General features: G+C 59.0%; 49 protein-coding genes and 8 pseudogenes (2 of these 57 running past the window's edge). 20 read left to right on the top strand and 37 right to left on the bottom strand.

Annotated elements, in window-relative coordinates; genetic code table 11:
- Together AB4N76_RS22510 and AB4N76_RS22505 are read right to left on the bottom strand one after the other, a co-directional pair.
- Positions 1-455, bottom strand: partial view of a trans-sulfuration enzyme family protein gene (locus tag AB4N76_RS22510; protein WP_460163539.1) — the 5' end (the start) only. It extends 724 nt beyond the left edge of the window; only the first 455 of its 1,179 coding nucleotides appear in the window; its start codon is at positions 453-455; the stop codon falls past the left edge of the window.
- Complete coding sequence (locus AB4N76_RS22505; RefSeq protein ID WP_046032901.1) at positions 452-1,828, bottom strand: pyridoxal-phosphate dependent enzyme; 1,377 nt, start codon at positions 1,826-1,828, stop codon at positions 452-454. The genes AB4N76_RS22510 and AB4N76_RS22505 overlap by 4 nt, the downstream gene beginning before the upstream one ends.
- 247 nt (positions 1,829-2,075) lie before the next feature.
- Between AB4N76_RS22505 and AB4N76_RS22500 the strand changes: the two are divergent.
- Both AB4N76_RS22500 and AB4N76_RS22495 read left to right on the top strand, forming a co-directional pair.
- Positions 2,076-2,493, top strand: a pseudogene (locus AB4N76_RS22500) (OsmC family protein).
- A gap of 61 nt (positions 2,494-2,554) precedes the next feature.
- Positions 2,555-3,414: pseudogene (locus tag AB4N76_RS22495) on the top strand (pirin family protein).
- A 137-nt stretch (positions 3,415-3,551) separates the two neighbouring features.
- On the opposite strand, the gene AB4N76_RS22490 reads toward AB4N76_RS22495, so the two are convergent.
- The 4 genes from AB4N76_RS22490 to AB4N76_RS22475 form a co-directional block, all read right to left on the bottom strand.
- The gene (locus AB4N76_RS22490) at positions 3,552-4,280 is read right to left on the bottom strand and encodes a dienelactone hydrolase family protein (RefSeq protein ID WP_460163538.1); all 729 of its coding nucleotides are present in this window, start codon (positions 4,278-4,280) and stop codon (positions 3,552-3,554) included.
- Positions 4,281-4,348: 68 nt separating this feature from the next.
- Positions 4,349-6,253 (bottom strand): molecular chaperone HtpG, encoded by a 1,905-nt coding sequence (gene htpG, locus AB4N76_RS22485; protein WP_460163537.1) that lies wholly within the window; start codon positions 6,251-6,253, stop codon positions 4,349-4,351.
- Positions 6,254-6,333: 80 nt separating this feature from the next.
- Positions 6,334-6,786 (bottom strand): PaaI family thioesterase, encoded by a 453-nt coding sequence (locus AB4N76_RS22480; RefSeq protein ID WP_460163536.1) that lies wholly within the window; start codon positions 6,784-6,786, stop codon positions 6,334-6,336.
- A complete protein-coding gene (locus tag AB4N76_RS22475) occupies positions 6,783-7,259 on the bottom strand; it encodes a PaaI family thioesterase (RefSeq protein ID WP_046032896.1) in 477 nt (158 codons plus the stop codon). The genes AB4N76_RS22480 and AB4N76_RS22475 overlap by 4 nt, the downstream gene beginning before the upstream one ends.
- A gap of 157 nt (positions 7,260-7,416) precedes the next feature.
- Here AB4N76_RS22475 and AB4N76_RS22470 point away from each other — a divergent pair, with 157 nt between their 5' ends.
- Complete coding sequence (locus AB4N76_RS22470; protein WP_046032895.1) at positions 7,417-7,650, top strand: hypothetical protein; 234 nt, start codon at positions 7,417-7,419, stop codon at positions 7,648-7,650.
- 68 nt (positions 7,651-7,718) lie between these two features.
- On the opposite strand, the gene AB4N76_RS22465 is transcribed toward AB4N76_RS22470, so the two are convergent.
- The 12 genes and pseudogenes from AB4N76_RS22465 to sdhC form a co-directional block, all read right to left on the bottom strand.
- On the bottom strand, positions 7,719-8,120 hold the full coding sequence (locus AB4N76_RS22465; protein WP_046032894.1) for an MAPEG family protein: 402 nt from the start codon (positions 8,118-8,120) through the stop codon (positions 7,719-7,721).
- Positions 8,120-8,857, bottom strand: a complete 738-nt coding sequence (locus AB4N76_RS22460) for a DUF599 domain-containing protein (protein WP_046032893.1) — start codon at positions 8,855-8,857, stop codon at positions 8,120-8,122. The genes AB4N76_RS22465 and AB4N76_RS22460 overlap by 1 nt, the downstream gene beginning before the upstream one ends.
- A 232-nt stretch (positions 8,858-9,089) precedes the next feature.
- A complete protein-coding gene (gene brnQ, locus AB4N76_RS22455; protein ID WP_046032892.1) occupies positions 9,090-10,403 on the bottom strand; it encodes a branched-chain amino acid transport system II carrier protein in 1,314 nt (437 codons plus the stop codon).
- A 477-nt stretch (positions 10,404-10,880) separates the two neighbouring features.
- Entirely contained in the window at positions 10,881-11,762 is an 882-nt protein-coding gene (sucD, locus tag AB4N76_RS22450; RefSeq protein ID WP_046032891.1) for a succinate--CoA ligase subunit alpha, read from the bottom strand.
- A complete protein-coding gene (gene sucC, locus AB4N76_RS22445; RefSeq protein ID WP_007898980.1) occupies positions 11,762-12,928 on the bottom strand; it encodes an ADP-forming succinate--CoA ligase subunit beta in 1,167 nt (388 codons plus the stop codon). Before sucC ends, sucD begins: the two co-directional genes overlap by 1 nt.
- Positions 12,929-13,124: 196 nt before the next feature.
- Positions 13,125-14,560, bottom strand: a pseudogene (gene lpdA / locus AB4N76_RS22440) (dihydrolipoyl dehydrogenase).
- A gap of 98 nt (positions 14,561-14,658) precedes the next feature.
- A pseudogene (gene odhB / locus AB4N76_RS22435) lies at positions 14,659-15,877 on the bottom strand (2-oxoglutarate dehydrogenase complex dihydrolipoyllysine-residue succinyltransferase).
- 42 nt (positions 15,878-15,919) lie between these two features.
- Entirely contained in the window at positions 15,920-18,751 is a 2,832-nt protein-coding gene (locus AB4N76_RS22430) for a 2-oxoglutarate dehydrogenase E1 component (RefSeq protein WP_046032888.1), read from the bottom strand.
- 262 nt (positions 18,752-19,013) lie between these two features.
- A complete protein-coding gene (locus AB4N76_RS22425; protein WP_046032887.1) occupies positions 19,014-19,718 on the bottom strand; it encodes a succinate dehydrogenase iron-sulfur subunit in 705 nt (234 codons plus the stop codon).
- Between the two features lie 11 nt (positions 19,719-19,729).
- Entirely contained in the window at positions 19,730-21,502 is a 1,773-nt protein-coding gene (gene sdhA / locus AB4N76_RS22420) for a succinate dehydrogenase flavoprotein subunit (RefSeq protein WP_046032886.1), read from the bottom strand.
- A 3-nt stretch (positions 21,503-21,505) separates the two neighbouring features.
- Positions 21,506-21,874, bottom strand: coding sequence for a succinate dehydrogenase, hydrophobic membrane anchor protein (gene sdhD / locus AB4N76_RS22415; protein ID WP_007977503.1), 369 nt, complete (start codon positions 21,872-21,874; stop codon positions 21,506-21,508).
- Positions 21,868-22,254, bottom strand: a complete 387-nt coding sequence (sdhC, locus tag AB4N76_RS22410; RefSeq protein ID WP_254284491.1) for a succinate dehydrogenase, cytochrome b556 subunit — start codon at positions 22,252-22,254, stop codon at positions 21,868-21,870. Before sdhC ends, sdhD begins: the two co-directional genes overlap by 7 nt.
- 348 nt (positions 22,255-22,602) lie before the next feature.
- Here sdhC and gltA point away from each other — a divergent pair, with 348 nt between their 5' ends.
- Positions 22,603-23,892: a citrate synthase gene (gltA, locus tag AB4N76_RS22405; protein ID WP_007945132.1), complete on the top strand. Its 1,290-nt coding sequence runs from the start codon at positions 22,603-22,605 to the stop codon at positions 23,890-23,892.
- Between the two features lie 815 nt (positions 23,893-24,707).
- Here the strand turns inward: gltA and AB4N76_RS22400 are convergent.
- The 4 genes from AB4N76_RS22400 to AB4N76_RS22385 form a co-directional block, all read right to left on the bottom strand.
- Positions 24,708-26,366, bottom strand: coding sequence for a cation acetate symporter (locus AB4N76_RS22400; protein WP_460163535.1), 1,659 nt, complete (start codon positions 26,364-26,366; stop codon positions 24,708-24,710).
- Positions 26,363-26,674 (bottom strand): DUF485 domain-containing protein, encoded by a 312-nt coding sequence (locus AB4N76_RS22395; protein WP_046032884.1) that lies wholly within the window; start codon positions 26,672-26,674, stop codon positions 26,363-26,365. Before AB4N76_RS22395 ends, AB4N76_RS22400 begins: the two co-directional genes overlap by 4 nt.
- 293 nt (positions 26,675-26,967) lie before the next feature.
- On the bottom strand, positions 26,968-27,819 hold the full coding sequence (locus tag AB4N76_RS22390) for a glycine betaine ABC transporter substrate-binding protein (RefSeq protein WP_046032883.1): 852 nt from the start codon (positions 27,817-27,819) through the stop codon (positions 26,968-26,970).
- A gap of 119 nt (positions 27,820-27,938) precedes the next feature.
- Positions 27,939-28,085, bottom strand: coding sequence for a hypothetical protein (locus AB4N76_RS22385; RefSeq protein ID WP_256577147.1), 147 nt, complete (start codon positions 28,083-28,085; stop codon positions 27,939-27,941).
- A gap of 34 nt (positions 28,086-28,119) precedes the next feature.
- Here AB4N76_RS22385 and AB4N76_RS22380 point away from each other — a divergent pair.
- Positions 28,120-29,714: pseudogene (locus AB4N76_RS22380) on the top strand (glycoside hydrolase family 17 protein).
- 123 nt (positions 29,715-29,837) lie between these two features.
- Here AB4N76_RS22380 and AB4N76_RS22375 read toward each other — a convergent pair.
- Positions 29,838-30,206, bottom strand: coding sequence for a hypothetical protein (locus AB4N76_RS22375; protein ID WP_460163534.1), 369 nt, complete (start codon positions 30,204-30,206; stop codon positions 29,838-29,840).
- Between the two features lie 223 nt (positions 30,207-30,429).
- Between AB4N76_RS22375 and AB4N76_RS22370 the strand changes: the two are divergent.
- Together AB4N76_RS22370 and AB4N76_RS22365 are read left to right on the top strand one after the other, a co-directional pair.
- Positions 30,430-31,729: pseudogene (locus AB4N76_RS22370) on the top strand (serine/threonine protein kinase).
- A pseudogene (locus tag AB4N76_RS22365) lies at positions 31,722-32,509 on the top strand (MlaA family lipoprotein). Before AB4N76_RS22370 ends, AB4N76_RS22365 begins: the two co-directional pseudogenes overlap by 8 nt.
- A 194-nt stretch (positions 32,510-32,703) precedes the next feature.
- Here the strand turns inward: AB4N76_RS22365 and AB4N76_RS22360 are convergent.
- On the bottom strand, positions 32,704-33,618 hold the full coding sequence (locus AB4N76_RS22360; RefSeq protein ID WP_460163533.1) for a DUF808 domain-containing protein: 915 nt from the start codon (positions 33,616-33,618) through the stop codon (positions 32,704-32,706).
- A 134-nt stretch (positions 33,619-33,752) separates the two neighbouring features.
- Here AB4N76_RS22360 and AB4N76_RS22355 point away from each other — a divergent pair, with 134 nt between their 5' ends.
- Complete coding sequence (locus tag AB4N76_RS22355; RefSeq protein ID WP_046032877.1) at positions 33,753-34,361, top strand: TetR/AcrR family transcriptional regulator; 609 nt, start codon at positions 33,753-33,755, stop codon at positions 34,359-34,361.
- A 125-nt stretch (positions 34,362-34,486) separates the two neighbouring features.
- Here AB4N76_RS22355 and AB4N76_RS22350 read toward each other — a convergent pair whose 3' ends face one another.
- Positions 34,487-34,945 (bottom strand): REP-associated tyrosine transposase, encoded by a 459-nt coding sequence (locus AB4N76_RS22350; protein WP_077430647.1) that lies wholly within the window; start codon positions 34,943-34,945, stop codon positions 34,487-34,489.
- Positions 34,946-35,154: 209 nt separating this feature from the next.
- Positions 35,155-35,595 carry a GlcG/HbpS family heme-binding protein gene (locus tag AB4N76_RS22345; RefSeq protein WP_046032875.1) on the bottom strand — a complete coding sequence of 147 codons (441 nt, stop codon included), beginning with the start codon at positions 35,593-35,595 and terminating at the stop codon, positions 35,155-35,157.
- Positions 35,596-35,861: 266 nt separating this feature from the next.
- Here AB4N76_RS22345 and gcl point away from each other — a divergent pair, with 266 nt between their 5' ends.
- The 8 genes and pseudogenes from gcl to AB4N76_RS22305 all read left to right on the top strand — a co-directional run bounded on the left by gcl (position 35,862) and on the right by AB4N76_RS22305 (position 45,463).
- Positions 35,862-37,637: a glyoxylate carboligase gene (gene gcl, locus AB4N76_RS22340; protein WP_460163532.1), complete on the top strand. Its 1,776-nt coding sequence runs from the start codon at positions 35,862-35,864 to the stop codon at positions 37,635-37,637.
- 143 nt (positions 37,638-37,780) lie between these two features.
- Positions 37,781-38,563, top strand: a complete 783-nt coding sequence (hyi, locus tag AB4N76_RS22335) for a hydroxypyruvate isomerase (protein WP_046032873.1) — start codon at positions 37,781-37,783, stop codon at positions 38,561-38,563.
- Positions 38,564-38,713: 150 nt separating this feature from the next.
- Entirely contained in the window at positions 38,714-39,604 is an 891-nt protein-coding gene (locus AB4N76_RS22330) for a 2-hydroxy-3-oxopropionate reductase (RefSeq protein WP_046032872.1), read from the top strand.
- A 172-nt stretch (positions 39,605-39,776) separates the two neighbouring features.
- Positions 39,777-41,057 (top strand): glycerate kinase type-2 family protein, encoded by a 1,281-nt coding sequence (locus AB4N76_RS22325; RefSeq protein WP_460163531.1) that lies wholly within the window; start codon positions 39,777-39,779, stop codon positions 41,055-41,057.
- Positions 41,047-42,463, top strand: a pseudogene (gene pyk, locus AB4N76_RS22320) (pyruvate kinase). The gene AB4N76_RS22325 and the pseudogene pyk overlap by 11 nt, the downstream one beginning before the upstream one ends.
- A 149-nt stretch (positions 42,464-42,612) precedes the next feature.
- Positions 42,613-43,527, top strand: coding sequence for an urea transporter (locus AB4N76_RS22315; protein ID WP_460163530.1), 915 nt, complete (start codon positions 42,613-42,615; stop codon positions 43,525-43,527).
- Between the two features lie 21 nt (positions 43,528-43,548).
- Complete coding sequence (locus AB4N76_RS22310; protein ID WP_460163529.1) at positions 43,549-44,373, top strand: ion transporter; 825 nt, start codon at positions 43,549-43,551, stop codon at positions 44,371-44,373.
- Positions 44,374-44,464: 91 nt separating this feature from the next.
- The gene (locus AB4N76_RS22305; protein ID WP_109786426.1) at positions 44,465-45,463 is read left to right on the top strand and encodes a sulfate ABC transporter substrate-binding protein; all 999 of its coding nucleotides are present in this window, start codon (positions 44,465-44,467) and stop codon (positions 45,461-45,463) included.
- Positions 45,464-45,658: 195 nt separating this feature from the next.
- Here the strand turns inward: AB4N76_RS22305 and AB4N76_RS22300 are convergent, their stop codons facing one another.
- The gene (locus AB4N76_RS22300) at positions 45,659-46,288 is read right to left on the bottom strand and encodes a hypothetical protein (RefSeq protein WP_460163528.1); all 630 of its coding nucleotides are present in this window, start codon (positions 46,286-46,288) and stop codon (positions 45,659-45,661) included.
- A gap of 234 nt (positions 46,289-46,522) precedes the next feature.
- On the opposite strand from AB4N76_RS22300, the gene AB4N76_RS22295 reads away from it, so the two are divergent.
- The 4 genes from AB4N76_RS22295 to AB4N76_RS22280 all read left to right on the top strand — a co-directional run bounded on the left by AB4N76_RS22295 (position 46,523) and on the right by AB4N76_RS22280 (position 50,271).
- Complete coding sequence (locus AB4N76_RS22295) at positions 46,523-47,728, top strand: MFS transporter (protein WP_046032865.1); 1,206 nt, start codon at positions 46,523-46,525, stop codon at positions 47,726-47,728.
- Positions 47,729-47,915: 187 nt separating this feature from the next.
- On the top strand, positions 47,916-48,572 hold the full coding sequence (locus AB4N76_RS22290) for a peroxiredoxin-like family protein (RefSeq protein WP_460163527.1): 657 nt from the start codon (positions 47,916-47,918) through the stop codon (positions 48,570-48,572).
- Between the two features lie 48 nt (positions 48,573-48,620).
- On the top strand, positions 48,621-49,340 hold the full coding sequence (locus tag AB4N76_RS22285) for an SDR family oxidoreductase (RefSeq protein ID WP_046032863.1): 720 nt from the start codon (positions 48,621-48,623) through the stop codon (positions 49,338-49,340).
- Positions 49,341-49,383: 43 nt separating this feature from the next.
- Entirely contained in the window at positions 49,384-50,271 is an 888-nt protein-coding gene (locus tag AB4N76_RS22280) for a LysR family transcriptional regulator (protein ID WP_460163526.1), read from the top strand.
- Positions 50,272-50,433: 162 nt separating this feature from the next.
- Here AB4N76_RS22280 and AB4N76_RS22275 read toward each other — a convergent pair whose 3' ends face one another.
- The 10 genes from AB4N76_RS22275 to ccmA all read right to left on the bottom strand — a co-directional run.
- Positions 50,434-50,838 (bottom strand): hypothetical protein, encoded by a 405-nt coding sequence (locus tag AB4N76_RS22275; protein ID WP_046032861.1) that lies wholly within the window; start codon positions 50,836-50,838, stop codon positions 50,434-50,436.
- Between the two features lie 14 nt (positions 50,839-50,852).
- Positions 50,853-52,055 carry a c-type cytochrome biogenesis protein CcmI gene (gene ccmI, locus AB4N76_RS22270; RefSeq protein ID WP_460163525.1) on the bottom strand — a complete coding sequence of 401 codons (1,203 nt, stop codon included), beginning with the start codon at positions 52,053-52,055 and terminating at the stop codon, positions 50,853-50,855.
- Positions 52,052-52,522 (bottom strand): cytochrome c-type biogenesis protein, encoded by a 471-nt coding sequence (locus AB4N76_RS22265; protein WP_046032859.1) that lies wholly within the window; start codon positions 52,520-52,522, stop codon positions 52,052-52,054. The genes ccmI and AB4N76_RS22265 overlap by 4 nt, the downstream gene beginning before the upstream one ends.
- Positions 52,519-53,055 (bottom strand): DsbE family thiol:disulfide interchange protein, encoded by a 537-nt coding sequence (locus AB4N76_RS22260; protein ID WP_046032858.1) that lies wholly within the window; start codon positions 53,053-53,055, stop codon positions 52,519-52,521. Before AB4N76_RS22260 ends, AB4N76_RS22265 begins: the two co-directional genes overlap by 4 nt.
- Positions 53,052-55,055, bottom strand: coding sequence for a heme lyase CcmF/NrfE family subunit (locus AB4N76_RS22255; RefSeq protein WP_046032857.1), 2,004 nt, complete (start codon positions 55,053-55,055; stop codon positions 53,052-53,054). Before AB4N76_RS22255 ends, AB4N76_RS22260 begins: the two co-directional genes overlap by 4 nt.
- A 3-nt stretch (positions 55,056-55,058) precedes the next feature.
- Positions 55,059-55,514: a cytochrome c maturation protein CcmE gene (gene ccmE, locus AB4N76_RS22250; RefSeq protein ID WP_027922384.1), complete on the bottom strand. Its 456-nt coding sequence runs from the start codon at positions 55,512-55,514 to the stop codon at positions 55,059-55,061.
- Complete coding sequence (ccmD, locus tag AB4N76_RS22245) at positions 55,511-55,687, bottom strand: heme exporter protein CcmD (protein WP_008145547.1); 177 nt, start codon at positions 55,685-55,687, stop codon at positions 55,511-55,513. The genes ccmE and ccmD overlap by 4 nt, the downstream gene beginning before the upstream one ends.
- Positions 55,684-56,439 (bottom strand): heme ABC transporter permease, encoded by a 756-nt coding sequence (locus AB4N76_RS22240; RefSeq protein WP_046032856.1) that lies wholly within the window; start codon positions 56,437-56,439, stop codon positions 55,684-55,686. Before AB4N76_RS22240 ends, ccmD begins: the two co-directional genes overlap by 4 nt.
- Positions 56,440-56,511: 72 nt before the next feature.
- On the bottom strand, positions 56,512-57,180 hold the full coding sequence (ccmB, locus tag AB4N76_RS22235; RefSeq protein ID WP_046032855.1) for a heme exporter protein CcmB: 669 nt from the start codon (positions 57,178-57,180) through the stop codon (positions 56,512-56,514).
- Positions 57,177-57,671, bottom strand: partial view of a cytochrome c biogenesis heme-transporting ATPase CcmA gene (ccmA, locus tag AB4N76_RS22230; protein ID WP_046032854.1) — the 3' portion only. It continues 141 nt past the right edge of the window; only the last 495 of its 636 coding nucleotides appear in the window; the start codon falls outside the window, past its right edge; it ends in the stop codon at positions 57,177-57,179. Before ccmA ends, ccmB begins: the two co-directional genes overlap by 4 nt.

The following is a 57,671-nucleotide window of genomic DNA, read 5'->3' as shown; positions in this document are numbered from 1 at the left end:
TCGACGCAGACCATCCGCGTGTCCTCCTGCAGCGCCGCTTCAAAGGCCGCCAGATCCGTCAGGTCGACGAAACTGAAGCGATGCCCGGCGCTGCGCCGGCGTACTTTGTCGAACAGGCGAAACGTCCCGCCATACAAATCATTGCCCGAGACGATATGCGAGTCGGCATCGAGCAATTCGAGCACGGTGGAGATCGCCGCCAGCCCGGACGCGAACGCGAACGCCTGGGTGCCGCCTTCGAGGTCCGCCACGCAGCGCTCCAGCGCCCAACGTGTCGGGTTGTGCGAGCGCCCGTAGTCGAGGCCTTTGTGTACGCCGGGGCTTTGCTGCAAATAGGTGGAATTGGCGTAAATCGGCGGCATCAGCGCCCCGGTGGAAGGGTCCGGCGTCTGCCCGGCATGAATCACCCGAGTAGCGAACCCACGTGGCGCAGCGTTTTCATCGTGTTGACTCATGCAAGAGATCTCCGTAAATGATTGAGTAGGTCAACGCGGGTAATCAGGCCATGGAAGCCTGAGGCATCGGCAATGATCGCCACCAACCCACGGTCGAGTTCGGCTTGCAGCTCAGCCAGGCTGGCAGCGGCCGGCAAGGTTTGCAGTTTGCCCGTCATGGCGCTGGCGACGGTCAAGCGGAAGTGCGATGGGTCTTGGTGCACCCCCAGCAAAATGTCGGATTCGTCGATGACGCCGACCAAACGCTGCCCCTCTACCAGCACGGGCAGTTGCGACACATCGGCCAGGCGCATGCGCTGAAAAGCGGTGAGCAACGTGTCGTCCGGGCCGACGCTGATCACCCGCCCGTCCTCGAAGCGCCGCGAGATCAAATCGCGAAGATCACCGTAGCGCTTGTATTGCAGCAGGCCCTGATCGTTCATCCATTGATCGTTGTAAACCTTCGACAGGTAGCGGGTGCCGGTGTCACAGACAAAACTCACGACCCGTTTCGGCTCGGTTTGCTCACGGCAATAACGCAACGCCGCCGCCAGCAACGTGCCGGTCGATGATCCGCCGAGAATACCTTCGGCGCGCAGCAGCTGGCGGGCATGATCGAAGCTTTCCTCGTCGCTGATCGAATACGCGTGGCGCACGCTGGACAGGTCGGCAATCGAGGGAATGAAATCTTCGCCAATGCCCTCCACCGCCCACGAACCGGGTGTCCCAAGGGTGCCGCTGCGGCTGTATTCGGCCATCACCGAGCCCACCGGGTCGGCCAGAACCATGACCAGGTTTGGCTGCACGCGGCTAAAGAACCGGGTCAAGCCGGTCAGCGTGCCGGCTGAACCGACGCCGACGACGATGGCATCGACATCATGCTGGGTCTGTGCCCAGATCTCCGGCGCGGTGCTGCACTCGTGCGCCAGAGGGTTGGCCGGGTTGTTGAATTGATCGGCAAAGAACGCGTCGGGAATTTCCTTGGCCAGCCGCGCGGCCACGTCCTGGTAGTACTCGGGATGGCCCTTGCCGACATCGGAACGGGTGATGTGCACCTCGGCGCCCATCGCCTTGAGGTGCAGGACTTTCTCGGTCGACATCTTGTCCGGCACCACCAACACCACGCGATAACCCTTGGCGCGGCCGACAAGGGCCAAGCCCAGGCCGGTGTTGCCGGCCGTGGCCTCGACGATGGTGCCACCGGGTTGCAGGCGACCATCGCGCTCGGCGGCGTCGATCATCGCCAGGCCGATGCGATCCTTGATCGATCCACCGGGGTTTTGTGATTCGAGCTTGAGGAACAGCGTACACGGGCCGGTATCGAAGCGGCTGACGCGCACCAGCGGCGTATTGCCGATCAGCTCAAGGACGGCAGGGCGGGAGTCGTTCGGCATGTCGTCACCTCGCTGCAGTGATTCGTACTGGATGGACACAAACCTGCGGCGCGTCATTGTGTGACAGTCGCAGGCAATACTTCGCTTGGACCATAGGCCGCGATGGCGTCATTCGCAACCGCGCGCGGCCAGCCGGTAACCCGCTCGTATGAACCCCGCAAGAAAGTGGAACGCGCCGCTGGCGCAATGCTCTATAACTTCACAGTCTTTTTTGATCGAACGACTTTTCCAGCCTGGGAGGCTTTCCATGACCGTTACCGTCAATACCGTTTCCGCCGAAGGTTTTCGTCATAGTGTGCAGATTGATGACCATGAACTGTTTGCCGATGTGCCGACCACTTCCGGCGGCGAGGGGCTCGGCGCCAGAACCCCACGATTATTTCGATGCCGCTCTGGGTGCCTGCAAAGCCCTGACCCTGAAGATGTACGCCAAGAAGAAGGACATCCCATTGACCGGCGTCACCGTCGAGGTCAAACGCGACAACAGCCAAGAGCAGAAAGGCAAATACGCCCTGCATGTCAAATTGACCCTCAAAGGCGTGCTCACCGATGCACAGCGCGAAGAACTGCATCGCGTGGCTGACCGTTGCCCGGTCCACAAACTGATGACGACCACTGACGTCAGCATCGAAACCCACTTGTCCGAAGGGGCGTTCAGCCAATAGCGGCAACGGCTGCGCAAGCGGGTTATGCTCCACGCATCACCCGCTCAGCCTGGAATGCAGCATGAACACTCCGCTCGTGATCCGCCCCCGCGCCGAAGATGTAGAAGGCCAGCCGATATTTCGCCCGTTGCCGTCCGCCAAATGCCGCAGCGTCGGGCCTTTCGTGTTTTTGACCACATGCTCGAAACCGTTTATCCGGCGGGCAAAGGCATGAATATCCGACAACATCCGCACATCGGCCTGTCGACCCTCACCTACTTGTTCGAAGGGCAAATCCAGCACAAGGACAGTCTCGGCTCCGACCAGGTGGTGAGCGCCGGTGATGTCAGCTGGATGACTGCCGGCAGCGCAATTGCCCACGTAGAGCGCACGCCTATGGCATTGAAGGAGAGCGGCTTTACGATGCACGGCTTGCAGATCTGGCTGGCCTCACCCAAGGACCATGAGCAGGGTCCAGGCCACTACAGCCATCACCCGGCGGCCACCTTGCCGGTCAGCGATAACCTTGGCGTGAAGATCCGGATGATTGCCGGGTCAGGCTTTTGCCTGGAGTCGCCGGTGCCAGTGCTGTCCCCTACGTTGTACGCGGAACTGAACCTGCAAACGGCGACCACACTGCTGATTCCCACCGAACATGAAGAGCGTGCGTTGTATGTCTTGAGCGGTGAAGCGCAGCTGAATGGCGACACGCTGGAGGTGAATTCGCTGGTGGTGTTGCCTGCGGGGGAAGAAATGACCCTGTTCGCCGAAAGCGACTGCCACGCCGTGTTGTTCGGCGGCGCGCCGCTGGACGGGCCACGGCGGATCAACTGGAATTTTGTGGCCAGCGATCCGGCGGCCATCGATGAAGCGCGGCGGCGCTGGGCGGCCGGGGATTGGCCGACGGTGCCGGGGGAAAGTGAGCGGATCGAACTGCCTTAGCTTTTTGTTCGTTCCCACGCATCATCGTTCCCATGCTCTGCGTGGGAATGCAGCCCGTGACGCTCCGCGTCACTGGACGCAGAGCGTCCCTAGAGGCGTTCCCACGCAGAGCGTGGGAACGATCCGAAAATCAGTGGTCAGCCTTTAAACACTTCATCCAGCAAATTGTGCATCGACGTAAACGCCCGTGCAGCGATCTTCGCGTCGTACATCATCATGCCTGGCACATTGGCATGCGGATCGGTAAAGGAATGCACCGCCCCGCCGTAGCTCAGCAATTGCCAGTCCACACCCGCCGCATTCATTTCCGCTTCGAATGCCGGCAGTTGCTCCTTGGGCACCAATGGATCGGCGGCACCGTGCAGCACCAGCACCGAGCCCTTGATGTTTTTGGCATCCGCCGGGTTGGGTGAGTCCAGCGTGCCATGGAATGACACCGCCGCTTTCAATGGCGCCCCTGTGCGCGCCAGATCCAGGGCGCAGCAACCGCCGAAGCAAAAACCGAATGCCGCCAGTTTCGAGGTATCGACCGCCACCTCGTCCTGATTTTGCAGTTGTTCAAACGCCGCCTGCAGGCGTTTGCGCAACAACGGACGGTCATGTTTGAGCGGCATCATCGCCGCGCCCGCCTCGTCGCCGTTCTGCGGGCGAACCGACTGACCGTACACATCCGCGATCAGCACCACGTACCCCTTGGACGCCACCGTCTTGGCAATCACTTCGGCCCCGGCGCTCACACCCATCCAGTTCGGCGCCATCAGCAAGCCCGGGCGCGGGCCTTTGTGGTCGGCGTCGAAAGCCAGGCGGCTTTCATACGAGTGGCCATTAATTTGATAAACGACCGAACGAACAGTGATTTGACTCATGACTCTCTCCCAGCAAAAGGCACCAGAATGAAAAAAACCCGCCGAAGCGGGTTTTTTTTACAACGCAGTTAAACCGACAGTTCAACCAGCAGCTTATTCAGACGGCGCACGTAGGCGGCCGGGTCTTTCAAGCTGTCACCGGCAGCCAGTGCCGCCTGATCGAAGAGAATGTGCGACAGGTCGCCGAAACGCTCCTCGCTCTGCTCGTTGTCGAGCTTCTCGATCAGTGGGTGGGCCGGGTTGAATTCGAAGATCGGCTTCGAGTCCGGAACCTTCTGACCGCTGGCTTCCAGGATCTGACGCATTTGCATGCCCAGGTCCTGCTCGCCGATGGCCAGAATCGCCGGGGAATCGGTCAAACGGTGGGAAACCCGTACTTCAGCAACCGAGTCACCCAGTGCGGTTTTCAGACGTTCAACCAGACCTTCTTTGGACTTGGCGACTTCTTCTGCGGCTTTCTTGTCCTCTTCCGAGTCCAGATTGCCCAGGTCGAGGTCACCGCGCGCCACGTCAACGAAGCTCTTGCCGTCGAAGTCGTTGAGGTAGCTCATCAGCCACTCGTCGATACGATCGGTCAGCAGCAGCACTTCGATGCCTTTCTTGCGGAAGACTTCCAGGTGCGGGCTGTTTTTGACTTGCGCGTAGGTTTCGCCGGTCAGGTAGTAAATCTTGTCCTGACCTTCCTTGGCGCGAGCCAGGTATTCGGCCAGGCCAACCACTTGCTCGCCTTCCTCACCATTGGTCGAGGCGAAACGCAGCAAGCCAGCGATTTTCTCTTTGTTGGCGAAGTCTTCTGCCGGGCCTTCTTTCATGACCTGACCGAAGTTCTTCCAGAAGCTCTTGTATTGCTCAGGCTCGTTCTTCGCCAGTTTTTCCAGCATGTCCAGAACGCGCTTGGTCAGCGCCGACTTCATCGAATCGATGATCGGGTCTTTCTGCAGGATTTCCCGCGACACGTTCAGCGACAGGTCATTGGAATCGACCACGCCTTTGATGAAGCGCAGGTACAGCGGCAGGAACGACTCGGCCTGGTCCATCACGAACACACGCTGCACGTACAGCTTCAGGCCTTTCGGCGCTTCACGCTGGTACAGGTCGAACGGAGCACGGGCCGGCACGTACAGCAGCGAGCTGTATTCGAGCTTGCCTTCGACCTTGTTGTGGCTCCAGCTCAGCGGGTTCTCGAAATCGTGAGCGACGTGTTTGTAGAACTCCTGGTATTCCTCGTCTTTCACTTCAGTGCGAGGACGAGTCCACAGGGCGCTGGCACGGTTGACGGTTTCCCACTCAACGGCTGGCTGCTCTTCGCCTTCAGCAGCGGCCGCTTCCTTGGGTAACTCGATCGGCAGCGCGATGTGGTCGGAGTACTTCTTGATGATGTTGCGCAGACGCCAGCCATCGGCGAATTCGTCTTCACCGGACTTCAGGTGCAGGACGATGCGAGTGCCGCGCTCGGCTTTCTCAACGGTGGCGACTTCGAAATCGCCTTCGCCCTTGGACGACCAGTGCACGCCTTCGCTGGCCGCATCACCGGCACGACGGCTGAACACGTCGACTTTGTCGGCGACGATGAATGCAGAGTAGAAACCCACACCGAACTGACCGATCAGGTGCGAATCTTTCTTCTGATCGCCGGACAGGTGTTTCATGAAGTCAGCAGTGCCGGATTTGGCAATGGTACCCAGGTGGGTGATCGCTTCTTCGCGGGTCATGCCAATGCCGTTGTCTTCGAGGGTGACGGTTTTGGCGTCTTTGTCGAAGCTCACACGGATTTTCAGTTCGGCGCCACCTTCCAGCAACTCAGGCTTGGACAGGGCTTCGAAACGTAATTTGTCGACAGCGTCAGAGGCGTTCGAGATCAATTCGCGAAGGAAAATTTCCTTGTTGGAATACAGCGAATGGATCATGAGGTGCAGCAGCTGCTTCACCTCGGTCTGGAAGCCCAGGGTTTCCTTTTGAGTTTCCACACTCATGGTCATCAAACTCCAATCAGATGGCTAAGCCGCGACCTTGAGGGTCGGCGGCGGGATGTCATCAGAGTTGGGGGCTGTGTTCAGGATTTCAAGGGCTCTTCAATTTTGAAATGCGCGCGGGCCGTGGCAATGGGCTCGGATTCGGTGCTTTGCCAGGCAGTCACGGCCACGTTGGCAACCCGGCGCCCCTGCCGGCAAACCTGACATTTGGCCCAGGTATCGCGAAACTGCCCGGCGCGCAGGTAGTCGAGGGAGAAGTCGATGATTTTCGGCACACCCGGTGAGCCGGTAAAAATCAGCAGGTGCAGCGCAGCCGAGAGCTCCATGAACCCGGCGATCACGCCGCCATGAATCGCCGGCAATAAAGGGTTGCCAATGTTGTCCTTGTTGGCCGGCAGGCGAAACTGCAGGTCATCCCCTACCCGCGAACATTCGACGCCGATCAGTTTGGCGTAAGGAATCAGGTGCAGCAGCGAGGCGTAGTCACCCTGCTCATGGGCCAGTTGAAGTTGTTCCTTGAAAGCGTCCGTCATTGCGCACCTCCGGCAATCGCGCCGCCAAAACTTTTGGTGCCCTTAATGCCTTTGCCCATGCGCATGAATGTACCGACAACATGAGCGATAGGTTGCTCGGGATCATCCTGATAGGCAAAGCCGCGAGCGAAGATCACGTCAGTGGTCACCCGATAGCATTGGGCAAAGCCGTAGACATCTTTATGTGGCTCGGCGGCATGCATGTAATCGATGCGCAAATCGAGGGTCGGGCAGACTTCGAATTCGGGCAGCACACACAGTGTCGACATACCGCACGCGGTATCCATCAACGATGTCAACGCCCCGCCATGAATGACCCCGGTTTCTGGATTCCCCACGATTTGCGGACTGTAAGGCAAGATGACCGTTAGTCCGTCACTGCTGGCGCTGTGAACCCGCAGCCCGAGGACCTGACAATGACGCAGCGCCGACAGGAATCGCGTCGCACGCTCAAAAACGGGGTTTTCGGCCATGTGTTTAAAACTCTTCTTAATGTTCGGTCAAAGTAGCTCGTCAGCGGGGAAAAGTTCCATCACCTAACAAACTTATATATCTGAACGAATTGAGGAACTTAACGCTATGGAGCGTGCTCGAAAGGCCAGTAGTTATTTCCATAAGGAGAAACACCCCATGCGTAAGACTTTAGCTATTGCCTTGATGTTGACCGCTACCCTCGGTCTCGCTGCCTGCGATAAAAAATCCGAGGACAAAGCTCAAGATGCTGCCAAACATGCTGAGCAAGCTCAGCAAGATATGAGCAAAGCTCAGGATAAAGTGAACGACGCGGCAAAAGAAAACGCCGAAGCTGCCAAAGCTCAGGCTGAATCGAACGAAGCTGCTGCAAAAGAAGCACCTAAAAACTAAAACAGTTTTTAGCGTGACAAAAGAAAACCCGCCAAGTGCGGGTTTTCTTTTATTTGTGATTTGCTGCGTTAGAGCAAAACGCTTCTAAAAGTCGGACTAATCATCAGTAACAACGAACAGACGAAACCCACAAACCAGACCAGACTGCGCTGCCAGGCCAAATCCCCCCAGTAACACAGCAAGTAAATAACACGTGTGATCACAAAAATGATCGCCAACACATCGATCAACCATCCTGCAGTTTGTGTGGTGTGCGCCATCAACACGCCCACCGCAAACAATATGAATGCCTCAAAACAGTTTTGATGCGCAGCCACCGCCCTGGCGCCGAAACCGGTAAGTTGTGCCTGTTGCTGGCGTGGCGAGTGATTGTTGTAACCACCCTGCTCTTTCATCGCCTTGGCCACCGGCATGCGGGCCACGTAAATCAGTAGTGCGCTGATAAACACACACCAGAACGGAATACTCATCAAGCGGCCTCTTTGTTCGCCTCAGGCAAGGGTGCCTCTGTAGGGGTATAGACCATCACGTCGAGCACGTCGGAATGGAATTCCCGGCGATACAACACCAGCACCACGCCGGCACTCATCAACATGAACAACCACGGGCTGACAAACCAGGCCAGCATGGTCATGCCGAAGTAATAGGAACGCAGGCCAAAGTTGAACTGGTTCGCCGCCATCGAGATAACGCGAGCCGCTCGGGCAGCAAAGGCTTTGCGCTCCTGTTCGGACACATGGCGCTCACCCACCATCGGCGCCGAGCCAATCAGGATCGCCGCAAAGTTGTACTGACGCATGCACCAGCTGAACGTGAAGAACGCGTAGACAAACACCATTGCCAGGCACAGCAACTTGATTTCGGACATGCCCTGGGACGCCTGCTGCACCATCGGGATATCCGCCAGTAACGACACTGCTCTTTCGGATGCACCAAGTACCGTCAAAATACCCGCCAGGATAATCAATGTGCTGGAGGCAAAGAACGAAGCGTTGCGCTCCAGGTTGCCGATCACACTGGCGTCGGCAATGCGGTTATCGCGCAGCAACATGCGACGCATCCAGTCTTCCCGGTAAAGGTGCAACACACTGGCCAGGCACGCGGTGTCGCGGCCCTTCCACGAGGCATAGCGGGTGTAACCGCCCCAGCAGATGACAAACCAGAGCGCGGCGAGGATGTGGATCAGGTTGGCGTGGATGAACGACATGCAATTCCTTGTGAGACGTTGGCATTGGTAATCCCCGTAGGAGCAAGGCTTGCCCGCGATAGGGCCTTGGAAATCGCCATCGCGGGCAAGCCTTGCTCCTACAGGTAGTGCTTCGACGTTAGCTCAAGGAAAAAGACACTGCCTGACGCCCATAAAAAATGCCCCGTATCGATTGATACGGGGCATTTCTGTTTTAGCGTGACAGCCCGTTTGTGGCGGGCCATTGCGCGACTTAAGCCAGCACTTCTTCGCGCTTGCCCAGCAGACGATCGCAAACCACTGCGACGACCAGGGTCATGACCGATGGCACCAGCCACGCCAGGCCCTGCTCGCTCAGCGGCAAGTGGGACAACTGAGTCGGCATCCAGTCTGCCAGACCGGCGCCCTTGAGCGCGTCGATCAGGCCGAAGATGAACGACACCAGCATCACCGGACCGACAATGCGGCCCTGCTCATGCCAGAAGTCCTTGCAGAAGCTCAGCGCCACCAGGGCGATGCACGGCGGGTAAATCGCGGTCAGTACCGGGATCGAGAACGCAATCAGCTTGGTGAGTCCCAGGTTGGACACCAGCAAGGAGAACGCCGCCAGGATGATGACCAGGGTCTTGTAGGACAGTGGCAACACGCGGCTGAAGTACTCGGCGCAGGCACAGGTCAGGCCGACCGCCGTCACCAGGCAGGCCAGCGAGATCAGCACCGCCAGGAAACCACTGCCCAACGAACCGAAGGTGTGTTGAACGTAGGCGTGCAACACGGCCGCGCCGTTGGTGGCACCGGCGGCCACTTCATGGCTGCCCGAACCGAGGCGGAACAGGCTGACATAAACCAGCGCCAGGCCCACGCCGGCAATCAGGCCGGCAATGATCGCGTAACGGGTAATCAGTGCCGGTGATTCCACACCGCGGGAACGGATCGCGTTGACGATGACAATGCCAAACACCAGCGCGCCCAGGGTATCCATGGTCAAGTAACCGTTGATGAAGCCCTGAGAGAACGGTGCCGCCACATATTCAGGCGTGGCCATGCCGATATCACCGGCAGGCAATGCAAACGCAGCGATACCGAGCGCGGCCAGGGCGATGATCTTCAGCGGCGCGAGGAAACGTCCGACGGTATCCAGCAAACGGCCCGGATAGAGCGAGATGAAGAACACCACCAGGAAGTACACGGCACTGTAGATAAACAACGCCAACGGGCTCTCGCCGGTCAACGGCGCCAGGCCTACTTCGAACGATACGGTGGCGGTACGTGGTGTCGCGAACAACGGGCCGACGGCGAGGTAGCACGCGGCAGCCAGCAGGCCACCGGCGATTTTGCCGATAGGACTGCTCAGGGCATCCATCGCCCCGCCGACTTTTGCCAGCGCAACCACCGTGACCACCGGCAAACCGACTGCGGTGATCAGAAAGCCCAGCGCCGCCATCCAGACATTAGGCCCGGACTGCAAACCGACGATAGGCGGGAAGATGATGTTGCCAGCCCCGACAAACAGGGCAAACGTCATAAAACCAAGTGCCAGGATGTCCTGGCCTTTCAACACTTTCATTAAGGAAATACCACACTACTGAATCGGAATTTAGAGAGGGACTTCCCTTGGGGGTGAGGGAAATGCTGTCGGTCCGTATAGGACTGACCCTTTAGCGCGTAGCAACCTTGTGGGACGCGGACGCAAAAATGGCGAGTAGCCTAACGAATTTGCCCGACAAACGCACTGTTAGAGGGCGAACTATCCGATACGCGACGTTTCTGTGTCGCGTTTATGCATGTAAATGGTGGGTGCCTGTAAATTCGTCTTCGCGAGCAAGCTCGCTCCCACAAGGATTTGGGCCGTTCAACCGATGATTGATCGTTCCCACGCTCTGCGTGGGAATGCATCGTGTGACGCTCTGCGTCACTTTCAAGAGTGGGACGCGGAGCGTCCCCGGCGGAGTTCCCACGCAGAGCGTGGGGACGATCACCGGAAACGACAAAGGCCACCCGAAGGTGGCCTTTTGTTTGGTGAAGCATGAATTAAGCGCGAGGCTTACTTCATCGCCCAACCGGTCAGCTCGGACAAAGCCTTGCCGATGTCTGCCAGCGAACGCACGGTTTTAACGCCTGCGTCTTCCAGGGCAGCAAACTTCTCGTCTGCAGTGCCTTTGCCGCCAGAGATGATTGCGCCAGCATGGCCCATGCGCTTGCCCGGAGGAGCAGTCACACCAGCGATGTAGGAAACAACCGGCTTGGTCACGTGTGCCTTGATGTAGGCTGCCGCTTCTTCTTCAGCCGAACCGCCGATCTCACCGATCATCACGATCGCTTCGGTCTTCGGGTCTTCCTGGAACAGCTTCAGGATGTCGATGAAGTTCGAACCCGGGATCGGGTCACCGCCGATGCCGACGCAAGTCGACTGACCGAAACCGGCGTCAGTAGTCTGCTTCACAGCTTCGTAGGTCAGGGTGCCGGAACGGGAAACGATACCGACCTTGCCTGGCAAGTGAATGTGACCTGGCATGATGCCGATCTTGCATTCGCCTGGAGTGATCACGCCTGGGCAGTTAGGGCCGATCAGGGTGATACCCAGCTCGTCGCACTTGACCTTGGCATCCAGCATGTCCAGGGTAGGAATGCCTTCAGTGATGCAAACGATCAGCTTGATGCCGCCGAAGGCTGCTTCCAGGATGGAGTCCTTGCAGAAAGGAGCTGGAACGTAGATCACGCTGGCGGTGGCGCCAGTGGCAGCTACAGCGTCTTTCACGGTGTTGAACACTGGCAGACCCAGGTGCTCGGTGCCGCCTTTACCCGGAGTTACGCCGCCAACCATCTTGGTGCCGTATTCGAGCGCTTGCTGGGTGTGGAAACTACCTTGCGAACCGGTAATACCCTGGCAGATAACTTTGGTGTCTTTATTGATCAGGACGCTCATTATTTGCCCTCCGCAGCTTTAACAACTTGTTGAGCAGCGTCGGTCAGGCTGGTAGCAGCGATGATGTTCAAACCGCTTTCTGCCAGTACTTTAGCGCCCAGCTCAGCGTTGTTGCCTTCAAGGCGAACAACAACCGGGATTTTCACGCCGACTTCTTTCACAGCGCCGATGATGCCTTCGGCAATCATGTCGCAACGAACGATGCCGCCGAAGATGTTAACCAATACTGCAGCGACGTTGGTGTCGGACAGAATGATCTTGAACGCTTCGGTAACGCGTTCTTTGGTAGCACCGCCGCCCACGTCGAGGAAGTTGGCTGGTTTGCCGCCATGCAGGTTGACGATGTCCATGGTACCCATGGCCAGGCCAGCACCGTTGACCATGCAACCGATGTTGCCTTCCAGTGCTACGTAGTTCAGTTCGAACTTGGCAGCGTGCGCTTCGCGCGGATCGTCTTGCGACGGATCGTGGAAAGTCTTCAGCTTAGGCTGACGGTACATGGCGTTGGCGTCGATGTTGATCTTGGCATCGAGGCAATGCAGATCGCCGTCAGCCTTGATCACCAGCGGGTTCACTTCCAGCAGAGCCAGGTCGTGATCCTTGAACAGCTTGGCCAGACCTACGAAGATCTTGGCGAACTGAGCAACCTGCTTGCCTTCCAGACCCAACTGGAATGCCAGCTCGCGACCCTGGAATGGCTGAGCGCCAACCAGTGGATCGATAGTGGCTTTCAGAATTTTTTCTGGAGTGTCGTGAGCGATTTTCTCGATGTCCACGCCACCTTCGGTGGAAGCCATGAACACGATACGACGGCTCGAACGGTCAACGACAGCGCCCAGGTACAGCTCTTTAGCGATATCAGTGCACGATTCAACCAGGATCTTGGTGACTGGCTGACCATTGGCGTCAGTCTGGTAAGTCACCAGACGCTTGCCCAGCCACTGCTGTGCGAATGCCTTAGCGTCTTCTTTGCTGCGAACCAGCTTTACGCCGCCCGCTTTACCGCGACCACCAGCGTGGACCTGGGCTTTGACAACCCACTCGGTGCCGCCGATTTTATCGCAAGCTTCTGCTGCTGCTTCCGGGGTGTCTACTGCATAACCGGTGGAAACTGGCAGGCCGTATTCAGCGAACAGCTGCTTACCCTGATACTCGTGAAGATTCATGCTTATTACCGTCTTCGTTAGGTACTGCGCATTCGGTGCTGCACTCGTTCAAGTGCCGCACCACCTGTGACTGCTGCTTGCGTAGCCTTTCCGGGCATCCGGTGCAGCTACGCAAGACTGCGTCCAGCGGATATTCCGCGGTGAGTCTTGCATGCAAGGCTCACGACGGGCCATTCCGCCGTGGTTTCTTATTGTCTTAACGCTTCTTGCGGTTGGCGATGTGGATGGCGCCGCCATTCACTGCCAGAGCAGCTTCGTGCAAGGCTTCAGACAGGGTCGGATGGGAGAAAACCATCATGCCCAGGTCTTCAGCGCTGGTGCCGAATTCCATACCGATCGCGCCCTGCTGAACCAGTTCTGCAGCGCTCGGGCCAATACGTGGACGCCCAATACGCGGTCGGTCTTGGCATCGGCGATAACTTTTACGAAACCGCCGGTATCGTTGGCAGCCATGGCACGGCCACTGGCTGCGAACGGGAAGGTGCCAACGTTAACTTCAACGCCTTCTGCCTTCAAGGTCTGCTCGGTTTTGCCGACCCACGCGATTTCCGGGTGAGTATAAATAACAGACGGGATCAAATCATAGTTCATCTGGGCTTTGTGGCCCTTGATGCGCTCGACGACCATGATGCCCTCTTCCGAGGCCTTGTGTGCCAGCATCATGCCGCGAACCACGTCGCCGATAGCGTAAACGCCCGGTACGGTGGTGGCGCAGTGATCATCAACGTGCACGAAACCGCGCTCGTCCAGGGTCACGCCGCAATCAGCGGACAGCAGATCAGTGGTCACTGGACGGCGACCAACGGCTACGATCAGCTTGTCAAAAGTGATGTTCTGCTCGCCTTTGGCATCGGTGTAGTTCACAACGACTTCGTCGCCGTTCACTTTGGAACCGGTAACGCGAGCGCCCAGCTTGATGTCCAGACCTTGTTTGGTCAGGGTTTTCAAAGCTTCTTTGGACACAGCAGCGTCGGCAGCCATCAGAAACGTGTCCAGGGCTTCCAGAACAGTGACTTCAGCACCCAGACGGGACCATACCGAACCCAGTTCCAGACCGATCACGCCAGCGCCGATCACGCCAAGACGCTTAGGTACGGACTGGAATTCCAGTGCGCCAGTCGAATCGACGATCACATTCTGGTCAACCGGAGCTGGTGGAATGTCGATCGGACGCGAACCTGGAGCCAGGATCACGTTCTCGGCTTCAATGATTTCTACCGAACCGTCAGGCTTGGTGACTTCGACTTTCTTGCCGGCCAGCAGTTTGCCGTGGCCCTGGATCGAGGTCACGCCGTTAGCCTTGAACAGGGTGGCAACACCCGAGGTCAGGCCTTTGACGATGTTGGCTTTACGGCCGACCATTGCTGGCACGTCCATGGTCACGCCAGCGTGGTTGATACCGTGGATCGCGAAGCCGTCTTGGGCTTCGTGGAACTTCCAGGAGCTGTCCAGCAGCGCCTTGGATGGAATGCAGCCGACGTTCAGGCAAGTACCGCCGAGGGCCAGTTTGCCTTCCTTGTCGGTGTACTTCTCGATGCAGGCAGTGGTGAGACCCAGCTGGGCTGCTTTGATGGCAGCAACGTAGCCGCCAGGGCCCGCGCCGATCACTACTACGTCAAATTTCTGCGACATTCAAAAATCCTCTTTTTTGCGGCAAGCTTGAAGCCGCAAGCCTCAAGCCAGACTGCCCTTTCGTGCAGCCTGGACCTTGAAACCTGCAGCCGCTTCTATCAGATATCCAGCAACAAACGAGCCGGGTCTTCCAGCAGGTTCTTGATGGTAACCAGGAAGGTCACAGCTTCTTTGCCATCGATCAGACGGTGATCGTAAGACAGAGCCAGGTACATCATCGGACGGATAACGACCTGACCGTTGATCGCCATAGGGCGCTGCAGAATGTTGTGCATGCCCAGGATAGCCGCTTGCGGCGGGTTGACGATCGGGGTCGACATCATCGAACCGAAGGTACCACCGTTGGTGATGGTGAACGTGCCGCCGGTCATTTCGTCCATCGACAGTTTGCCGTCACGAGCCTTCTTGCCGAAGGTGGCGATGCCGCCTTCGATTTCAGCCAGGCTCATCAGTTCGGCGTTACGCAGAACCGGTACAACCAGACCACGGTCGCTGGAAACAGCAACACCGACGTCGGCGTAGCCGTGGTAAACGATGTCGCCACCGTCGATCGACGCGTTGACAGCCGGGAAGCGTTTCAGTGCTTCGGTAGCGGCCTTGACGAAGAACGACATGAAGCCCAGGCGTACGCCGTTGTGGGACTTCTCGAACAGGTCCTTGTACTTCGAACGCAGGGCCATGACTTCAGTCATGTCGACTTCGTTGAAAGTGGTCAGCATCGCCATGTTCGACTGAGCTTCTACCAGGCGCTTGGCCACGGTAGCGCGAACGCGGGTCATCGGTACGCGCTTCTCGACGCGGTCGCCGGCGGCGAACACAGGAGCAGCGGCAGCCGGGGCAGCAGCCTTGGCAGGCGCGGCAGCCGGAGCGGCTTTCTTGGCAGCGACAGCGGCTACTACGTCTTCCTTGGTCACACGACCGCCTTTGCCGGTGCCGGCAACGGAAGCGATGTTGATGCCGTTTTTCTTCAGCCAGCTTGCGAGCAGCCGGTGCAGCAACAGGATCGTCTTCGCCATCAGCAGCTGGAGCAGCCGCTTGTGCAGCGGCCGGAGCGGCAGCAGGAGCAGCGGCTGCAGCGCCGCCTTCTACGATGGAGCCCAGAACTTCGTCGGACAGGACGGTCTCGCCCTCGCCCTTGACGATTGCGCCCAACACGCCATCAGCGGTAGCCAGAACTTCCAGTACGACTTTGTCGGTTTCGATGTCGACGATCAGTTCGTCACGCTTGACGGCGTCGCCCGGTTGCTTGTGCCACGTGGCAACGGTGCCATCGGCAACCGATTCCGGGAAAGTGGGGGCTTTGATTTCGATAGCCATTATCTGTGAGTCCTTAAATTCGGTTTCAGGTGCGCGAAGGCGTTAAACAGTAAAGGCGTCTTGCAGCAGTTTTTCCTGCTGTTCGGCGTGCATCGATGCATAACCACATGCCGGTGCAGCAGAAGCCTCACGGCCCGCGTACTCGAGTACGAGAGACTTGTTGAGGGTACTGATGCTGCGACGCAAGTGGTGTTGGCTGCAGTACCAGGCACCCTGGTTCATCGGCTCTTCCTGACACCAAACGGCATGTTTGGCGTTGGTGTAAGGAGCCAGGACTTCTTTCAAGTCGTCCTCAGGGAATGGGTACAGCTGCTCGATACGCACGACGGCGATGTCGTCACGACCTTCGGCACGGCGTTTTTCCAACAGGTCGTAGTAGACCTTGCCGCTACACAGAACAATGCGCTCGACCTTTTTCGGATCTTGAGCATCGATTTCCGGGATCACGGTCTGGAACGAACCTTCGGCCAGATCTTCCAGCGTCGAGATGGCCAGTTTGTGGCGCAACAGCGACTTCGGAGTCAGAACGATCAATGGCTTGCGCAGCGGGCGAATGACCTGGCGACGCAGCAAGTGATAGATCTGAGCCGGCGTAGTCGGTACGGCTACCTGAATGTTGTGCTCGGCGCACAATTGCAGGTAACGCTCCAGACGTGCCGAGGAGTGCTCAGGACCCTGACCTTCGTAACCGTGCGGCAACAGCATGGTCAGACCGCAGAGACGGCCCCACTTGTGTTCGCCACTGGTGATGAACTGGTCGATAACCACCTGGGCACCGTTGGCGAAGTCGCCGAACTGGGCTTCCCAGATCACCAGCGCATCAGGCGTGGTGGTCGAGTAACCGTATTCGAACGCCAGTACGGCTTCTTCGGACAGGAACGAATCGTACAGGTCGAAACGTGGCTGGCCGTTGTACAGGTTTTGCAGCGGGATGTAGGTACCCGCGTCTTTCTGGTTGTGCAAGACAGCGTGACGGTGCGAGAACGTACCGCGACCGATGTCCTGACCCGTCATGCGAATCGGGTGACCTTCGAACGCCAGGGTCGCGTACGCCATGGTTTCGGCGTAACCCCAGTTAATCGGCAGGCCGCCGGCTTGCATTTTCTGACGGTCTTCGTAGATTTTTGCGACCTGGCGCTGAACCACGAAACCTTCTGGAATTTCCAGCAGCTTGGCGGACAGTTCCTGCAGGGTCTTGAGGTCGAAACGAGTGTCGTGACGCGCAGTCCAGGCATGGCCCAGGTAGGGACGCCAGTCCACGAACAGCTCTTTGTTCGGCTCTTTGACCAGGCTTTTTACAACATGCAGACCGTTGTCCAGTGCGTTGCGGTATTCGTCGATTTTCGACTGCACACGCTCTGCGTCCAGCACACCGCTCTGTGTCAGGCGATCGGCATACAGCTCACGGGTGGTGCGCTGTTTGGTGATCTGCTGATACATGATCGGCTGGGTGCCGCTTGGTTCGTCGGCCTCGTTGTGGCCGCGACGACGGTAGCAGACCAGGTCGATCACCACGTCACGCTTGAACTGCATGCGGTAGTCGATGGCCAGCTGGGTCACGAACAATACAGCTTCCGGATCATCACCATTCACATGGAGGATCGGTGCCTGGATCATTTTCGCAACGTCAGTCGCGTACTCGGTGGAACGCGAGTCCAGCGGGTTGCTGATGGTGAAACCGACCTGGTTGTTGATCACGATGTGCACGGTACCGCCGGTTTTGAAACCGCGGGTCTGCGACATCTGGAACGTTTCCATGACCACGCCTTGACCTGCGAACGCAGCGTCACCGTGGATGGAGATCGGCAGGACTTTTTCACCGGTAGGATCGTTACGACGGTCCTGACGGGCGCGAACCGACCCCTCGACCACCGGGGAAACGATTTCCAGGTGGGACGGGTTGAACGCCATGGCCAGGTGAACTTCACCGCCGGCGGTCATCACGTTGGACGAGAAGCCCTGGTGATATTTAACGTCACCAGAACCCAGCTCGACCTTCTTCTTGCCTTCGAACTCGTCGAACAGCTCGCGCGGGTTCTTGCCGAAGGTGTTGACCAGCACGTTAAGACGACCACGGTGGGCCATGCCGATGACGATTTCCTTGGTGCCGTAGGAGCCGGAACGCTGGATCAGTTCGTCGAGCATCGGAATCAGGCTTTCGCCGCCTTCCAGACCGAAACGCTTGGTACCCGGGTATTTGGTGCCCAGGTATTTTTCCAGGCCTTCGCCGGCGGTCACGCGCTCAAGCAAGTGGCTCTTGATGTCAGCGGAGTACGTCGGACGACCGCGCACGCTTTCCAGACGCTGCTGGAACCACTGGCGCTGCTCGGAATCGGTGATATGCGTAAATTCAGCGCCGATGGTGCGGCAATATGTCTGCTGCAACGCTTCGTGAATTTCGCGTAGGCTCGCCTCCTCTTTGCCGATGAACAGGTCGCCGGCACGGTAGGTCGTATCAAGATCGGCATTGGTCAAGCCGTAGTGATTGATTGACAGGTCTGCAGGTGCAGGACGCTGCCACAGCCCCAGCGGGTCAAGCTGGGCTGCCTGGTGGCCACGCATACGGTAGGCCTGGATCAATCGCAGCACTTCAACTTGCTTCTTCTCGTGCTCACTGCTCACGCTGCCGGCGGAAACCGGTTGGGCGCGGCGCTGGTTCTTTGCCAGCAAGACGAAATGATCGCGAATTGTGGAGTGCGAAACATCGGTGGCAGTGTTGCCGTCAGCAGGCAACTTCTGGAAGTAGGTGCGCCACTCTTCTGGCACAGCGTTAGGGTCGTGCAGGTAGAGCTCGTAAAGCTCTTCCACATAGGCAGCGTTACTACCGGACAGGTAGGCGCTGTTCCACATGCGCTGCATCACGCTTTCTTGCATGCTTGGTCACCCTCGGTTAGGGGAACACCACCGGCGTCGACACCGAGCAAACTTGCAGAAGTCCGAATGCAGCGACCAAAACAAGCCACTTAGGATCACGCTGATAGTCCGGGTACCAGCCCGGATGCCCCTGCTTGTCTCATTTCTTCAAAATAAGAGCTGCAGCTTTGTGAGCTGCTGCTCAGGTTAAAACTACGGCGCCGGTTGAAGCCTGCGCCGTAGCATCTACGGGTACAGCGGTCTTACGGGTACAACAGCTGAATCACACGCCGCTTTGCAGAAGCATGTTACGAATGTGACCGATGGCCTTAGTCGGGTTCAGGCCTTTCGGACAAACGTTGACGCAGTTCATGATCCCGCGGCAGCGGAATACGCTGAACGGGTCATCCAGCGAAGCCAGACGCTCGGAAGTCTTGGTGTCGCGGCTGTCTGCCAGGAAGCGATAAGCTTGCAGCAGAGCAGCTGGACCCAGGAACTTGTCCGGGTTCCACCAGAAGGACGGGCAAGAAGTCGAGCAGCAAGCGCACAGGATGCACTCGTACAGACCGTCAAGCTTTTCACGCTCTTCAGGGGACTGCAGACGCTCGATGGCCGGAGCCGGCGTGTCGTTCTGCAGGTAAGGCTTAACCTTCTCGTATTGCTTGTAGAAGATGCTCATATCGACGACCAGGTCACGGATAACCGGCAAACCTGGCAGAGGACGAACGATCAACTTGTTACCTTTTACGACGGCGGACAGCGGCGTAACGCACGCCAGACCGTTTTTGCCGTTGATGTTCATGCCGTCGGAACCGCATACACCTTCACGGCAAGAGCGACGATAGGAGAAACCTTCGTCCTGCTCTTTGATCAGGGCCAGCACGTCCAGCACCATCAGGTCTTTACCACCGGTATCGACCGAGAATTCCTGCATGAACGGCGCGGCGTCCTGATCAGGGTTGTAACGATAAACGCTGACTTTCAACATGGCGGCCACCCTTAATAAGTCCGAATCTTAGGTTCAAAAGTCGGAACAGTCTTCGGCGAGAAGTTCACAGCACGCTTGGTCACGCGCTTGTCACCCGGGAAGTACAGGGTGTGGCACAGCCAGTTTTCGTCGTCACGGTCTTCGAAGTCTTCACGGGCGTGAGCACCGCGGGACTCTTTACGTACTTCGGCAGCGATGGCAGTAGCTTCAGCCACTTCCAGCAGGTTCTGCAGCTCCAGAGCTTCGATACGTGCAGTGTTGAACGCCTGCGACTTATCGTTGATCTTGACGTTGGCGATGCGCTTGCGCAGGTCGGCCAGCTGGGCAATACCCTTCTGCATGTATTCGCCAGTACGGAATACACCGAAGTAGTTCTGCATGCAGTTTTGCAGCTCGCGACGCAGGGTTGCCACGTCTTCGCCTTCGGTACGCTCGTTCAGAGCAGACAGACGCGCCAGGGCCGCATTGATGTCGGCGTCGGTGGCGTCGTCGTATTCGATACCGTCGGTCAGTGCTTTTTCCAGGTGCAGGCCGGCAGCGCGGCCGAATACCACCAGGTCGAGCAACGAGTTGCCGCCCAGACGGTTGGCACCGTGAACCGATACGCACGCCACTTCACCCACTGCGAACAGGCCAGGGATGATTTCGTCGACGCCTTCGTCGTTCTGGGTGATTGCCTGACCGTGAATGTTGGTCGGAACGCCGCCCATCATATAGTGGCAAGTCGGAACAACCGGAACCGGAGCAACAACCGGGTCAACGTGAGCGAAAGTCTTGGACAGTTCGCAGATGCCTGGCAGACGGCTGTGCAGCACTTCCTCGCCCAAGTGGTCGAGTTTGAGCATTACGTGGTCGCCATTCGGGCCGCAGCCGTTGCCAGCGATGATTTCCTTAACCATCGAACGGGCAACAACGTCACGACCTGCAAGGTCTTTGGCGTTCGGAGCATAACGCTCCATGAAACGCTCGCCGTGCTTGTTGATCAGGTAACCACCTTCACCACGGCAACCTTCGGTAACCAGTACACCAGCGCCGGCGATACCGGTCGGGTGGAACTGCCACATTTCAATGTCTTGTACCGGCACGCCAGCACGCAGAGCCATGCCGACGCCGTCACCGGTGTTGATCAGGGCGTTGGTGGTGGACGCGTAGATACGACCTGCACCGCCGGTAGCCAGTACGGTGGCCTTGGCACGGATGTAGGTGGTTTCGCCGGTTTCGATGCAGATGGCGATCACGCCGACGAACTCGCCTTCGCCGTTCTTCACCAGATCGACAGCGTAGTACTCGTTCAGGAACACGGTACCGGCTTTCAGGTTGCCCTGATAAAGGGTGTGCAGCAGCGCGTGACCGGTACGGTCGGACGCAGCGCAAGTACGAGCAGCCTGCCCGCCTTTACCGTAATCCTTCGACTGACCGCCGAATGGACGCTGGTAGATACGACCTTGCTCGGTACGCGAGAATGGCATGCCCATGTGGTCCAGCTCGTAAACGGCAGCCGGGCCTTCCTGACACATGTACTCGATAGCGTCCTGGTCACCGATGTAGTCGGAACCCTTGACGGTATCGTACATGTGCCAGCGCCAGTCATCGTTCGGATCAGCCGAAGCGATGGCGCAGGTGATGCCACCCTGGGCAGATACAGTGTGCGAACGGGTCGGGAAAACCTTGGTGATCACGGCAGTCTTGTGACCGCCCTGTGCCAGTTGCAGCGCAGCGCGCATGCCGGCACCGCCACCACCAATGATGATGGCGTCGAAAGAAATCGTTGGAATGTTAGCCATGAATCAGATACCCCAGAGAATCTGCACACCCCAGACGAAGTAAGCGAACATCGCAACGCCGCATACTGCCTGGAAAAGGAAACGTACTGCAGTCGCGGACTTGCCCAGCGCCATTGGCGTCAGGTAGTCGGTCGCGATGGTCCACATGCCGACCCAGGCGTGAGCGCCGAGGGCTACAAGGGCCAGCAGACTGAAGATACGCATCCCGTTGTGGGCGAACAGGCCATGCCATTGGTCGTAACCAATGCCCGGATTCGCCGCGAGGTATCCGATCAGGAAGATGAAATAAGCCGCGAGAACAACCGCAGACACACGTTGTGCCATCCAGTCATAGAGGCCCGAACGCGAAAGGTTCGTAACGCTGGTTACCATATCCAAACTCCTGCCAGAACGATCAACACCACGGAAACGGCGATGATAATTTTCGAGCCCAGGCGGCCGCCTTCAAGCGTCTCGCCGATGCCCATATCCATGATCAAGTGGCGCACACCGGCTACCAGGTGATACAGAAGAGCGGACAGGAGGCCCCATGCTACGAACTTGGCCAGCGGGCTGGTCAAGCATGCCTTCACCTCGGCAAAACCTTCCTCGGAACCCAGGGATTTGCCCAATGCATAAAGCATGAAGCCAAGGCCCAGGAAGAGGATGATGCCGGAAACACGGTGAAGAAACGACGTAACGCCGGTGATGGGGAGTTTGATGGTCCTTAGGTCTAGGTTTACAGGTCGTTGGCTTTTCACGGCTTTTTTCACACTGAAGAGCCCCTAACAATCAGGGCAAAGTTGTTGGGGAGTGCACTGGTCAGGTAACCACCACCCAGGGATGCGACCCCCAATAAAGCAGGCCCAAAAGCCCCTGGCGGTCGGTGGCCGAGTATAGACAGTTAGGCTACTAATGACAACGCGTTCACCTTCCCTAATAGCTGATTGCACAAGTTGGATAAAAGGCGTAAATGGCAGTCAATTTCGAGGAAAAAGTCCGGTTAAAGCCTTCTGGAGCAAGACTTTAGGCAAATTGACATTCGAATTTATCTCACTATAGTGGTGCGGGCCCTGCGTGGGGGGTCTGTCTGATGATTTCAAGCATAAATAGGAGGCCACATGGCTGACAAAAAAGCGCAGTTGATCATCGAGGGCGCAGCCCCCGTCGAGCTGCCCATTTTAACCGGCACCGTTGGTCCCGATGTTATCGATGTTCGGGGCCTGACGGCCACGGGCCGTTTCACCTTTGACCCTGGTTTCATGTCGACAGCCTCCTGCGAGTCGAAGATCACCTATATCGACGGCGACAATGGCATCCTGCTGCACCGCGGTTACCCGATCGAACAACTGGCTGAAAAGTCGGACTACCTGGAAACCTGCTACCTGCTGCTTAACGGCGAATTGCCGACCGCAGAACAGAAGGCCCAGTTCGTCAGTACCGTCAAGAACCACACCATGGTTCACGAGCAGTTGAAGACCTTCTTCAACGGTTTCCGCCGCGACGCCCACCCAATGGCTGTCATGTGCGGTGTAGTCGGCGCCCTCTCGGCCTTCTACCACGACTCCCTCGACATCAATAACCCGCAGCATCGCGAAATCTCTGCGATCCGCCTGGTTGCCAAGATGCCGACCCTGGCAGCAATGGTTTACAAGTACTCCATGGGCCAACCCATGATGTACCCGCGCAACGACCTGACGTACGCGGAAAACTTCCTGCACATGATGTTCAACACCCCGTGCGAGATCAAACCGATCAGCCCGGTGCTCGCCAAGGCCATGGACCGGATTTTCATCCTCCATGCCGACCACGAGCAGAACGCATCGACGTCAACCGTACGCCTGGCCGGTTCTTCGGGTGCCAACCCGTTCGCCTGTATCGCCGCCGGCATCGCTGCACTGTGGGGCCCTGCCCACGGCGGTGCGAACGAAGCCGTTCTGACCATGCTGGATGAAATTGGCGATGTATCGAACATCGACAAGTACATCGCCAAGGCCAAGGACAAGAACGATCCGTTCAAGCTGATGGGCTTCGGTCACCGGGTTTACAAAAACCGCGACCCACGCGCCACCGTGATGAAGCAGACCTGCGACGAAGTACTGAAAGAACTGGGCATCAAGAACGACAAGCAGCTCGAACTGGCCATGCGCCTGGAAGAGATCGCCCTGACCGACCCGTACTTCATCGAACGCTCGCTGTACCCGAATGTCGACTTCTACTCGGGGATCATCCTCAAGGCGATCGGCATTCCAACCAGCATGTTCACCGTTATCTTCGCCCTGGCGCGGACTGTTGGCTGGATCTCCCACTGGAAAGAAATGCTCTCCAGCCCGTACAAGATTGGCCGCCCGCGCCAGCTGTACACCGGCTACGAGTCGCGTGACATCACCAAGCTGGAAGACCGCAAATAAGACCTGTCTTGCGATAACGTCTTAACTGCACCGGAAACGGCCTCTATTTATATAGAGGCCGTTTTTGTTTGTGCGCTTTGAAAGTCTTCATCCCACCTCCCCTCCTCGCCGCGCCGGAAAAGCGGGACGCAGAGCATCCTGGCAGCATTCCCACGCAGAGCGTGGGAACGATCATCCTGCACATCTGTTAGGGATGGGTCGGCTGGCAGGCCGCCATCGCTGGCAAGCCATGCTCCTACAGGGAATGAGTACATCTGCAAAAGGCTGGTCGGCTGGCAGGCCGCCATCGCGGGCAAGCCCGCTCCCACAAAAAGCAAAACAACACACATCCGCTGTTGCCCCTCACCACTCATCAGGCCGAGCGTTAGCTCGCCTACAGCTTTTGATCTTGATCCACCCGCCCCTTCGGGAGGCTGAGTAGAGGTGTTCATCCGGGGAGTGGCGCGCAGCGCCGTTCGACGCAGTCGAACACGCTGCATGTAGGTCGAAGCGAAGCCGACCGGAGGGCAGTGTCCCCGGAGGGATACCGGAGCGAAGGAACGCCGAGCCTTAGCGAGGGGCCGGACGCTCGGGGCGAGCGCTTTTGGTTACTTTTAAGGCGTTTGTTAAAAGTGACTCGCCGTAAGGGCGAAACCCTAAGCCGCCATTACCGCAACAACGGATATGTACTCAACCAACCAAAACACAGGCCGGCTATCAGGCCGCCTCGACAAAAAAACCAAATTCAGACCGATAACCGCCCAATAAAAAATGCCCCGATCTCTCGACCAGGGCATTTCATATTTAACGCAACTTACATAAACACCACTGAAACCTTAGTGCGCAACCGCCCCACTCGCCCCCAACCCAGTCTGCGAACGAACAAACTGCGGGAAGAACAGCGCACGCTCATTGTCAGCTGCGGTCGATTTGTCAGTAACCGAGAAGAACCAGATACCGACAAACGCAATCGCCATCGAGAACAGTGCAGGGTACTCATACGGGAAGATCGCCTTCTCGTGATGCAGGATCTGCACCCAAATGGTTGGCCCAAGCACCATCAAGCCCACAGCGCTGACCAGCCCCAACCAGCCGCCAATCATCGCACCGCGCGTGGTCAGCTTCTTCCAGTACATGGAAAGCAGCAGCACCGGGAAGTTACAGCTCGCCGCGATGGAGAACGCCAGGCCCACCATGAAGGCGATGTTCTGGCTTTCGAACAGAATGCCCAGGCCGATCGCCAACACACCGAGTGCGATGGTGGTGATTTTCGAGACGCGGATTTCATCCTTGTCGTTAGCCTTGCCCTTCTTGATCACACTGGCGTACAGGTCGTGAGAGACCGCAGTAGCACCGGCCAGAGTCAAACCAGCCACTACAGCCAGAATGGTTGCAAACGCGACCGCCGAGATAAAGCCCAGGAAAATACTGCCACCCACCGCGTTGGCCAGGTGCACCGCCGCCATGTTGTTACCGCCCAACAGTGCGCCAGCCACATCTTTAAAGGCCGGGTTGGTGCTGACCAGCAAGATCGCGCCGAAGCCGATGATGAAGGTCAGGATGTAGAAGTAACCAATGAAGCCGGTTGCGTACAGCACGCTCTTGCGAGCCTCTTTTGCGTCACTCACGGTGAAGAAGCGCATCAGAATGTGCGGCAGGCCAGCGGTACCGAACATCAGCGCAAGCCCTAAGGAGAATGCCGAGATCGGGTCTTTCACGAGGCCGCCTGGGCTCATGATCGCTTCACCTTTAGGGTGAACCTTGATCGCCTCGGAAAACAGCGTGCTGAAGTCGAAGTTGACGTGCTTCATCACCATCAGTGCCATGAACGAGGCACCGGACAGCAGCAGCACAGCCTTGATGATCTGAACCCATGTGGTCGCCAGCATGCCGCCAAACAACACATACAGGCACATCAGGATGCCGACCAGAATCACCGCAACGTAGTAGTCGAGACCGAACAGCAGCTGGATCAGCTTGCCGGCACCCACCATTTGCGCGATCAGGTAGAACGCCACCACCACCAGCGAGCCGCAAGCAGACAGCGTGCGGATCTGGGTCTGCCCCAGGCGATAGGACGCCACGTCGGCAAAGGTGTATTTACCCAGGTTACGCAGGCGCTCGGCGATCAGGAACAGAATGATCGGCCAGCCTACCAGGAAGCCGATCGAGTAGATCAGGCCGTCGTAGCCGGAGGTGAATACCAGGGCGGAAATCCCCAGGAAGGACGCCGCGGACATGTAGTCACCGGCAATCGCCAGACCGTTCTGGAAACCGGTGATCTTGCCGCCCGCCGCATAATAGTCGGCAGCAGAATTATTGCGCTTGGAAGCCCAATAGGTGATGCACAGGGTCAAACCGACAAACGCCACGAACATCAAAATGGCGGAAACGTTGAGCGGTTGTTTATGCACTTCGCCGGTCAGGGCTTCACCCGCCCAAACGGCCGGGGCAAAGGCTGCGATGCTCAATAGAGCCATTAGACGCCGGATCATTGCTGAGCCTCCTTGAGAATCGCATTGTTCAGGTCGTCGAATTCGCCATTGGCGCGTCGTACATAGATTGCAGTCAGGACAAAGGCCGAGACAATCAGCCCGACACCAATGGGTATCCCCCAGGTAATCGAAGACTCAGGGCTGATTTTCGCCCCCAGCAGCTGCGGCCCGTAAGCAATCAAAAGGATGAATCCGGAGTAAAGCCCAAGCATGATTGCCGAAAGAATCCAGGCGAATCGCTCCCTCTTGCTGACCAGCTCCTTGAAGCGCGGGCTGTTTTGAATCGAGAGGTAAATGCTGTCGTTCATTGTTTTTATCCTCGCAGCACAGATTATTGTTAGAACGTTATCCACTCTATGCGGCTGCGGAACAGGTTCCAGACGACCTTAGTATTAGAACGACATGACAGAATCGTCATTTTCCAGCAGACACTAAACAATGTGGGAGCGAGCTTGCTCGCGATAGCGGCGTGTCAGTCAACATCAATATCGACTGATACACCGCTATCGCGAGCAAGCTCACTCACAGAAAAACGCAAAAGGCCGCTTGGCGGTTATGCCAAGCGGCCTTCAGAAGTGCTGACCAGACGCGTCAAATCAAATCATTTGGTCCAGTCGGCAACACGTTCCGGGTGTTTGGCCACCCAATCCTTCGCCGCGGCTTCCGGCTTGGCACCATCCTGGATTGCCAGCATGACTTCGCCGATTTCATCTTTCGACGCCCACTGGAAGTTCTTCAGGAACTTGGCCACTTCCGGTGCCTTGGTGGCGAGTTCTTTGCTGCCGATGCTGTTTACGGTTTCAGCGGCGCCATAAACGCCTTTCGGATCTTCCAGGAAGCGCAGCTTCCACTTGGCGAACATCCAGTGCGGCACCCATCCGGTCACGGCAATGGATTCGTTTTTCTTCTCGGCACGGGTCAGCTCGGCAATCATGCCGGCGCCGGAACTGGCCTTGAGTTGATACCCGGTCAGGTCGTAATCCTTGATTGCCTGTTCGGTCTTGAGCATCACGCCTGAACCGGCGTCGATGCCGACAATGCGGTTTTTGAAGCTGTCGTCGGTTTTCAGATCGCCGACGGTTTTGGCTTTGACGTACTCCGGCACGATCAGGCCGATTTTTGCGTCTTTGAAGTTCGGACCGTAATCGACGACCTGATCCTTGTTCTTGGTCCAGTAATCACCGTGTGTTACCGGCAACCAGGCCGACAGCATGGCATCGAGTTTGCCCGTGGCCACACCCTGCCACATGATCCCGGTCGCGACGGCTTGCAGTTTCACGTCATAACCCAGTTTCTGTTTGATCACTTCAGCCGCTACGTGGGTCGTCGCGACGCTGTCGGACCAACCGTCAACGTAACCGATGCTCAGGGTCTTGCTCTCGGCATTGGCCATGGTGGAGCCAATCGCAAGCACCAGAGCGGCACCTGCACCTAAAAGTCGTCGCATCTTCATCGTTACTTCCCCGAAAGTGCTGCGCTCGACGGATGCCGAGTCGCGTCAACGTATTGTTATGGTGCACAGCGCCCTCATCACGCCCACCGCAAACTCGTTCGAACATCAGCGTGATTTATCTATGAGAGCACTGATGCTTCGATAATCAACCTCGCGACAATAGCGACCTGCTCTGCCAGCGACATCAAGGCATCGAGAAACGACATCAGAACGCCATTAATCTTGAGCGGCGCAAACGCCTCGACCGCTCCGCCCGAACTTTGCATGTCAAAACCATGCAGGCCACCTGAGCCGGGAGAAATGCAGGTAACATGCGCGGCTTTGCTCTCAGACGGCCTGACCATGCCCGCGACATCACGCTTTCCTTTTTTGCTTACCTGTTCGCCTGTCTGCTGGGGTTGTTTGCCTTCGGCGGCTTTTGGTACGGCCTCGGCAAACCGGTGATTCTGCCGGACGTGGCCAGCGCGACACACAAACTGCAATGCGCCTCCTACACCCCGTTCGACAAAGATCAATCGCCGTTCGATGTGCCGTTCAAATTGCGCCCGGAGCGCATGGACGCCGACCTCGCGCTGCTGGCCAAAAGCTTCGAATGCATCCGCACCTATTCCATGACCGGCCTCGAGGCCCTGCCCGACCTGGCGCGCAAACATGGCTTGAAACTGATGATCGGCGCCTGGGTCAACAGCAACCCGGTGGACACCGAGAAAGAAGTCGACCTGCTGATCGCCTCGGCCAATGCCAACGCCGACGTGGTGACCTCGGTCATCGTCGGCAATGAAACCTTGCTGCGCAAAGAAGTCACCGGCGCGCAGCTGGCCAGGCTTATTAACAAGGTCAAAAGTCAGGTCAAGCAGCCGGTCACTTACGCCGACGTCTGGGAGTTCTGGCTCAAGCACCCGGAAATCGCCCCGGCGGTGGACTTCCTGACCATCCACTTACTGCCGTACTGGGAAGATGATCCCTCGAACATCGACGCGGCCCTGCAACATGTGGCCGAAGTGCGCCAGGTTTTCGGCAACAAGTTCGCGCCCAAAGACGTGATGATTGGCGAAACCGGTTGGCCGAGCGAAGGCCGCCAACGGGAAACAGCCCTGCCGAGCCGGGTCAATGAAGCCAAGTTCATTCGCGGTTTTGTCGTGATGGCAGAACAGCATGGCTGGCATTACAACCTGATCGAAGCCTTCGACCAGCCATGGAAACGTGCCAGCGAAGGTGCGGTCGGTGGCTACTGGGGATTGTTTGACGCTGATCGCCAGGACAAGGGCGTGCTCGCAGGCCCGGTGTCGAACGTGCCGTACTGGTCGCAGTGGCTGGCGGTGGGCGTGGTGATTTTTTTCGGCACGTTGATGCTTGGCAGTCGCGTTCGCAGCACTCGCGCCGCGTTGGTACTGCCACTGCTCGGCGCACTGGCGGCTTGTTCGATTGGCGCGTGGGGTGATCTGGCTCGCGTCACCACACGGTTTGCCAGCGAATGGCTGTGGGTGGCGCTGCTGACGGCGTTGAATTTGCTGGTGTTGACCCATGCCGCACTGACGCTGAGCGCCCGCACGGGTTGGCGTGAGCGCGCCTTCAATGCGCTGGAGCGCCGGGCTGGCTGGTTACTCGCGGCGGCAGGATTTGCCGCCGCGGTGATGATGCTGGAACTGGTGTTCGATCCGCGCTATCGCAGCTTCCCGAGTGTCGCGTTCATCCTGCCGGCGTTGGTTTACCTGTGCCGCCCGGTGAGCGTGCCACGTCGCGAGATTGCGTTGCTGACCTTCACCATCGGGGCTGGCATTGCGCCGCAGTTGTTCCGTGAAGGTTTACACAACCAGCAAGCCTGGGGCTGGGCGCTGGTGAGCGGGCTGATGGTTGCAGCGTTATGGCGCAGTTTGCGGGTTCGCAACAGGTAAACGTCAGCGAAGCTTCTGGCCTCATCGCGGGCAAGCCACGCTCCCACAGGACTCTGCAGCGAATGCAGCATTTGTGTACAACAAAATCCCTGTGGGAGCGGGCTTGCCCGCGATGACGACTTATCAGGCGCTGCGAGACGCCCTAACCAACCGCAAACCCGCAATCACCACCGCAAAAACAGCCAGCGTCGTGTTGTACAACGCCAGTGCCGGGAACCCGAACACCAGCGCCAGCACCGCCAGCCACCAACCTGCCCGGCCCGGCAGCACGAAGCCAAGCACCGCTGCCGAAATCGCCGACCAGCCCAGCACGTTGAAGTGAATCATCAAGCCCAGATTCGAACGCACCCCACATTCCCAGCGGTTAGCCTCGTCCACGCAGATGCCCACCCACTGCCCATCCTCCATGAAGCCATAACGCGCGCCGTAACTGGCGGCCAGCCATAAAGGCAGCAAAACGAGCAGCAAAAACACGGGCAGACGGCGGGACATGAAACACTCCAATAGGGGAAAACGGCGGCCAGCTTAATCCCCCGACAGCGGTATGCAAACGCGAGCAACAGATATTTGGTAAGGAAACCGCTGCAAAGTGTATCGTCCAGCTACTATTACCCAAAAATAAGCCTCTTTGGTGCCGATGCGTGGCACTTTGGCGCAATACAAGTGGTCTTAGCCTGCGAACTTTATTCAGCACCTTCTTCTAAGGGATCTAGTCATGCTCCGTTCCTTGCGCTTCGCCGCCCTGTTTTGCGGCCTTATATTGAGTGCGTCCGCACTGGCAGTCGATATCGACGCCGCCAGTTATGGCTACCCCTTGACCAACCCGTTCGAGGCGACCATCGCAACGACACCTCCGGACCTGCGTCCGGAATTGCCGCTGGACGACGACATCAATCAGCGGGATGAAACCATCACGCTACGCCCGGAGACGCGCCTTCGAACTGCCAGACAACTTCTGGGCCGTGAAGAAGCTGACCTACCGCATCGCTACGCAAGATAAAGCCGCACCGCTGATCTTCCTGATTGCCGGCACCGGTGCCCGTTATGACAGCACCCTCAACGAATACCTGAAAAAGCTCTACTACCAGGCCGGCTATCACGTAGTGCAACTCTCGTCGCCGACCAGTTTCGACTTCATCGCCGCCGCCTCTCGCTTCGCCACCCCCGGCATAACCAAGGAAGATGCCGAAGACATGTATCGAGTGATGCAGGCCGTGCGGGCACAAAACCCGAATCTGCCGGTCACCGATTACTACCTGACCGGTTACAGCCTGGGCGCCCTCGACGCGGCGTTTGTCGCGCATCTGGACGAAACCCGCCGCAGTTTCAACTTCAAGAAAGTGTTGCTACTCAACCCGCCAGTCAACCTGTACACCTCGATCACCAACCTGGACAAACTGGTCCAGACAGAGGTCAAGGGCATCACCAGCAGCACTACGTTTTATGAGCTGGTGCTGAACAAGCTGACCCGCTACTTCCAGCAGAAAGGCTACATCGACCTCAACGATGCTCTGCTCTACGACTTCCAGCAGTCCAAGCAACACCTGACCAACGAACAGATGGCCATGCTGATCGGCACTTCATTCCGTTTCTCGGCTGCCGACATTGCCTTCACCTCGGACCTGATCAACCGTCGCGGCCTGATTACGCCGCCGAAATTCCCGATCACCGAAGGCACCAGCCTCACGCCGTTTCTCAAGCGTGCGCTGCAATGCGACTTCGACTGCTACATCACCGAACAGGTCATTCCGATGTGGCGTGCCCGCACTGACGGCGGCAGCCTGCTGCAACTGATCGACCAGGTCAGCCTGTATGCGCTCAAGGACTACCTGCACGACAGCCCGAAAATCGCTGTGATGCACAACGCCGACGACGTGATCCTGGGCCCGGGCGACCTCGGTTTCCTGCGCAAGACCTTCGGCGATCGCTTGACCGTTTATCCACTCGGCGGCCATTGCGGCAACCTTAACTACCGCGTCAACAGCGACGCCATGCTGGAGTTCTTCCGTGGCTAAATATCTCCTGCTTATCGCTGCGTTACTCTGTGCAGGCGTCGCCAATGCCGACAACAGCAAAGCCAACGCCCCCGTCGTGATCGACAATGACGGCTTCAAGGAGCCGCTGAGCAAACTCAAGTTCAACCCCGGGCTGGACCAGCGCGAGTTCGAACGCTCGACGCTCAACGCACTGGCCGTCTATGACCCGCTGGAAGAGTGGAACCGCCGGGTGTATCACTTCAACTACCGCTTCGACCAATGGGTGTTCCTGCCCGTGGTCGACGGCTATCGCTACGTCACGCCAAGCTTCCTGCGTACCGGCGTGAGCAACTTCTTCAACAACCTGGGCGATGTACCGAACCTTGTGAATAGCCTGTTGCAGCTCAAGGGCAAACGCTCGATGGAAACGTCAGCGCGCCTGCTGCTCAACACCACCATCGGCATTGCCGGCTTGTGGACCCGGCCACCGCCATGGGCCTGCCGCGCCAGAACGAAGACTTCGGCCAGACCCTGGGCTTCTACGGTGTACCAGGCGGCGCCTACTTCGTCTTGCCAATTCTCGGGCCGTCCAACATCCGCGACACCGGCGGCCTGGCAGTCGACTTCACCGTAGAGTCAGCGATCAACTACCTGAACGTCTCCGAAGTCAGCTCCAATCATCCTGAAGTGTGGATCCTGCGCGGCATCGACAAACGCAACCAGACCCGCTTCCGCTATGGCCAGCTGAACTCGCCGTTCGAGTACGAGAAAGTGCGTTACGTGTATACCGAGTCACGTAAGTTGCAGATCGCCGAGTAATTCCGGCGGCAACAAAAAAGGCCATTCGATGCGAGTCGAATGGCCTTTTACATTCCCGCCGCACGACAATTCCCCTGTAGGAGTGAGCCTGCTCGCGATGACATCAGCACAGTCAAAATCTCTACTGACTGACCCACCGCAATCGTCGGAACGCCGCCCGGAGCCGGCTCACGCCTACAGGACAGTGTTCGGCTTTAGCCTTTCAGCGCTTTCCAGATTTTGCTGGCTACCAGCACACCCGCCAACACCACCGCGCCGGCCACAATCCCCGCGACCCCATTGAGCAAGGTCGGCACGATAAACCCGGCGCCACCGGCCGCTGCGCCAACACCTTCAATCCAGTGATGAATCACCGGCACCCCGTGAGTCAGGATCCCGCCGCCGACGAGGAACATCGCCGCCGTCCCGATCACCGACAGGCTTTTCATCATGTACGGTGCCGCTCGCAGTATCCCGCCGCCGATGCTTTTGGCCATCTGGCCGGGCTTCTGGGTCAGCCACAAACCGAGGTCGTCGAGTTTGACGATGCCGGCGACCAGGCCGTAGACGCCAACGGTCATGACGATGGCAATCCCCGAGAGCACAACCACTTGCTGGGTCAGCGAGGCACCCGCCACGGTGCCCAACGTGATGGCGATGATTTCTGCCGACAGGATGAAGTCGGTGCGGACCGCGCCCTTGATCTTGTCCTGTTCGTAAGCCACCAGATCGACCGCCGGATCGGCAACAGCCTCGACCAGTTCCGCATGTTCAGCCTGATCCTCGGCCTTGCTGTGCAAAAACTTGTGGGCGAGCTTCTCGAAGCCTTCGAAACACAGGTACGCGCCGCCGACCATCAACAGCGGTGTGACCAGCCACGGAATGAACGCGCTGATGGCCAACGCCGACGGCACCAGGATCAGTTTGTTGCGAAACGAGCCCTTGGCGACCGCCCAAACCACCGTGATTTCCCGCTCCGCCCGCACGCCGCTGACCTGCTGGGCATTGAGCGCCAGATCGTCGCCCAGTACACCGGCGGTCTTCTTGGCGGCCATTTTGGTCATCAATGCCACATCGTCGAGCACAGCGGCGATGTCATCGATCAGCACCAGCAAACTGCTTCCTGCCATGAATCAGGTTTCCTTCTTGAATGAATGCTGCGCAGCATAGCGCGGCCGAGTGCCACACGGGGCATTCTTGAGCGGCGCGCGAGGCCGGTGATACCATGCGCAACCGCCAGAACAGGCAAGGAACCCCCTGGTTTATGAGCACTATCCGCGAGCGCAACAAAGAACTGATCCTGCGTGCCGCCAGTGAAGAATTTGCCGACAAGGGCTTCGCTGCGACCAAAACCAGCGACATCGCAGCCAAGGCGGGATTGCCCAAGCCCAACGTCTACTACTACTTCAAATCCAAGGAAAACCTCTACCGCGAGGTCCTGGAAAGTATCATCGAGCCGATTCTGCAGGCCTCGACACCGTTCAACCCTGAAGGTGTGCCCAGCGAAGTGCTGAGCGGCTACATCCGCTCGAAAATCCGTATCTCCCGCGACCTGCCTTTCGCTTCCAAGGTGTTCGCCAGCGAAATCATGCACGGCGCCCCGCACCTGAGCGCCGACCTGGTCGAACAGCTCAACAGCCAGGCCAAGCACAACATCGACTGCATCCAAACCTGGATCGACCGCGGCCAAATCGCCGCCATCGACCCCAACCACCTGATGTTCAGCATCTGGGCCGCAACCCAGACCTATGCCGACTTTGACTGGCAGATCACCGCCATCACCGGCAAAGCCAAACTGGATGAGGCCGATTATGAAGCAGCGGCGCAGACGATTATCCGGTTGGTGCTCAAGGGGTGTGAGCCGGATCGGTAGACCGCGTTGTCCCCATCGCGAGCAGGCGCACTCCTACACGGGCTGTCGGCGTACGCAAAATAGGTGAACACCGCTAATCCGTGTGGGAGCGGGCTTGCCCGCGATGGCTGCAACTCGGTACTTGATCAGACCCAAATCGCATCCCACAACGGATAGTCGCCCAGTCGTTCTACCAACCTCGCCCGCAATGGATTGGCCACAACATACCGCGCCATCTTCACCAAATCCTCATCTCGCCTTAACGCCCGGTCGTGATACCCCTGCTGCCAAAGCGGCCCTTTCCTGTTACTGAAAAGGTTTACGTCTCGAGCAATCAATGACTTGGTTTGACGCATCAAATTGCTGAGCGAACACTTCTGCAGCTCGACCAGCCAGTGAAAGTGGTCAGGCATAACGACCCAGGCCAGCGAGTTTACGAAACCCAGTTTTTGAGCCTGACGGAATTGGTGAACCACCAATCGGCCCAAAGCGAAATCGGTAAAAACCGGTTCTCGGTCAAGGGTATTGGTGGTCAGTAAGTAGATTCGATTGGGTTCGGCGTAGCGACCTGTTCGCAGGCGATGTGAAGAAGGTACATCGGGCATTCCTTTGCCACTCTCGTGATGAAGTCATGAAAAGGCTAGACCCGGAATTGGCAGCGGGCGGTACAGACCTTTAGCAGGATGTGTCTGATGAGAGCCATCGCGGGCAAGCCCGCTCCCACAGTGTTTGATGGCGTACGCAAAAATGTGAGCACCTCCAATTCCTGTGGGAGCGGGCTTGCCCGCGATGGCAATTACTCAAACGCTACAGATCAAGCAGTAACCCCAGCATCCGCCGTCAACCCCAACGCCTCGATCGCACTAATCGCGCACTGTTCATCAACATCCGACAGATCCCCGCTGATGCCCACCGCCCCCAGCACGTTCCCTGCCAGATCGCGAATCAGCACACCACCCGGTGCCGGCACGATGCTGCCCTGCCCCAGGCTGTTCAACGCCGCGATAAACGCCGGGCGTTGTTGTGCGTCCAGCGCCAGCAGACGCGAGCCTTTGCCCAGGGCAATGGCGCCCCAGGCCTTACCGATGGCGACCTGCGGGCGTAGCAGGCTGGCGCCGTCTTCGCGTTGCAGGGTGATCAGGTGCCCGCCGGCATCCAGTACTGCAATGGTCAATGGAGCCGCCGAGATTGCACGCCCGGCAGAGATGGCCTGATCGATCAGGTTGACTGCGACTTTCAAGGTTAAAGCGCTCATGGTGCCGTCCTCATTTTGTTTTCGGAAAGCCGTTGGGCTGCGCCGTTGTGCCGCAGCCCGATGCAACAAATAGAACACAATGAATTATTTTTTTGTATACAATAATTATCGAAAAGCGCCACATGCGACGAAAAGCCACACGTTAAAGGGCTTCCGACGAATGAAACAGTCGCTTGAGAAAATGGATTGACCTGCGCCGTCCGCCGTGAATACACTCTGCGCAAAGCCACTTGTATACAATTACAAAACGTAAGAGGCACAAAACCATGAGCAAAATGAGAGCAATCGAAGCCGCCGTTCTGGTGATGCGCCGTGAAGGGGTTGATACCGCTTTTGGCATCCCGGGTGCTGCAATCAACCCGCTGTACTCCGCCCTACAGAAGGTCGGTGGCATCGATCACGTCCTCGCTCGCCACGTTGAAGGCGCCTCGCACATGGCCGAGGGCTACACCCGCACCAAGGCCGGCAACATCGGCGTGTGCATCGGTACTTCCGGCCCTGCCGGTACCGACATGGTCACCGGGCTCTACAGCGCCTCGGCCGACTCGATTCCAATCCTTTGCATTACTGGCCAGGCACCCCGCGCCCGTATGCACAAGGAAGACTTCCAGGCTGTCGACATCACCACCATCGTCAAGCCAGTGACCAAGTGGGCAACCACCGTCATGGAACCGGGCCAGGTGCCTTATGCGTTCCAGAAAGCCTTCTACGAAATGCGCTCCGGCCGTCCAGGCCCGGTGCTGATCGACCTGCCGTTCGACGTGCAGATGGCCGAGATCGAATTCGACATCGACGCTTACCAACCGCTGCCGCTGGCCAAGCCCACCGCTAACCGCGTGCAAATCGAGAAGGCCCTGGCCATGCTCGATCAGGCTGAACGTCCTTTGCTGGTGGCCGGTGGCGGCATCATCAATGCCGACGCCAGCGACTTGCTGGTCGAGTTCGCCGAGTTGACCGGCATCCCCGTCATCCCGACCCTGATGGGCTGGGGCACCATTCCGGACGATCACCCGTTGATGGTCGGCATGGTTGGCCTGCAGACCTCGCACCGCTACGGCAACGCGACGATGCTCAAATCCGACCTGGTACTGGGCGTCGGCAACCGTTGGGCCAACCGCCACACCGGCTCGATCGACGTGTACACCGAAGGCCGCAAGTTCATTCACGTTGATATCGAACCGACGCAGATCGGCCGCGTGTTCAACCCGGACCTGGGCATCGTTTCTGACGCCGCTGCCGCGCTGACCGTGTTCATCGAAGTCGCTCGTGAATGGCAAGCCGCCGGCAAGCTGAAAAACCGCAGCGCCTGGCTGCAAGACTGCCAGCAGCGCAAAGCCAGCCTGCAGCGCAAGACGCACTTCGACAACGTGCCGGTCAAGCCGCAACGCGTCTACGAAGAAATGAACCAGGTGTTCGGCAAAGACACCTGCTACGTCAGCACCATTGGTCTGTCGCAGATTGCCGGCGCGCAGTTCCTGCACGTCTACAAGCCGCGCCACTGGATCAACTGCGGTCAGGCAGGTCCCTTGGGCTGGACCATTCCGGCGGCACTGGGCGTGGTCAAGGCGGATCCGACCCGCAAGGTCGTGGCGCTGTCGGGCGACTATGATTTCCAGTTCATGATCGAAGAGTTGGCGGTGGGCGCGCAGTTCAAGCTGCCGTACATCCACGTGGTGGTAAACAATTCGTACCTGGGGCTGATTCGTCAGGCTCAGCGCGGTTTCGACATGGACTACTGCGTGCAGCTGTCCTTCGATAACCTGAACGCTCCGGAACTCAACGGTTACGGTGTCGATCACGTCGCAGTGGCCGAAGGCCTGGGCTGCAAGGCATTGCGCGTGTTTGAACCAAGCCAGATCCAGCCTGCCCTGCGCAAGGCTCAGGAACTGATCGAAGAGTTCAAGGTGCCGGTGATTGTCGAGATTATTCTGGAGCGCGTGACCAACATTTCCATGGGCACCGAGATCAACGCCGTCAACGAATTCGAAGACCTGGCGCTGGTCGGCAACGATGCGCCAACGGCGATTTCGTTGCTTGATTAAGAAGACCTGATACCTGTAGCAGCTGCCGAGGTACGAGGCTGCGTTGCGTGTCCGCAGGACCGCCCTCGGGGGCCGCTTCGCAGCCCAACGCAGCCTCGTGCCTCGGCAGTTGCTACAGGCAACTATTTTTACAGGAGACCACCATGCCGCGTTTCGCAGCCAACCTGTCCATGCTGTTCACAGAGCAGGATTTTCTTGCCCGTTTCGAAGCGGCCGCCAAGGCCGGCTTCAGTGGTGTCGAATACCTGTTCCCGTACGACTTCAGCTCTGCCGAGATCAAGGCCAAGCTGGATGCCAACGGTCTGACCCAAGTGCTGTTCAACCTGCCGGCCGGTGACTGGGCCAAGGGCGAACGCGGTATCGCGTGCCTGCCGGATCGGGTTGAAGAGTTCCGCGCCGGTGTCGACCTCGCCATTGCCTACGCGCAAGTGCTGGGCAACACCCAGGTCAACTGCCTGGCCGGTATTCGCCCACAAGGCGTGGACGATGCCACCGTGGAAAACACCTTCGTCGCCAACCTCAAATACGCAGCAGACAAGCTGCAAGCGGTGGGCATCAAACTGGTGATGGAAGCGATCAACACTCGCGACATCCCGGGTTTCTACCTGAACAACACCGCGCAAGCCCTGTCGATTCGCGAACAGGTCGGCAGCGCCAATCTGTTCCTGCAATACGACATCTACCACATGCAAATCATGGAGGGTGACCTGGCCCGCACCATGGCCACGCACCTGGGCGAAATCAACCACATCCAGTTGGCCGACAACCCTGGGCGCAACGAACCGGGCACCGGTGAAATCAACTACCGCTTCCTGTTCGAACACCTTGACCGCATCGGTTATCAGGGTTGGGTGGGTTGCGAATACAAGCCGCTGACCACGACTGAAGCGGGCCTGGGCTGGTTGAAAACCCATAACGCGATCTGACACCGATCCCTGTAGGAGTGAGCCTGCTCGCGATGAAATCACCTTTGGTACACCTGATGTACCGCAGCGCCTGAATCGCGAGCAGGCTCACTCCTACAAAAAGCTACGCACCTATTTGCTTGAGCAAGACAAAAACAAGAGGATTTTCTCATGGCTAAAATCGGATTTATCGGCACCGGCATCATGGGCCACCCAATGGCGTTGAACCTGCAGAAAGCCGGCCACAGCCTGTTCCTGTCGGCGCACCACGACGCTGCCCCTGCCGACTTGGTTGCTGGCGGCGCCGTTGCTCTGGCGAACCCGAAAGAAGTCGCACAAGAAGCCGAATTCATCATCGTCATGGTGCCGGATACCCCCCAGGTCAATGACGTGCTGTTCCGCGCCGACGGCGTTGCAGCCGGTGTTGGCAAAGGCAAAGTCGTCATCGACATGAGCTCGATCTCGCCGACCGCCACCAAAGCTTTCGCCGCCAAAATCAATGAAAAAGGCGCCCAGTACCTCGACGCACCAGTGTCCGGCGGTGAAGTCGGCGCCAAGGCGGCGAGCCTGAGCATCATGGTCGGCGGCGATGCCGATGCCTTCGAACGCGCCCTGCCGCTGTTCCAGGCCATGGGCAAGAACATCACCCTGGTCGGTGGCAACGGCGACGGTCAAACCGCGAAAGTGGCGAACCAGATCATCGTGGCCCTGAACATTCAGGCGGTGGCTGAAGCCCTGCTGTTCGCTTCGAAGAACGGTGCTGATCCAGCCAAGGTGCGTGAAGCACTGATGGGCGGTTTCGCCTCCTCGAAGATCCTCGAAGTACACGGCGAGCGCATGATCAAAGGCACCTTCGATCCGGGTTTCCGCATCAGCCTGCACCAGAAGGACCTGAACCTGGCCCTGCAAGGGGCCAAGGAACTGAACATCAACCTGCCGAACACCGCCAACACCCAGCAAGTGTTCAGCACCTGCGCAGCCATTGGTGGCAGCAATTGGGACCACTCGGCGCTGATCAAGGGCCTGGAGCACATGGCGAATTTCTCGATTCGCGATAAGTAAGCCCTGCGCTACAGAGGGCCTGACTGGCCCTCTGTAGGAGCAAGGCTTGCCCGCGATGGAATCGCCTCGGTGCAGCAGAAACACCTCAGCGTCTGCATCGCGGGCAAGCCTTGCTCCTACAGGGATCGTGCACGTTCGATAACCCCAATAACAAGAATTCCGGGAGCCCGCCATGTCGGTCGATCCGCAACAATTCCTGCGCGAGCTGTTTGCCACAGCCATCGACGCCGCCCACCCACAGCAAGTCCTCGAAGCCCATTTGCCCAAAGACCGTAGCGGTCGGGTGATCGTCATCGGCGCCGGCAAAGCTGCGGCCGCCATGGCCCAGGTGGTCGAGCGTTGCTGGCAGGGTGAAGTCTGCGGTCTGGTGGTGACCCGTTACGGTCACGGTGCCCCGTGCGAAAAAATCGAAGTGGTCGAAGCGGCCCACCCAGTGCCGGACGCTGCCGGTCAGGCCGTTGCCAAACGGGTCTTTGAACTGGTCAGCAACCTGACCGAAGACGACCGCGTGATCTTCCTGCTTTCGGGCGGCGGCTCTGCCCTGCTGGCATTGCCGGCGGCCGGCATCACCCTCGTCGATAAGCAATCAATCAACAAAGCCCTGCTCAAATCCGGCGCGACCATCGGCGAGATGAACTGCGTGCGCAAGCACCTCTCGGCGATCAAGGGTGGCCGTCTCGGCAAAGCCTGCTGGCCTGCCACTGTTTATACCTATGCGATTTCCGATGTACCGGGCGACCTCGCCACGGTCATCGCCTCCGGTCCGACCGTGGCCGACCCAAGTACCTCTGCCGAAGCGCTGGCGATCCTCAAGCGCTACGACATCGAAGTCCCGGTCTCGGTGCGCAACTGGCTGCAAAGCCCGGAATCGGAGACGGTCAAACCTGGTGATCCGAGCCTGGCGCGCAGTCATTTCCAATTGATTGCCCGCCCACAGCAATCGCTTGAAGCGGCCGCCGTGAAAGCGCGGCAGGCCGGTTTCAGCCCGCTGATCCTCGGTGATCTGGAAGGCGAATCCCGTGAAGTGGCCAAGGTTCACGCCGGCATTGCGCGGCAAGTGGTCCTGCACGGCCAGCCACTGGCGGCGCCCTGTGTGATTTTGTCGGGCGGTGAAACCACCGTGACCGTGCGCGGCAATGGCCGTGGCGGGCGCAACGCCGAATTCCTGCTGAGCCTGACCGACAGCCTCAAAGGCCTGCCCGGTGTGTATGCCCTGGCCGGTGACACCGACGGCATCGATGGCTCCGAAGACAACGCCGGCGCCCTCATGACCCCGGACAGCTACGCCCGTGCCACGGCGCTGGGCCTGAGCGCCAGCGACGAGTTGGACAACAACAATGGCTACGGTTATTTCGAGGCACTGGACGCCCTGATCGTCACTGAGCCGACCCGCACCAACGTCAACGACTTCCGCGCCATCCTGATTCTCGAGAACCCAAAAAATGACGCCTGACAAGAAGGTTAAAATCCTCGCCACCCTCGGCCCCGCCACCGACGGGATCGACGACATTCGCGAACTGGTGCAGGCCGGGGTCAACATTTTCCGCCTGAACTTCAGCCACGGCGATCACGCCGACCACGCACAGCGCTACCAGTGGATTCGTGAAGTCGAGCGCCAGCTTAATTATCCGCTGGGTATTCTGATGGACCTGCAAGGCCCGAAACTGCGGGTCGGCAAGTTTGCCGAGGGCAAGGTGCAACTGCATCGCGGTCAGGCCCTGCGACTGGACCTGGACCCGACGCCCGGGAACGAGCGCCGCGTTAATCTGCCTCACCCGGAAATCATCGCGGCGCTGGAGCCGGGCATGGACTTGCTGCTGGACGACGGCAAGCTGCGTTTGCGAGTGGTCACCAAGTACTCCGACGCCATCGACACCACCGTGTTGAATGGCGGCGAACTGTCGGACCGCAAAGGCGTGGAACGTGCCGCAAGCGGTGCTGGAACTAAGCCCGCTGACCGCCAAGGATCGCCGCGACTTGAGCTTCGGTCTGGAGTTGGGTGTGGACTGGGTCGCGCTGTCATTTGTGCAACGTCCGCAAGACATTCGCGAAGCCCGCGAACTGATCGGCGACAAGGCCTTTTTGATGGCCAAGATCGAGAAGCCATCGGCCGTGACGCAACTGCGGGAAATCGCCGAGTTGAGCGACGCGATCATGGTGGCGCGTGGCGACCTCGGCGTGGAAGTGCCCGCCGAAAGCGTGCCGCAGATTCAGAAAAACATCATCACCCTCTGCCGCGAGCTAGGCAAACCGGTGGTGGTGGCCACGCAGATGCTGGAGTCGATGCGCTTCTCCCCGGCCCCGACCCGGGCCGAGGTTACCGACGTGGCCAACGCCGTGGCCGAAGGTGCGGATGCGGTGATGCTGTCGGCGGAAACCGCCTCCGGCGAGTACCCGCTGGAAGCCGTGCAGATGATGAGCAAGATCATCCGCCAGGTGGAAAACGGCCCGGACTATCAGGCACAACTTGACGTGAGCCGACCGAAAGCCGAGGCGACGGTGTCCGATGCGATCAGCTGCGCGATTCGTCGCATCAGCAACGTGCTGCCGGTGGCCGTGCTGGTGAACTACAGCGAGTCCGGCACCTCGAGCTTACGTGCGGCGCGGGAACGGCCGACGGTGCCGATCCTCAACCTGACACCGAACCTGCAAACCGCGCGCCGCTTGACCCTGGCGTGGGGCGTGCATTCGGTGGTCAATGACCGACTGCGGCAAGTGGATGAAGTGTGCTCGACGGCGCTGGAAATCGCCCAGGCACAGGGCATGGCCAAGCGTGGCGATACATTATTGATCACCGCAGGTGTGCCGTTTGGGCAGCCTGGATCGACTAACTCACTGCGTATCGAGACATTGATTTAGCGCCTGTACTGGCCTCTTCGCGAGCAAGCCCGCTCCCACATTAGATTTGTGTCGATCACAAATTTATAACTGAACATAGATTCAGTGTGGGAGCGGGCTTGCTCGCGAAGCAGGCAACTCGGTCCTCCAGACACACCACAGACTCCTTCATGCCTGCCCACCATTTCAACACCCACTGTCCCGACTGGGCCGAAGCGTTGCTCAACGGCTTCAGTCAGATCTTCCTCCAGCGCAATCCGCTGTGCGGCCTGCTGTGCCTGTTGGCGATTCTGTTTACCGCGCCGACGTTGCTCGGCGGTGCGCTGCTGGGCGGTGTCGCCGGTTTGCTCACTGCGCAACGCCGCAACTATGCCAAGGCTGATCGTCAGGCCGGGTTGTTCAGCTACAACGGCGTTCTGCTCGGTCTGTTGCTGAGTTTGTATTTCCCTTGGTCGGCGATGATGCCACCGCTAATTCTGGCCGCCGGCGGTCTGAGCGCGATGATCACCCAGCAGTGGCTCAAGCGCGTCCGGGTCAGCCAATGCCTGCCGGCCTACACGGCGCCCTTCGTCGGGCTGGGCTGGTTGCTGCTGTGCTTCGCCACGCCCTCGACAACGGCGCATTTGATCGAAATCAACACGCTGAACATGCTCGCCGCCCCCTTCAAAGGCGTGGGTCAGGTGATGTTCCTCGGTCATCCGCTGGCCGGTGCGATGATTGCCGTCGGTTTGCTGATCGCAGATCGCCGCGCATTCTGCTGGGCGTTGTTGGCGTCTGTCGCGGGCATGAGCTGGAGTATGTTGCACCACGACTTCTACAGCGCATTGCTCGGTCTCGGGAGCTATAACGCCGTACTCGCCGCCCTCGCCTTCAGCTCACAGCGTCGCCAACCGTGGCTGCCGTTGGTGGGCATCGGCCTGGCGCTGTTACTGACGCCGGTCTTTGCCGCCATCGGCCTGCCCACGCTGACCGCGCCGTTCATTCTCGCAGGCTGGTTGATCCGCACGGTTGTGCAGATGCTCGGCAAAGCCACGGTCGAAAGCGCGCCTTGCGTTCCCGGGGAGAATCAACCTAGGCTGCGCTGATTAGCAGCCAAGGCGATTTGAATGAACAGCAACGACACGTGGCGTAATCGCCTTTACGTGATTATTTTCCAGACCGACACCATCGCCGGACGGCGCTTCGACTCGAGCCTGCTGCTGATTATTTTCGCCAGCCTGGTGGTGGTGATCCTCGACAGCATCGATGACGTTCATCAGAACTACGCCGGCCTGCTGGCGGCCATCGAGTGGGGCTTCACGGTGATTTTCCTGGGCGAGTACTTCCTGCGCCTGTATTGCTCGCCCAAACCCATGCGTTACGCGTTCAGTTTTTACGGCCTGGTGGATCTGCTGGCCATCGTGCCGGGCATCCTCGCGCTGTATTACAGCGACGCCCAGTACTTGCTGATCATTCGGGTGATCCGGATGCTGCGCATCTTCCGCGTGCTCAAGCTCGGTCCCTACCTCAAGCAAGCCCATTACTTGCTCGATGCCCTGCGCGGCAGCAAGCAGAAAATCCTCGTGTTCCTCCTCAGCGTCTGCACCCTGGTCACGGTGTTCGGCACCCTGATGTATGTGGTTGAAGGCCCGCAACATGGCTTCACCAGCATTCCCAAAGGCATCTACTGGGCGATCGTGACGCTGACCACCGTCGGCTATGGTGACATCGTGCCCAAGACCGCGTTGGGCCAGGTGATTTCGTCGATGGTGATGATCACCGGTTACTCGATCATCGCCGTACCCACCGGGATCTTCACCGCCGAACTGGCCACGGCCATGCGCGGTGGCCAGTTACATCACGATTGCCCGGTGTGTACCAAAGACAACCATGAACAGGAAGCATCGTTCTGCTCTCGTTGCGGCAATGCGCTGTTCAAAAAACAGGAATAAGCAAAGAGCTTTTTAATCTTTAAGGCTCTATGCGAGCCCAGTTATAGTCGCTGGCAAATTGCCTCAATTTAAATAGAACAAGGACTGCGCAGTGAAAAAACTCTTTGGCGCCTCACTTCTGGCCGCTGGCCTGGCACTGACCAGCATGGCCCAGGCCGCACCGACCCTGCTCAACGTTTCCTACGACGTGATGCGCGATTTCTACAAGGACTACAACACTGCCTTCCAGAAACACTGGCAAGCCGAACACAACGAAAACATCACCCTGCAGATGTCCTTCGGCGGCTCCAGCAAACAAGCGCGCTCGGTCATCGACGGCTTGCCGGCTGATGTCATCACCATGAACATGGCCACCGACATCAACGCCCTGGCAGACAACGGCAAACTGGTGCCGGAGAACTGGGTCACGCGCCTGCCGAACAACAGTGCGCCGTTTACTTCCGCCACGGTGTTCATCGTCCGTAAAGGCAACCCGAAAGCCCTGAAAGACTGGCCTGACCTGCTCAAGGACGGCGTTCAGGTGATCGTGCCCAACCCGAAAACCTCGGGCAATGGCCGCTACACCTACTTGTCCGCCTGGGGTTATGTGCTGAAGAACGGCGGTGACGAGAACAAGGCCAAGGAGTTTGTCGGCAAGCTGTTCAAGCAAGCACCGGTGCTGGACACCGGCGGTCGTGCCGCTACGACAACGTTCATGACCAACCAGATCGGCGACGTCCTGGTGACCTTCGAGAACGAAGCGGAAATGATTGCCCGCGAGTTTGGTCGCGACCAGTTTGAAGTGATCTACCCAAGCGTTTCCGCCGAAGCCGAGCCACCGGTGTCGGTGGTCGACAAAACCGTCGACAAGAAAGGCACCCGTGCCGCCGCCGAGGAATACCTGAAGTACCTGTGGTCGCCGGAAGGCCAGGAAATTGCGGCAGCCAATTACCTGCGCCCGCGTGACCCGGCGGTGCTGGCCAAGTACACCGATCGCTTCCCGAAAGTGGACTTCCTGTCGGTGGAGAAGACCTTCGGTGACTGGCGCACCGTGCAGAAGACCCACTTCAATGATGGCGGGATTTTCGATCAGATTTACACCGGTCAGTAATCGCTGAGCGGCCATGAAAAAGGCGACCTTTGCAGGTCGCCTTTTTTGTGGGTTTCAGCGGTTACAGTTTCCTTGTACGACGTCAATCCTGTGGGAGCGGGCTTGCCCGCGATGGCGGTTTATCAGTCACATCAATGCTGAATGTAGCGCCTTCTTCGCGGGCAAGCCCGCTCCCACAAGGATTTCGCCAAGCCCTTACATCGGCGGCGTCACACCCTCCTTACCCGCAGAAATCGACTGAGCCGTCAGCGTCCCGTCCGCACTCTGTGTCACAAATGTCACGATCTTCACCCCCACTTTCAACAAGCTGCGATCCCCCGGGATCAGGTTCACAATCGGCACGTCCTCCGGCACCAGAATCTTCTGCTGGCCGCCCTTGTAGTTGACCGTCAAGACCCGGCCGTTGCTGACCACCAGATCGCCGACGCTGCCGTTGGTCATGCTGCTGCCCTTGACCAGGTCGAACGGTCGATGCCCGTCGCCGCTGCCCGCCAGTTCCGGTGGGAAGACATGGACTTCCAACGCCTTGAGAGTGCCATCCTCCTGAGGAATAGCCGCCGAGCCGATGTAGCTGCCCGGTTTGATGTCGTCGATATTGGCCAACGTGACAGCGCGGACTTTGGTATCCGGGGTCAGGTTGATCACGACGTTTTCGCCGCTGTTGACGTGAACCTTCAACACATCAGGGCTGACCCCGGTGATTTCGCCACGAACACCGATACGCAATCCCGGCGCGTCGGCGGCCTGGGCCAGGCCTGTGGTGAACAATGTGATCAGTGTCAGGGCCGAAGCGCCGCGAATCAGGTGACGGAACATCGTATTCATGGAAGTGCCTTCCGGTGATGAAGCGTGAGAGAGAACATAAGCACGCTATCGAACAGGATGTAAGTGAATGTATCATCGGGCCTGATTATTTGGACGCAAGGTGCATGGGCCAACCGCACATGCCGGCGCCACTCATTCCGCAATGGAATGATTACTATCACTTCAATCCCTCTTCCGCCGTCCAGGCTTGCCGCTTAGCCTTCGCGCATTCCCTTCTGTTCAGCGAGACACGTTATGAAACCAGCGACGCAGGCGCCCCACGGTGCCACGACAATGACCAAAGGCATGGTGCTGCTCTTCGCCTTCTGTTGCGGCGCCATTGTGGCCAACCTCTACTATGCCCAACCGATCATCGGCCTGATCGCGCCGGACATCGGCCTGACCAGCACCATGGCCAGCCTGATCGTTTCCCTGACACAGATTGGCTACGCACTGGGGCTTTTCTTCCTCGTGCCGCTGGGCGATTTGCTGGAAAACCGCCGACTGATGATCATCACCACCGTGGTGGCGATTGCGAGTTTACTGGGCGCCGCGTTCACCGATCAGCCCAATGTGTTTTTACTGATTTCGTTGCTGGTGGGCTTCAGCTCGGTGTCGGTGCAAATCCTGATTCCACTGGCCGCGCACCTGGCTCCGGAAGAGTCGCGTGGCCGCGTGGTCGGCGGGATCATGGGCGGGTTGCTGCTGGGGATTCTCCTGGCTCGCCCGGTGTCCAGCGTGGTGGCTGACTATTTCGGCTGGCGCGCGATGTTTGTGATAGCAGCGGTGTTGATGGCGGCGATCAGCATCGTGCTGGCGCTGACCATACCCAAGCGCCAGCCTGATCACAGTGCGTCTTATGGGCAATTGCTGGGTTCGCTGTGGACATTGCTGCGCCAACAACCGGTATTGCGTCAGCGTGCGTTTTATCAAGGCTGCATGTTCGCGACCTTCAGCCTGTTCTGGACCGCCGTGCCGCTGGAGTTGGCGCGCAATCACGGCCTGTCGCAAACCCAGATCGCGATCTTCGCCCTCGTCGGCGCCATCGGCGCTATCGCGGCGCCCATCGCCGGGCGCCTGGCGGATGCCGGCCACACGCGCATCGCCTCGCTGCTGGCCCTGCTATTCGCCAGCCTGAGCTTTCTGCCGGCATTCATCCATCCGCTCTATAGCGTCATTGGCCTGGCCGTGACCGGCGTGGTCCTCGACTTCTGTGTGCAGATGAACATGGTGCTCGGCCAACGCGCGGTCTACGCCCTCGACGCCAAAAGCCGCAGCCGCCTGAATGCGCTGTACATGACCAGCATCTTCATCGGCGGCGCCTTCGGCTCTTCGGTGGCCAGCGCCGTGTACGAGCACGGTGGCTGGTTGTGGATCGTGATAGTCGGCAGCGCGTTTCCACTGTTGGCGTTGCTGCGGTTTTTGAGTGTTTCGCAGAAGGGCTCGCTGGCGACGGCTTAAGTGTTCAAAAACAACTTCGCAATGCCGGCCGGAGCAAGATCCGGTCGGTGTTCCGACAAATGTGACGTATCCGCCACCTCATTCCCCCCAAGAATGAATCCTATGCCCCCCACCTGCGTTCCGCCCTCCCCGCCTCAAGGTCACCATTGATCCCAGCCAACCGGCTTTCCCACCAAGGATTACGATCATGACCCTGCAAGCAAAACTCGATGCCTTCAAAGCGGACTTCAAGGCTGGCAAGCCGCCCTATAACGCCCCGGCTGACATCCACCCGATCATGGAGCGCGCGACTGCCGAGCTGATCGCCTCGGGTGCGGCGAACAAAGCGCTGAAGGTCGGTGACAAGGCGCCGCTGTTTACCCTGAAAGATCCCGACGGGCATCCAGTGTCCTCCATCGATCTGCTGGCCAAGGGGCCTTTGGTGCTGACGTTTTACCGTGGCGTGTGGTGCCCTTACTGCAACATGGAGCTGCAAGCGTTACAGGATTTTCTACCAATGTTGCAGGACGCCGGCGCCAGCCTGCTGGCGATTTCGCCACAGATCGCCGCCAACAGCCGCAAGTCGATGCGGACCAATGGCCTGACGTTTCCTATCCTCAGCGACACCCACAATGACGTGGCGCATGCATTGGGTTTGCGCTTTGAGTTGCCGGATTACCTGATCGAGCTGTACAAGAATCTGCGTAACGATTTGCCAACTTTCAATGATGATCCGTCGTGGACGCTGCCGATACCGGCACGCTATGTGATCGGTCAGGACGGTGTGATTCGTTACGCCGAGGTCAACCCGGATTACACTCAGCGTCCTGAGCCTGAAGCGATGCTGGATGCTATTCGCGGCTAACCGATCAAATGCCGCCTGACCCGCGGCATGTTTTTCAAGGAGTGTGAAATGACCCGTCGTACCTTCCTCATCACCGGCGCCAGCAAAGGCATTGGCCGCGCTGTGGCCGAGCACCTGGATCGTGCGGGCCACCGGGTGGTGGGCATCGCCCGCACGCCCGACCTGACGTTCCCCGGCATCCTGTTTCCGCTGGACCTGAGCGACCGCGTCCTGACCCAGGAAGTGCTGGCCGATCTGGCCCGGACTTACGAATTTGACGGGCTGGTGAACAACGTCGGCCTGGTGCGCCCACAAGTACTGGGCGAGATTGACCTGGACACCTTCGACGACGTGATGCGGGTCAACCTCCATTCGGCGTTGCAGGCCACTCAGGCGCTGCTGCCCCACATGCGCGACAAGGGGTGGGGTCGGGTGGTGAACATCTCCAGCCTGACCGTCCTCGGGATTACCCAACGCACGGCCTACGCGGCGGCCAAAGCAGCGCTGATCAGCTTCACGCGCTCCTGGGCGCTGGAACTGGCAAAAACCGGCGTGACGGTGAACGCCGTGGCGCCAGGGCCGACCGAGACCGAACTGTTTCGCACCAATAACCCGCCGGGCAGTGAAGGTGAAGCACGGTATCTGGCGGGAGTGCCGATGGGTCGATTGGGGCAACCACAAGAAATCGCGGCGGCGATTGCGTTTTTGTTGTCCGAGCAGAGTGGGTTTATTACCGGGCAAACGTTGTTTGTCGACGGCGGCGCCTCAATAGGAAAAGCCGCTTTCTGACCGACAATTTTCGGTGAATTTCAGAACTTCATAAGGACCTTCGATGGACCGCCTCGGCGCAATGGAAACCTTCGTCTACGTGGTGGAAACCGGCTCGTTTTCCGCCGCCGCCCTGCGTCTGAATATCGGCCAGCCCGCCGTGTCGAAAGCCATTGCGCAGCTGGAAACACGTCTTGCCGTGCGACTGCTGTTGCGCTCAACCCGAGGCCTGACACCGACCGAGGCCGGCCTGGCCTTTTTCGAGCGTTCCAAACGCGCCCTCGAAGAAGCCGACGAGGCCGACAACGCCGCCCGCGGTGCCGCCAGCGGACTCACTGGCAACCTGCGCATTTGCGCCGCCGTGACCTTCGGCCGGCTGCACATCGTGCCGCACCTCGGGCCGTTTCTCGAACAGAACCCGGACTTGAACATCGACCTGATGCTCGACGACCGTAACGTCAATCTGGTCGAGGAAGGCGTCGACATTGCCCTGCGCATGGGCGCCCTGAGCGACTCGGGGCTGACGGCCCGCAAAATCGCCGAGTGTCGACGCGTGGTACTGGGCACACCGGCCTACTTCGAAAAATACGGCGAACCCACCTGCCCCGCTGACCTGTGCAAGCATCAGGCGGTCGTCTACTCCTTGGGCGGCGGCGCCAATTGGCAATTTCGAAACGCCTCTGAAGAACAGGCCGTGATCATCAGCGGCCGAATCCGCGTCAACGCCGCCGAGGGATTGCGAGAAGCAGTGCTGGCTCATCAAGGGCTGACCATGGCGTCGAAATGGATGTTTGCCCCGGAGTTGGCCAACGGGGCGGTCAGGGAAGTGATGACCGACTGGACGCTGCCCAACCTGGACCTGTGGGCAGTGTTTCCGACCGGAAGAATGGCCAGCGCCAAGGCGCGGGCGTTTGTGGAGTATGTGCAGGGGTTGCTGACAAAAGAGAACTGAGGTTCGCCGGTTTCGTTTCCTGACAGTACGCGTGGACTGATTTCACGACTGCTTCGCCCGAGCGCGGACCGGCCGAACGCAGGCTTCGCCAGTTGCTACAGGTTTGGGGTGAATCGGGAATTTCAACAGGCACAAAAAAGGCGACCCGAAGGTCGCCTTTGCTTACTGCCCGAATTGCCGTCCCAACCCACCCGGCACGCCGTGAATATCCGTGTCTTCCCATGGCCCGTTGGGGCTGATCGAGCGGCTCCAGCCATTGTTCCAGCGGTAGTAGGTGCGCTGGCGGTAGAAGGTGTTGGTCTGGTCATCCAGCACGTAGACGCCGAGTTTGGCATCCCAATGGCTGTTGCCACCCGGCGGCGGCGCGAAGCTGGCGGAAGTGCGCGGCATCGGTTTGGCAGGCTTGGCCGGAATGCCCGGTTTACCTGGCGTGGGTGTTGGCGACGGAGTAGGCCTTGGCTGTGACGGCGGAATCGGTGGCGGCGATGTTCGCTCCGGCGGCTGGACCGCACAAGCACTTAACCCCAAGACCAGACTGAGCAGGGTGATACGAGCGATGGCGGTCATGGGGCGTTTTCCTGTTATTTGTCCGGGCTGTCGATGGTCAGTGTCTGCGGCGCCGTCGTGTTGCTGGCCAGAGGCTGGCTGCGACCGACCCATTCACCGGCAGTCGGTTGGCCGGCACGGGAGACGCGCGCAACCAGTTGGACTTCAGGAAAGTTCGACAGTTTCAACTGCGGCATCATGGCGTCGGCATCGCCCAATTCGACGGTCACCGGCAAGTCGGCCACGGTCAGGCGCTTGGCGGCCAACGGTGCAGGTGGACCGGAGGTGGCGCGGGCGAAAATGAACACGCTGTCGCCCGGCTGGACCTTGGCTTTGAGCGCCGGGGCCAGGTCAACGGTGACTTTCAACAACGCTGCAGCTTTGGCCACAGGTGCCTGAACCACCTTGCCGCCGCTGGCTTCGAGCTTCTCGGTGGCCCGGGCAATCCCGCCTTGCAGCGCAGCGCGGGAGTTGTCATCGGGTGGCAGTTGCGCCAACAGACGATTCCAGTAGTTGATGGCGTCCTGGTAACGCTGGCTTTCAAACGCGGCGATACCGAGCAGGCCCAGGCTGGTGACTTCTTTCGGATCGGCTTTCAGCGCTTCATCGGTCAGGGCCTGAATCTTGTCCGACCACTTTTTACCTTCGGCAAAATACAGCGCCTGAGCCCATTGGCCGAGCAGTTCCGGTTGGCGACCGGCCAGGTTCACGGTGCGTTCGAAAATCTTCGCCGCGTCGCCCGGACGATCCTGAGCCATGTACGTGCGGCCGAGGAAATACAGGCCTTCAGCCGACTCCGGTTGAGCGGCGACGGCGCGTTCCAGCCGACGGGTCATCTCTTCCATCGACTGCGGCGCCTGAGCGAACTCGCGGGTCAGCTCGACTTTGTCGCTGGCACCGAAATGCAGGTACAAACCAAGGCCCAACACCGGAACCAGAACCGCCGCCAGCAAAGGCAACGGCTTGCCCAGGCGGGTCACTCGCGGCGCCCCAACGCCTTCGGTGTCGGCGAGCAGCTCACGGGCCGCTTCGGCGCGGCCGGCGTCCATTTGCGCCGCGTCGAGAACGCCCTCTTCCTGCTGAACCTGCAGCTCAGCCACGCGCTCTTGATACAGCGCGACGTTCAGGGCAGTACGATCCTCTTCACGCTGAGCGCGGCGACCGCGCAGAACCGGGATCAACAGAAAACTCAGGGCAACCAGAAGCAGCAGACCTGCAGCGAGCCAGAAATCAATCATTCTTGGTTTTTATCCAACAGGTGGTCGAGGCGCTCACGCTCATCGGTGGAAAGCTCAGTCTTGGTTTCGGCGCGTTGCACGCGACGACGGCGGACGATCACGGCGATGACCACAAAACCGCCCAAAAGCAGACCGGCCGGGCCGAACCAGAGCAGTGCAGTCTTGGCGTTCAGTGCAGGTTTGTAGCGGACGAAATCGCCGTACCGATCAACCATGAAGTCGATGATCTGCTGGTTGTCCTTACCCTCGCCCAGCATGCGAAAAATCTCTTTGCGCAGGTCGGCGGCAATCGGTGCGTTGGAATCGGCAATGTCCTGATTCTGGCACTTGGGGCAACGCAGCTCTTTGGTCAGCTCGCGAAAACGCTCGCGATCACCTTCTTTGGCGAACTCGTAGGTGTCGATGGCCGCGTGTGCCACGCCGGCCAAGCTCAAGCCCAACACCACGGCGGCTATCCAGCGCTTCATGGCTTGGCCTCATCGACCAGCGCCTGATACTTGGCGGCCAGTTTTTCACGCCAGACTTGCTCGTCGATCACGCCGACGAACTTGTCGCGGATGATGCCCTTGGCGTCGATGAAGAAGGTTTCCGGCGCGCCGTAGACACCGAGGTTCAGACCCAGGGTGCCGGCATCGTCACGAACATCCAGTTGGTAGGGGTTGTGAAACTCCACCAGCCACTTCAAGGCGTCGGCATTGACGTCCTTGTAGTTGATGCCATAAATCACCACGCCCTGCTGGGCCAGCTTATTCAGCACCGGGTGCTCGACCCGGCAGGAAATGCACCAGGTGCCCCAGACATTGACCAGCGCCGGTTTACCGACGATGTCAGCGCGGGTCAGGGTCTTGTCGCCCTGCACCGAAGGCAGGGAAAACTCCGGGAACGGCTTGTTGATCATCGCCGAAGGCAGCTCGGCCGGGTCCAGGTACAACCCACGGTAAAGGAATACAGCGACCACTAGAAAAATCGCCAGTGGCAACAACATCAACCAACGCTTCATGCAGTGGCTCCCGACATGCCCAGTGCTTCACGCACCCGGCTTTTCACCTTGACCCGATAACGACGATCCAGCGCCGCCAGCAACCCACCGAAACCGGTCAGCAGTCCGCCGAACCAGATCCAGCGCACGAACGGTTTGACGTGAACGCGCACGGCCCAGGCGCCATCGCCCAGCGGTTCGCCGAGGGCGACGTAGAGGTCACGGGTGAAACCGGCGTCGATCCCGGCTTCGGTCATCACCGAGTTCTGCACGGTGTACAAGCGTTTTTCCGGGTGCAGCACGCTGACTTCCTTGCCGTCACGGATCACCCGAACGGTGCCCTTGTCGGAGGTAAAGTTCGGGCCTTCGAAGTGCTTGGCGCCTTCGAACACGAAGTGATAACCGGCCAGGTCCATGGACTCGCCCGGCGCCAGGCGCAGGTCACGCTCGGCGCTGTTCTGGCTCGACAACACGACGCCCAGTGCGCACACGGCAATGCCCAAATGCGCGACCTGCATGCCCCAATAGCTGCGGGTCAGGGTCGGCAAGCCTTTGATCAGGCCTTTGTGGCGGGTCTTGTCGAAGATGTCGCGCACGCCGGCCAGCAATACCCAGGCCGCGAGCATGAACGTCGCGATCACCGCCCAGTTGAAATCGCCGTAAGCAACGCCGGCCACTACGGCCAGTGCGGCACTGCCGAGCAATACCGGCGTGAGCATGCTGGCCAGCCATTTCACCGGCGTGTCTTTCCAGCGCACGATCACACCGACGGCCATCACCATCATCAGCAACGCCATCAATGGAATGAACAACGCGTTGAAGTACGGCGGGCCGACCGACAGCTTGGCGCCGGTCATTGCGTCGAGGATCAGTGGGTACAAGGTGCCGAGCAGGATCATCGAAGCCGCCACCACCAGCACCAGGTTGTTGCCCAGCAGCAGGGTTTCCCGGGACCAGAGGTTGAAGCCCACCTGACTCTTGACCACAGGCGCGCGCAGGGCGAACAGCGTCAGCGAACCACCGACCACAAACAACAGGAAGATCAGGATGAACACGCCGCGCTCAGGGTCAGACGCAAACGCGTGAACCGACGTCAGCACGCCGGAACGCACGAGGAACGTACCCAGCAAGCTCAACGAGAACGCGGCGATGGCCAGCAGCACGGTCCAGCTCTTGAACACGCCACGTTTTTCCGTGACCGCCAACGAGTGAATCAGCGCGGTGCCCACCAGCCAAGGCATGAACGAGGCGTTTTCCACCGGGTCCCAGAACCACCAGCCGCCCCAGCCAAGTTCGTAATACGCCCACCACGACCCGAGGGTGATGCCGATGCCGAGGAATGCCCAGGCGACGATGGTCCACGGACGCGACCAGCGAGCCCACGCGGCATCCAGGCGACCGCCCATCAGCGCCGCGATGGCGAAGGCAAAGGCCACTGAGAAACCGACGTAACCCATGTACAGCATCGGCGGGTGAACGATCAGGCCGATGTCTTGCAGTAACGGATTGAGGTCGGCGCCATCGCTGGGCATCTGCGGCAGGATGCGCTTGAACGGGTTGGACGTGAGGATCAGGAACAACAGGAAACCGGTGCTGATCATGCCCATCACGGCCAGTACCCGGGCCAGCATGACTTGCGGCAATTGGCGGGAGAACACCGACACCGCGAAGGTCCAGCCGCCGAGGATCAATGCCCACAACAGCAATGACCCTTCGTGGGCGCCCCATACCGCGCTGAATTTGTAGTACCACGGCAAGGCACTGTTGGAGTTGCTGGCGACGTAGCCGACCGAGAAGTCGTCAGTCATGAACGCGTAGGTCAGGCACCCGAAGGCGAACACCAGGAAGGTGAACTGACCCCAGGCGGCCGGCTGCGCCAGGCTCATCCACAAGCGGTCACCGCGCCAGGCACCGAGCAACGGCACCACGGCCTGAACCAGCGCGAAACACAGCGCCAGGATCATGGCCAGGTGGCCCAGTTCGGGGATAAACAGCCCTGAATTATAGAGAGCGGATGTCATCAATTAACCCTCTTTGGCTTGTGTGGGCGCCGACTGGCCGCTGTCTTTCAGGGCCTTGGTCACTTCCGGCGGCATGTACTTCTCATCGTGCTTGGCCAGCACTTCGTCGGCCACCACCACGCCGTCGGCGTTGATTTTGCCCAAGGCCACGATACCCTGCCCTTCACGGAACAGGTCTGGAAGAATGCCGCGATAGGTGATGGTCACGGATTTGTTGAAGTCAGTGACGACAAATTTCACGTCCAGCGAATCACCGGAACGTTGCAGCGAACCTTTCTCGACCATGCCACCGGCACGGATGCGCGTGTCTTGCGGCGCTTCGCCATTGGCGATCTGGGTCGGGGTGTAAAACAGATTGATGTTCTGCTGCAGGGCGCTCAGGGCCAGGCCGACGGCAGCGCCGACACCCACCAGGATCGCGAGAATGATGATAAGACGCTTTTTGCGCAGCGGATTCACTTGCCGTTCTCCCGGCGCAGACGACGCGCCTCTTGTTGCAGATACCGCTTGCGGGCCAGGATCGGCGCCGCCACGTTGAGGGCCAGCACCGCCAGGCAGATGCCATAGGCTGACCAGACATACAGGGCGTGATGGCCCATGGCGAGGAAGTCGCCAAATGAAGCAAAACTCATCGAGCGACCTCCAGACTGTTCTGTACTTCGGCCTTGACCCAACTGGCCCGCGCTTCGCGCTTGAGTACTTCAAGGCGCATGCGCAGCAACAGGACCGCGCCAAAGAAACAGTAGAAGCCCAGCACCGTCAGCAGCAGAGGCAGCCACATTTCGGCCGGCATGGCCGGTTTTTCGGTGAGGGTGAAGGTCGCGCCCTGGTGCAGGGTGTTCCACCACTCCACCGAGTATTTGATGATCGGGATGTTGATCACGCCAACAATCGCCAACACCGCACACGCCTTGGCGGCGCTGTCACGATTGCTGATGGCGTTGCCCAGCGCAATCAGACCGAAGTACAGAAACAGCAGAATCAACATAGACGTAAGTCGCGCATCCCAGACCCACCACGAACCCCAGGTCGGCTTGCCCCAGATCGCGCCGGTGACCAGCGCCACGGCAGTCATCCAGGCACCGATGGGCGCCGCGCATTGCAGGGCGACATCGGCCAGTTTCATCTTCCAGACCAACCCGACAATGCCGCACACGGCCAGCATCACATAGCAGGATTGCGCCAGCATCGCGGCAGGAACGTGGATATAGATGATGCGAAAGCTGTTGCCTTGCTGGTAGTCGGGCGGCGCGAAGGCCAGGCCCCAGACTACGCCAACGCCGATCAACAGCAACGCCGCGACGCTCAGCCAGGGCAACAGTTTGCCGCTGATGCCATAAAACCATTTGGGCGAGCCGAGCTTGTGAAACCACGTCCAGTTCATACTGTTTCCATCACGGTTGCCCTTCGCTGTGAAGAGCTGGGTCTTTACTGGTCAAATTTTAACCAGACCTCATTATTCGCCGACGCTGATCTTCAGGCCAGCAGCTATTGCAAACGGTGTCAGGGTTATCGCCAGGGCGGTCAGGCTACCAAGCCACAAGAGATAACCGGTCGCCGGCATGCCCATCAAGGCTGCCTGCAAGGCGCCACTGCCGAGAATCAACACCGGGATGTACAGCGGCAGAATCAGCAGCGCCAACAACAGGCCGCCACGCTTCAATCCTACCGTCAGGGCTGCGCCCACCGCACCGAGCAGGCTCAGTACCGGTGTACCCAGCAATAACGAAAGCAGCAACACCGGCAGACAAGCGGCAGGCAAACCGAGCATCAACGCCAGCAGTGGAGCGAGCAAAACCAGTGCCAGGCCCGAGAAGGCCCAGTGTGCCAGTACCTTGGCCAAAACCAGAAGAGGCAGAGGGTGCGACGAAAGGACCCACTGTTCGAGGGAACCGTCCTCGAAATCACTGCGGAAAAGCCCGTCCAGCGAGAGCAAAACCGATAAAAGGGCCGCGACCCAGACCAACCCCGGAGACAAGGTTTGCAACAATTGAGCCTCGGGGCCGACCGCTAGCGGGAACAGCGCAACCACGATGGCGAAGAATACCAGCGGGTTCGCCAGCTCCGCAGGACGGCGGAACAACAAACGGGCCTCACGGGCGACCAACAGGCCGAAAACACTCATACGGCCCAATTCCCCAGATCAATGTCGCGATAACCGGCCGGCATCCGTGTCAGCGTGTGGTGAGTGGTCAGAACGACCATGCCGCCGCGCTCGCAGTGTGCGGCCAGGTGCTCTTCGAGCTGCGCCACGCCTTGTTTGTCGAGTGCGGTGAACGGTTCATCGAGAATCCACAGCGGCGGGCTGTCCAGGTACAACCGCGCCAGCGCTACACGGCGATGTTGGCCGGCAGACAGCGTGTGACAGGGAACGTCCTCGAAACCGCGTAACCCCACCGCCGCCAAAGCTTGCCAGATGGCGTCATGGGACGCCGGATGATGCAGGGCGCAGAGCCAGCTGAGGTTTTCCTCAGGGGTCAGCAACTCCTTGATACCGGCGGCATGTCCGATCCACAACAGGTTGCGCGCCAGCTCAAAGCGTTGCTCATTGAGCGGCTGGCCATTGAGCAGCACTTGACCGGCGGTCGGTTGCATCAGACCGCACAGCAGGCGCAA

This window comes from Pseudomonas sp. S2_F03 (genome assembly GCF_054668335.1).
The sequence above is the reverse complement of the archived record's forward strand: the minus strand, read 5'-3'. Positions and strand labels throughout refer to the sequence as shown.

Bases quoted from the DNA above. Each gene is read 5' to 3' on its own strand.
- AB4N76_RS22310 (WP_460163529.1), top strand. From the start codon at position 43,549: ATGAACAGCAACGACACGTGGCGTAATCGCCTTTACGTGATTATTTTC.
- AB4N76_RS22395 (WP_046032884.1), bottom strand. From the start codon at position 26,674: ATGAACGACAGCATTTACCTCTCGATTCAAAACAGCCCGCGCTTCAAG.
- sucC (WP_007898980.1), bottom strand. From the start codon at position 12,928: ATGAATCTTCACGAGTATCAGGGTAAGCAGCTGTTCGCTGAATACGGC.
- sdhA (WP_046032886.1), bottom strand. From the start codon at position 21,502: ATGGCTAACATTCCAACGATTTCTTTCGACGCCATCATCATTGGTGGT.
- gcl (WP_460163532.1), top strand. From the start codon at position 35,862: ATGAGCAAAATGAGAGCAATCGAAGCCGCCGTTCTGGTGATGCGCCGT.
- AB4N76_RS22375 (WP_460163534.1), bottom strand. From the start codon at position 30,206: ATGTCCCGCCGTCTGCCCGTGTTTTTGCTGCTCGTTTTGCTGCCTTTA.
- AB4N76_RS22505 (WP_046032901.1), bottom strand. From the start codon at position 1,828: ATGCCGAACGACTCCCGCCCTGCCGTCCTTGAGCTGATCGGCAATACG.
- AB4N76_RS22330 (WP_046032872.1), top strand. From the start codon at position 38,714: ATGGCTAAAATCGGATTTATCGGCACCGGCATCATGGGCCACCCAATG.
- AB4N76_RS22285 (WP_046032863.1), top strand. From the start codon at position 48,621: ATGACCCGTCGTACCTTCCTCATCACCGGCGCCAGCAAAGGCATTGGC.
- AB4N76_RS22260 (WP_046032858.1), bottom strand. From the start codon at position 53,055: ATGAAGCGTTGGTTGATGTTGTTGCCACTGGCGATTTTTCTAGTGGTC.
- AB4N76_RS22480 (WP_460163536.1), bottom strand. From the start codon at position 6,786: ATGACGGACGCTTTCAAGGAACAACTTCAACTGGCCCATGAGCAGGGT.
- AB4N76_RS22425 (WP_046032887.1), bottom strand. From the start codon at position 19,718: ATGTTGAAAGTCAGCGTTTATCGTTACAACCCTGATCAGGACGCCGCG.
- AB4N76_RS22345 (WP_046032875.1), bottom strand. From the start codon at position 35,595: ATGAGCGCTTTAACCTTGAAAGTCGCAGTCAACCTGATCGATCAGGCC.
- AB4N76_RS22355 (WP_046032877.1), top strand. From the start codon at position 33,753: ATGAGCACTATCCGCGAGCGCAACAAAGAACTGATCCTGCGTGCCGCC.
- AB4N76_RS22255 (WP_046032857.1), bottom strand. From the start codon at position 55,055: ATGACATCCGCTCTCTATAATTCAGGGCTGTTTATCCCCGAACTGGGC.
- gltA (WP_007945132.1), top strand. From the start codon at position 22,603: ATGGCTGACAAAAAAGCGCAGTTGATCATCGAGGGCGCAGCCCCCGTC.
- AB4N76_RS22350 (WP_077430647.1), bottom strand. From the start codon at position 34,945: ATGCCCGATGTACCTTCTTCACATCGCCTGCGAACAGGTCGCTACGCC.
- AB4N76_RS22475 (WP_046032896.1), bottom strand. From the start codon at position 7,259: ATGGCCGAAAACCCCGTTTTTGAGCGTGCGACGCGATTCCTGTCGGCG.
- AB4N76_RS22385 (WP_256577147.1), bottom strand. From the start codon at position 28,085: ATGCAAAGTTCGGGCGGAGCGGTCGAGGCGTTTGCGCCGCTCAAGATT.
- htpG (WP_460163537.1), bottom strand. From the start codon at position 6,253: ATGAGTGTGGAAACTCAAAAGGAAACCCTGGGCTTCCAGACCGAGGTG.
- AB4N76_RS22275 (WP_046032861.1), bottom strand. From the start codon at position 50,838: ATGACCGCCATCGCTCGTATCACCCTGCTCAGTCTGGTCTTGGGGTTA.
- AB4N76_RS22300 (WP_460163528.1), bottom strand. From the start codon at position 46,288: ATGAATACGATGTTCCGTCACCTGATTCGCGGCGCTTCGGCCCTGACA.
- hyi (WP_046032873.1), top strand. From the start codon at position 37,781: ATGCCGCGTTTCGCAGCCAACCTGTCCATGCTGTTCACAGAGCAGGAT.
- AB4N76_RS22360 (WP_460163533.1), bottom strand. From the start codon at position 33,618: ATGGCAGGAAGCAGTTTGCTGGTGCTGATCGATGACATCGCCGCTGTG.
- AB4N76_RS22265 (WP_046032859.1), bottom strand. From the start codon at position 52,522: ATGAAGCGCTGGATAGCCGCCGTGGTGTTGGGCTTGAGCTTGGCCGGC.
- AB4N76_RS22490 (WP_460163538.1), bottom strand. From the start codon at position 4,280: ATGAGTCAAATCACTGTTCGTTCGGTCGTTTATCAAATTAATGGCCAC.
- AB4N76_RS22460 (WP_046032893.1), bottom strand. From the start codon at position 8,857: ATGTCGTTCATCCACGCCAACCTGATCCACATCCTCGCCGCGCTCTGG.
- AB4N76_RS22280 (WP_460163526.1), top strand. From the start codon at position 49,384: ATGGACCGCCTCGGCGCAATGGAAACCTTCGTCTACGTGGTGGAAACC.
- ccmI (WP_460163525.1), bottom strand. From the start codon at position 52,055: ATGATTGATTTCTGGCTCGCTGCAGGTCTGCTGCTTCTGGTTGCCCTG.
- AB4N76_RS22325 (WP_460163531.1), top strand. From the start codon at position 39,777: ATGTCGGTCGATCCGCAACAATTCCTGCGCGAGCTGTTTGCCACAGCC.
- AB4N76_RS22470 (WP_046032895.1), top strand. From the start codon at position 7,417: ATGCGTAAGACTTTAGCTATTGCCTTGATGTTGACCGCTACCCTCGGT.
- AB4N76_RS22290 (WP_460163527.1), top strand. From the start codon at position 47,916: ATGACCCTGCAAGCAAAACTCGATGCCTTCAAAGCGGACTTCAAGGCT.
- AB4N76_RS22315 (WP_460163530.1), top strand. From the start codon at position 42,613: ATGCCTGCCCACCATTTCAACACCCACTGTCCCGACTGGGCCGAAGCG.
- AB4N76_RS22390 (WP_046032883.1), bottom strand. From the start codon at position 27,819: ATGAAGATGCGACGACTTTTAGGTGCAGGTGCCGCTCTGGTGCTTGCG.
- ccmB (WP_046032855.1), bottom strand. From the start codon at position 57,180: ATGAGTGTTTTCGGCCTGTTGGTCGCCCGTGAGGCCCGTTTGTTGTTC.
- ccmD (WP_008145547.1), bottom strand. From the start codon at position 55,687: ATGAGTTTTGCTTCATTTGGCGACTTCCTCGCCATGGGCCATCACGCC.
- AB4N76_RS22240 (WP_046032856.1), bottom strand. From the start codon at position 56,439: ATGAACTGGACGTGGTTTCACAAGCTCGGCTCGCCCAAATGGTTTTAT.
- sucD (WP_046032891.1), bottom strand. From the start codon at position 11,762: ATGAGCGTCCTGATCAATAAAGACACCAAAGTTATCTGCCAGGGTATT.
- AB4N76_RS22400 (WP_460163535.1), bottom strand. From the start codon at position 26,366: ATGATCCGGCGTCTAATGGCTCTATTGAGCATCGCAGCCTTTGCCCCG.
- brnQ (WP_046032892.1), bottom strand. From the start codon at position 10,403: ATGAAAGTGTTGAAAGGCCAGGACATCCTGGCACTTGGTTTTATGACG.
- AB4N76_RS22295 (WP_046032865.1), top strand. From the start codon at position 46,523: ATGAAACCAGCGACGCAGGCGCCCCACGGTGCCACGACAATGACCAAA.
- AB4N76_RS22430 (WP_046032888.1), bottom strand. From the start codon at position 18,751: ATGCAAGAAAGCGTGATGCAGCGCATGTGGAACAGCGCCTACCTGTCC.
- sdhD (WP_007977503.1), bottom strand. From the start codon at position 21,874: ATGGTAACCAGCGTTACGAACCTTTCGCGTTCGGGCCTCTATGACTGG.
- AB4N76_RS22465 (WP_046032894.1), bottom strand. From the start codon at position 8,120: ATGAGTATTCCGTTCTGGTGTGTGTTTATCAGCGCACTACTGATTTAC.